The 57,671-nt window shown below is 34.8% G+C and carries 52 protein-coding genes (1 of these 52 only partly in view); 26 read left to right on the top strand and 26 right to left on the bottom strand.

Annotation, left to right across the window (positions count from 1 at the left end):
• Both GQ46_RS00440 and GQ46_RS00435 read left to right on the top strand, forming a co-directional pair.
• A protein-coding gene (locus GQ46_RS00440) for a hypothetical protein (RefSeq protein WP_044397382.1) crosses the window boundary here: on the top strand, nucleotides 1-372 show its 3' portion. Its footprint begins 186 nt before the window's first position; the window shows 372 of its 558 coding nt (coding positions 187-558); its start codon lies off the left edge, out of view; the stop codon is at nucleotides 370-372.
• Entirely contained in the window at nucleotides 344-1,057 is a 714-nt protein-coding gene (locus GQ46_RS00435; protein ID WP_044397380.1) for a DUF6048 family protein, read from the top strand. Before GQ46_RS00440 ends, GQ46_RS00435 begins: the two co-directional genes overlap by 29 nt.
• 52 nt (nucleotides 1,058-1,109) lie before the next feature.
• Here the strand turns inward: GQ46_RS00435 and GQ46_RS00430 are convergent, their stop codons facing one another.
• Nucleotides 1,110-2,270 (bottom strand): class I SAM-dependent RNA methyltransferase, encoded by a 1,161-nt coding sequence (locus GQ46_RS00430; RefSeq protein ID WP_044397378.1) that lies wholly within the window; start codon nucleotides 2,268-2,270, stop codon nucleotides 1,110-1,112.
• A 90-nt stretch (nucleotides 2,271-2,360) separates the two neighbouring features.
• On the opposite strand from GQ46_RS00430, the gene GQ46_RS00425 reads away from it, so the two are divergent.
• From GQ46_RS00425 to GQ46_RS00410, 4 genes are all read left to right on the top strand, one after another.
• On the top strand, nucleotides 2,361-3,092 hold the full coding sequence (locus GQ46_RS00425; protein WP_082041787.1) for a bifunctional 2-polyprenyl-6-hydroxyphenol methylase/3-demethylubiquinol 3-O-methyltransferase UbiG: 732 nt from the start codon (nucleotides 2,361-2,363) through the stop codon (nucleotides 3,090-3,092).
• The gene (locus GQ46_RS00420; RefSeq protein ID WP_044397374.1) at nucleotides 3,093-3,764 is read left to right on the top strand and encodes a ZIP family metal transporter; all 672 of its coding nucleotides are present in this window, start codon (nucleotides 3,093-3,095) and stop codon (nucleotides 3,762-3,764) included.
• 177 nt (nucleotides 3,765-3,941) lie between these two features.
• Nucleotides 3,942-4,370: a DUF4268 domain-containing protein gene (locus GQ46_RS00415; RefSeq protein WP_044397372.1), complete on the top strand. Its 429-nt coding sequence runs from the start codon at nucleotides 3,942-3,944 to the stop codon at nucleotides 4,368-4,370.
• A gap of 145 nt (nucleotides 4,371-4,515) precedes the next feature.
• A complete protein-coding gene (locus GQ46_RS00410; RefSeq protein WP_197077320.1) occupies nucleotides 4,516-5,667 on the top strand; it encodes a two-component regulator propeller domain-containing protein in 1,152 nt (383 codons plus the stop codon).
• Nucleotides 5,668-5,690: 23 nt separating this feature from the next.
• Here the strand turns inward: GQ46_RS00410 and GQ46_RS00405 are convergent, their stop codons facing one another.
• Together GQ46_RS00405 and GQ46_RS00400 are read right to left on the bottom strand one after the other, a co-directional pair.
• A complete protein-coding gene (locus GQ46_RS00405) occupies nucleotides 5,691-6,317 on the bottom strand; it encodes a hemolysin III family protein (RefSeq protein ID WP_044397368.1) in 627 nt (208 codons plus the stop codon).
• Nucleotides 6,317-7,015: a DUF4294 domain-containing protein gene (locus GQ46_RS00400; RefSeq protein ID WP_044397366.1), complete on the bottom strand. Its 699-nt coding sequence runs from the start codon at nucleotides 7,013-7,015 to the stop codon at nucleotides 6,317-6,319. The genes GQ46_RS00405 and GQ46_RS00400 overlap by 1 nt, the downstream gene beginning before the upstream one ends.
• Before the next feature lie 122 nt (nucleotides 7,016-7,137).
• Here GQ46_RS00400 and GQ46_RS00395 point away from each other — a divergent pair, with 122 nt between their 5' ends.
• The gene (locus tag GQ46_RS00395) at nucleotides 7,138-8,226 is read left to right on the top strand and encodes a M42 family metallopeptidase (RefSeq protein ID WP_044397364.1); all 1,089 of its coding nucleotides are present in this window, start codon (nucleotides 7,138-7,140) and stop codon (nucleotides 8,224-8,226) included.
• Nucleotides 8,227-8,304: 78 nt separating this feature from the next.
• Nucleotides 8,305-9,468: an aminotransferase class V-fold PLP-dependent enzyme gene (locus GQ46_RS00390; RefSeq protein WP_044397361.1), complete on the top strand. Its 1,164-nt coding sequence runs from the start codon at nucleotides 8,305-8,307 to the stop codon at nucleotides 9,466-9,468.
• Here GQ46_RS00390 and GQ46_RS00385 read toward each other — a convergent pair whose 3' ends face one another.
• The 3 genes from GQ46_RS00385 to GQ46_RS00375 all read right to left on the bottom strand — a co-directional run bounded on the left by GQ46_RS00385 (nucleotide 9,469) and on the right by GQ46_RS00375 (nucleotide 13,836).
• The gene (locus GQ46_RS00385; protein ID WP_044397360.1) at nucleotides 9,469-10,482 is read right to left on the bottom strand and encodes a hypothetical protein; all 1,014 of its coding nucleotides are present in this window, start codon (nucleotides 10,480-10,482) and stop codon (nucleotides 9,469-9,471) included. It abuts the gene before it with no gap.
• A gap of 98 nt (nucleotides 10,483-10,580) precedes the next feature.
• Complete coding sequence (locus GQ46_RS00380) at nucleotides 10,581-13,256, bottom strand: T9SS type A sorting domain-containing protein (RefSeq protein WP_156133063.1); 2,676 nt, start codon at nucleotides 13,254-13,256, stop codon at nucleotides 10,581-10,583.
• A 19-nt stretch (nucleotides 13,257-13,275) separates the two neighbouring features.
• On the bottom strand, nucleotides 13,276-13,836 hold the full coding sequence (locus tag GQ46_RS00375) for a hypothetical protein (protein WP_044397357.1): 561 nt from the start codon (nucleotides 13,834-13,836) through the stop codon (nucleotides 13,276-13,278).
• 313 nt (nucleotides 13,837-14,149) lie between these two features.
• On the opposite strand from GQ46_RS00375, the gene GQ46_RS00370 reads away from it, so the two are divergent.
• The 7 genes from GQ46_RS00370 to GQ46_RS00340 all read left to right on the top strand — a co-directional run bounded on the left by GQ46_RS00370 (nucleotide 14,150) and on the right by GQ46_RS00340 (nucleotide 23,064).
• The gene (locus GQ46_RS00370; RefSeq protein WP_082041683.1) at nucleotides 14,150-17,206 is read left to right on the top strand and encodes a DUF2723 domain-containing protein; all 3,057 of its coding nucleotides are present in this window, start codon (nucleotides 14,150-14,152) and stop codon (nucleotides 17,204-17,206) included.
• A 12-nt stretch (nucleotides 17,207-17,218) separates the two neighbouring features.
• Nucleotides 17,219-17,992, top strand: a complete 774-nt coding sequence (locus GQ46_RS00365; RefSeq protein ID WP_044397353.1) for a bifunctional 2-polyprenyl-6-hydroxyphenol methylase/3-demethylubiquinol 3-O-methyltransferase UbiG — start codon at nucleotides 17,219-17,221, stop codon at nucleotides 17,990-17,992.
• A 10-nt stretch (nucleotides 17,993-18,002) separates the two neighbouring features.
• Nucleotides 18,003-18,557 carry an NUDIX domain-containing protein gene (locus GQ46_RS00360; RefSeq protein ID WP_044397351.1) on the top strand — a complete coding sequence of 185 codons (555 nt, stop codon included), beginning with the start codon at nucleotides 18,003-18,005 and terminating at the stop codon, nucleotides 18,555-18,557.
• A 273-nt stretch (nucleotides 18,558-18,830) separates the two neighbouring features.
• Nucleotides 18,831-19,508: a PrsW family intramembrane metalloprotease gene (locus GQ46_RS00355; protein WP_044397349.1), complete on the top strand. Its 678-nt coding sequence runs from the start codon at nucleotides 18,831-18,833 to the stop codon at nucleotides 19,506-19,508.
• An 81-nt stretch (nucleotides 19,509-19,589) separates the two neighbouring features.
• Nucleotides 19,590-20,075, top strand: coding sequence for an acetyl-CoA carboxylase biotin carboxyl carrier protein subunit (locus GQ46_RS00350; protein WP_044397347.1), 486 nt, complete (start codon nucleotides 19,590-19,592; stop codon nucleotides 20,073-20,075).
• 1 nt (nucleotide 20,076) lies between these two features.
• Entirely contained in the window at nucleotides 20,077-21,516 is a 1,440-nt protein-coding gene (gene accC, locus GQ46_RS00345; RefSeq protein ID WP_044397345.1) for an acetyl-CoA carboxylase biotin carboxylase subunit, read from the top strand.
• A 6-nt stretch (nucleotides 21,517-21,522) separates the two neighbouring features.
• A complete protein-coding gene (locus tag GQ46_RS00340) occupies nucleotides 21,523-23,064 on the top strand; it encodes an acyl-CoA carboxylase subunit beta (protein WP_044397343.1) in 1,542 nt (513 codons plus the stop codon).
• Nucleotides 23,065-23,100: 36 nt separating this feature from the next.
• On the opposite strand, the gene GQ46_RS00335 is transcribed toward GQ46_RS00340, so the two are convergent.
• The 3 genes from GQ46_RS00335 to GQ46_RS00325 form a co-directional block, all read right to left on the bottom strand.
• On the bottom strand, nucleotides 23,101-23,733 hold the full coding sequence (locus GQ46_RS00335; RefSeq protein WP_044397341.1) for a MarC family NAAT transporter: 633 nt from the start codon (nucleotides 23,731-23,733) through the stop codon (nucleotides 23,101-23,103).
• An 82-nt stretch (nucleotides 23,734-23,815) separates the two neighbouring features.
• Nucleotides 23,816-24,265: a DinB family protein gene (locus tag GQ46_RS00330; RefSeq protein ID WP_044397339.1), complete on the bottom strand. Its 450-nt coding sequence runs from the start codon at nucleotides 24,263-24,265 to the stop codon at nucleotides 23,816-23,818.
• 15 nt (nucleotides 24,266-24,280) lie between these two features.
• Nucleotides 24,281-26,050 (bottom strand): ABC transporter ATP-binding protein, encoded by a 1,770-nt coding sequence (locus GQ46_RS00325; RefSeq protein ID WP_044397337.1) that lies wholly within the window; start codon nucleotides 26,048-26,050, stop codon nucleotides 24,281-24,283.
• 121 nt (nucleotides 26,051-26,171) lie between these two features.
• Between GQ46_RS00325 and GQ46_RS00320 the strand changes: the two genes are divergently transcribed.
• From GQ46_RS00320 to GQ46_RS00310, 3 genes are all read left to right on the top strand, one after another.
• Nucleotides 26,172-27,374: a multidrug effflux MFS transporter gene (locus GQ46_RS00320; protein WP_044397334.1), complete on the top strand. Its 1,203-nt coding sequence runs from the start codon at nucleotides 26,172-26,174 to the stop codon at nucleotides 27,372-27,374.
• A gap of 294 nt (nucleotides 27,375-27,668) precedes the next feature.
• Nucleotides 27,669-29,195 (top strand): hypothetical protein, encoded by a 1,527-nt coding sequence (locus GQ46_RS00315; protein WP_044397332.1) that lies wholly within the window; start codon nucleotides 27,669-27,671, stop codon nucleotides 29,193-29,195.
• A 73-nt stretch (nucleotides 29,196-29,268) separates the two neighbouring features.
• Nucleotides 29,269-31,083: a cytochrome-c peroxidase gene (locus tag GQ46_RS00310; RefSeq protein ID WP_044397330.1), complete on the top strand. Its 1,815-nt coding sequence runs from the start codon at nucleotides 29,269-29,271 to the stop codon at nucleotides 31,081-31,083.
• Nucleotides 31,084-31,122: 39 nt separating this feature from the next.
• Here GQ46_RS00310 and GQ46_RS00305 read toward each other — a convergent pair whose 3' ends face one another.
• From GQ46_RS00305 to GQ46_RS00250, 12 genes are all read right to left on the bottom strand, one after another.
• Nucleotides 31,123-31,590 (bottom strand): phage tail protein, encoded by a 468-nt coding sequence (locus tag GQ46_RS00305; protein ID WP_044397328.1) that lies wholly within the window; start codon nucleotides 31,588-31,590, stop codon nucleotides 31,123-31,125.
• A gap of 20 nt (nucleotides 31,591-31,610) precedes the next feature.
• Complete coding sequence (locus tag GQ46_RS00300) at nucleotides 31,611-33,182, bottom strand: phage tail sheath C-terminal domain-containing protein (protein WP_044397326.1); 1,572 nt, start codon at nucleotides 33,180-33,182, stop codon at nucleotides 31,611-31,613.
• Between the two features lie 308 nt (nucleotides 33,183-33,490).
• Nucleotides 33,491-33,793: a GIY-YIG nuclease family protein gene (locus tag GQ46_RS00295; protein WP_044397324.1), complete on the bottom strand. Its 303-nt coding sequence runs from the start codon at nucleotides 33,791-33,793 to the stop codon at nucleotides 33,491-33,493.
• Nucleotides 33,794-34,145: 352 nt separating this feature from the next.
• Nucleotides 34,146-35,210 carry a proline iminopeptidase-family hydrolase gene (locus GQ46_RS00290; protein ID WP_044397322.1) on the bottom strand — a complete coding sequence of 355 codons (1,065 nt, stop codon included), beginning with the start codon at nucleotides 35,208-35,210 and terminating at the stop codon, nucleotides 34,146-34,148.
• A gap of 948 nt (nucleotides 35,211-36,158) precedes the next feature.
• A complete protein-coding gene (locus GQ46_RS00285) occupies nucleotides 36,159-38,351 on the bottom strand; it encodes a DNA/RNA helicase domain-containing protein (protein ID WP_052503365.1) in 2,193 nt (730 codons plus the stop codon).
• Nucleotides 38,348-38,677, bottom strand: coding sequence for a nucleotide pyrophosphohydrolase (locus GQ46_RS00280; RefSeq protein ID WP_044397320.1), 330 nt, complete (start codon nucleotides 38,675-38,677; stop codon nucleotides 38,348-38,350). Before GQ46_RS00280 ends, GQ46_RS00285 begins: the two co-directional genes overlap by 4 nt.
• Before the next feature lie 559 nt (nucleotides 38,678-39,236).
• Nucleotides 39,237-39,971 (bottom strand): acyl-CoA desaturase, encoded by a 735-nt coding sequence (locus GQ46_RS00275; protein ID WP_044397319.1) that lies wholly within the window; start codon nucleotides 39,969-39,971, stop codon nucleotides 39,237-39,239.
• A 56-nt stretch (nucleotides 39,972-40,027) separates the two neighbouring features.
• Nucleotides 40,028-40,600 carry a Crp/Fnr family transcriptional regulator gene (locus GQ46_RS00270; RefSeq protein ID WP_044404309.1) on the bottom strand — a complete coding sequence of 191 codons (573 nt, stop codon included), beginning with the start codon at nucleotides 40,598-40,600 and terminating at the stop codon, nucleotides 40,028-40,030.
• Between the two features lie 236 nt (nucleotides 40,601-40,836).
• Nucleotides 40,837-41,661, bottom strand: coding sequence for an alpha/beta hydrolase (locus GQ46_RS00265; RefSeq protein WP_044397316.1), 825 nt, complete (start codon nucleotides 41,659-41,661; stop codon nucleotides 40,837-40,839).
• Nucleotides 41,662-41,742: 81 nt separating this feature from the next.
• On the bottom strand, nucleotides 41,743-41,928 hold the full coding sequence (locus tag GQ46_RS00260) for a CsbD family protein (RefSeq protein WP_044397314.1): 186 nt from the start codon (nucleotides 41,926-41,928) through the stop codon (nucleotides 41,743-41,745).
• Nucleotides 41,929-42,028: 100 nt separating this feature from the next.
• Nucleotides 42,029-43,936: an acetate--CoA ligase gene (gene acs, locus GQ46_RS00255; RefSeq protein ID WP_044397312.1), complete on the bottom strand. Its 1,908-nt coding sequence runs from the start codon at nucleotides 43,934-43,936 to the stop codon at nucleotides 42,029-42,031.
• Between the two features lie 38 nt (nucleotides 43,937-43,974).
• Nucleotides 43,975-45,348 (bottom strand): sodium:alanine symporter family protein, encoded by a 1,374-nt coding sequence (locus tag GQ46_RS00250; protein ID WP_044397310.1) that lies wholly within the window; start codon nucleotides 45,346-45,348, stop codon nucleotides 43,975-43,977.
• A gap of 275 nt (nucleotides 45,349-45,623) precedes the next feature.
• Between GQ46_RS00250 and GQ46_RS00245 the strand changes: the two genes are divergently transcribed.
• On the top strand, nucleotides 45,624-46,712 hold the full coding sequence (locus tag GQ46_RS00245) for a heparan-alpha-glucosaminide N-acetyltransferase domain-containing protein (RefSeq protein ID WP_082041682.1): 1,089 nt from the start codon (nucleotides 45,624-45,626) through the stop codon (nucleotides 46,710-46,712).
• Nucleotides 46,713-46,812: 100 nt separating this feature from the next.
• On the opposite strand, the gene GQ46_RS00240 is transcribed toward GQ46_RS00245, so the two are convergent.
• The gene (locus tag GQ46_RS00240) at nucleotides 46,813-47,766 is read right to left on the bottom strand and encodes a phosphoribosylaminoimidazolesuccinocarboxamide synthase (protein WP_044397306.1); all 954 of its coding nucleotides are present in this window, start codon (nucleotides 47,764-47,766) and stop codon (nucleotides 46,813-46,815) included.
• Nucleotides 47,767-48,027: 261 nt separating this feature from the next.
• Nucleotides 48,028-48,984 carry a PhoH family protein gene (locus GQ46_RS00235; RefSeq protein WP_044397304.1) on the bottom strand — a complete coding sequence of 319 codons (957 nt, stop codon included), beginning with the start codon at nucleotides 48,982-48,984 and terminating at the stop codon, nucleotides 48,028-48,030.
• A gap of 122 nt (nucleotides 48,985-49,106) precedes the next feature.
• Between GQ46_RS00235 and GQ46_RS00230 the strand changes: the two genes are divergently transcribed.
• The 7 genes from GQ46_RS00230 (at nucleotide 49,107) to dnaN (ending at nucleotide 55,524) form a co-directional block, all read left to right on the top strand.
• Nucleotides 49,107-49,940, top strand: a complete 834-nt coding sequence (locus tag GQ46_RS00230) for an S-adenosyl-l-methionine hydroxide adenosyltransferase family protein (protein WP_044397302.1) — start codon at nucleotides 49,107-49,109, stop codon at nucleotides 49,938-49,940.
• Between the two features lie 97 nt (nucleotides 49,941-50,037).
• A complete protein-coding gene (locus GQ46_RS00225) occupies nucleotides 50,038-50,334 on the top strand; it encodes a putative quinol monooxygenase (RefSeq protein WP_044397300.1) in 297 nt (98 codons plus the stop codon).
• 193 nt (nucleotides 50,335-50,527) lie between these two features.
• Nucleotides 50,528-51,322, top strand: coding sequence for an SDR family oxidoreductase (locus tag GQ46_RS00220; protein ID WP_044397298.1), 795 nt, complete (start codon nucleotides 50,528-50,530; stop codon nucleotides 51,320-51,322).
• A 13-nt stretch (nucleotides 51,323-51,335) separates the two neighbouring features.
• On the top strand, nucleotides 51,336-52,046 hold the full coding sequence (gene gldF / locus GQ46_RS00215; RefSeq protein WP_044397297.1) for a gliding motility-associated ABC transporter permease subunit GldF: 711 nt from the start codon (nucleotides 51,336-51,338) through the stop codon (nucleotides 52,044-52,046).
• 2 nt (nucleotides 52,047-52,048) lie between these two features.
• Nucleotides 52,049-52,534 carry a hypothetical protein gene (locus GQ46_RS00210; protein ID WP_044397296.1) on the top strand — a complete coding sequence of 162 codons (486 nt, stop codon included), beginning with the start codon at nucleotides 52,049-52,051 and terminating at the stop codon, nucleotides 52,532-52,534.
• A complete protein-coding gene (gene gldG, locus GQ46_RS00205; protein WP_197077319.1) occupies nucleotides 52,527-54,203 on the top strand; it encodes a gliding motility-associated ABC transporter substrate-binding protein GldG in 1,677 nt (558 codons plus the stop codon). Before GQ46_RS00210 ends, gldG begins: the two co-directional genes overlap by 8 nt.
• A 202-nt stretch (nucleotides 54,204-54,405) precedes the next feature.
• Nucleotides 54,406-55,524: a DNA polymerase III subunit beta gene (gene dnaN / locus GQ46_RS00200; protein ID WP_044397295.1), complete on the top strand. Its 1,119-nt coding sequence runs from the start codon at nucleotides 54,406-54,408 to the stop codon at nucleotides 55,522-55,524.
• Between the two features lie 481 nt (nucleotides 55,525-56,005).
• Here the strand turns inward: dnaN and GQ46_RS00195 are convergent, their stop codons facing one another.
• The 3 genes from GQ46_RS00195 to GQ46_RS00185 are packed head-to-tail and all read right to left on the bottom strand — an operon-like array spanning nucleotide 56,006 to nucleotide 57,666.
• Entirely contained in the window at nucleotides 56,006-56,275 is a 270-nt protein-coding gene (locus GQ46_RS00195; RefSeq protein WP_044397294.1) for a hypothetical protein, read from the bottom strand.
• 12 nt (nucleotides 56,276-56,287) lie between these two features.
• Nucleotides 56,288-56,884, bottom strand: a complete 597-nt coding sequence (locus GQ46_RS00190; protein ID WP_044397292.1) for a hypothetical protein — start codon at nucleotides 56,882-56,884, stop codon at nucleotides 56,288-56,290.
• Nucleotides 56,885-56,898: 14 nt separating this feature from the next.
• Complete coding sequence (locus GQ46_RS00185; RefSeq protein ID WP_052503363.1) at nucleotides 56,899-57,666, bottom strand: hypothetical protein; 768 nt, start codon at nucleotides 57,664-57,666, stop codon at nucleotides 56,899-56,901.
• Nucleotides 57,667-57,671 lie beyond the last annotated feature (5 nt).

The following is a 57,671-nucleotide window of genomic DNA, read 5'->3' as shown; positions in this document are numbered from 1 at the left end:
ACTCATTTCCTAGCAGATTATAATGGGACAAATAATGAACTACAAATGATCTTACCGCTAAAAACGGAAAGAAATGAAACACTAGAAGGTGAAACACAGTATGCCGTTTATAAAGACTATGCTATTGATGATAATGGCACACCAGACGATACGAGTGATGATTTCCCCACCGGAAATAAAGACGTAATCACGATTACTTATAAAGTTATTGATGTTTATGTCTCTCGTGCCTGTAGCTATAAAACAACCTATGAGAATGTATCTGTAACTATAGAACCCGACGGTGATAACTGGATGCTATTTGAAGCAGCAACAAATGATAATCAATCTGTATTGAACGAAGATGAAACACACTGGACTATACGTCATTAACACCCTTATACTTCTGTTTTGTCTTACGGCTAACGCGCAGGAAAAAACAGCAAAAGTAACCGACTCTATAAAATATACTCAAAAATATGGGTTACGTGTTGGTGCCGATTTAAGCAAACTCATTCGCACTGCTATTGATGAAGACTATAAGGGTTTTGAATTAAATGGTGATTTTAGACTTACAGAAAGCTGGTATCTTGCAGCAGAATTAGGTACCGAAGAAAATACAACGACTACCGATTTTTTAAGTGCGACAGCTTCAGGAAGCTACCTTAAAGGCGGACTAGACTACAACATGTATACCAATTGGTTAGGTATGGAGAACATGATTTATTCTGGTTTTAGAGGTGGTTTTAGCACCTTTTCTCAAACCCGAAACAGCTACACGGTCTATGTAGAAGATCAATATTGGGCACCGCAATTTACCAACACAGAGCCTAAAGCCTTTAATGGCCTCTCTGCCGTCTGGGTAGAATTTATTATTGGTATAAAAGCTGAAGTATTAAACAATCTTTATGTTGGCTTAAACGCACAACTTAAGGGTTTAATATCTTACGATCAACCGGATAATTTTGACACACTTTACATCCCTGGGTTTAACAAAACTTACGATAGTGGTAAGTTTGGTGTTGGATATGGCTATACCATTTCTTATTTAATTCCTATTTTTAAAAAGAATAAGTAAGAAAAAGAAGTTTTCGTTTTTTCAGAACGTTAAGGACTTTGAGGGCTATTAATTAGTTATTCATGTACTTTCCTTTCTTACTACCTTCATAGATTTCATACTTTACCAAACGCGACTCTAACTTTGCATTCATAAGATGTATTTTTCTAGAAGGACGTAAACCTACATGTTTTAAGGCTTCTAAATTTGAAGTAATAAACCAGGCCTCAGTATTGGGGTAATTTTGCTTTAAGGTATCTCCAATATTAGCATAAAAACTTTCCATATCGATATCTAAACGCTCACCATAAGGTGGATTAAACACCATATGCAATTTACCATCGCCTCCTTTCTGGGTTTTAAAAAAATCTTCATGTTTGATGGTTACAAACTCGTCCAAATGTGCATTTTTTAAATTGTCTATGGCTTTTGCCACTGCACTAGGTGATTTATCAAAACCAAGTAATTTATGATGGAAATCGCGTGTTTTCTTCAATAACGATTCTTCTATTTTTTCAAACAATTCAACATCCCAATCGGTCCAGCGTTCAAAAGCAAACTCTTTACGCATTAAATTAGGCGGAATATTACAGGCTATCATCGCCGCTTCAGCTAAAAGTGTTCCACTACCACACATAGGATCCATAAAATCACTCTGTCCATCCCATCCAGACAACATAATTAGTCCCGCCGCTAACACTTCGTTTATTGGCGCAATATTCGTTGCCGATTTATACCCTCTTTTATGCAAAGAATCTCCTGAAGAATCCAAAGAAATATTACAAACTTCTCTATCTATATGTACATTTACTTTTAAATCCGGAAACTTTAAATCAACATTAGGTCGCGTACCTGTTTCATCTCTAAATTTATCGACTATAGCATCCTTAGTTTTTTGAGAAATATACAACGAATGATTAAAAACTTCAGAATTCACAGTAGAATCAATAGCTAAGGAACCAGAGGTTTTTAGATACTTGCTCCAATCCATTTTATATACTTGATCGTACAAATCCTTCTCACTCTTAATTCTAAACGTATTAATCGGTTTCAATATTTTAGTTGCAGTACGCAAGCCCAAATTGGCCTTATACATAAATCCTTTATCACCAACAAAACTCACATTACGAACACCGGTTTTTACTTCCTGAGCACCTAATTGTATTAATTCTTTTGCTAGTAACTCTTCAAAGCCAAATAAGGTTTTGGCAACCATTTTGAAATTATCTTCCATTATTTTCATCCAATAAAACGCAAAAATACTCTATTTTTGTGCCAACTAGAAATAATCTAAATTGAGATTCCCGATTTTATGGGAAATATTATGATAAAAGACAATACAACTTGGTATGCTTCATGGTTTGATACACCGTTTTACCATATTTTATACAAAGACCGAGATTACGATGAAGCCGAAACCTTTATGACGAATCTCACAAACTATCTAAACATTCCTGAAAACGGAAAAATTTTAGATTTAGCTTGTGGTAAGGGAAGACATTCTGTTTATTTAAATAAAATAGGTTACCAGGTAACAGGTGTCGACTTGTCTGAAAACAGTATTCGTTACGCCAAACAATTTGAAAATGAGACCTTAAAATTTGAGGTTCATAATATGTGCAAACCCTATTCTGAAACCTTTGATGCTGTTTTTAATCTCTTCACCAGTTTTGGCTATTTTGATAATGAAGAAGATAATCTAAATACTATTAAAGCGATAAAAGCCGATTTAAATGAAACGGGGTTTGGAGTGATCGATTTTCTAAATAGTGAGTATATCATTGATAATCTTATTGCAGAAAATACAAAAACGGTTGAAGGCATCGCTTTTCACCAAAAACGTTACGTGCACAATGGTTATATCATTAAAGACATTTCATTTACTGTAAATGGTGAGGCTTTTGAATTTCAAGAACGCGTTAAAGCTTTAACATTAGAAGATTTTGAAGCACTATTTGAAGAAGCAGGCGTCTATTTACTTGATGTGTTTGGTGACCATAAGCTAAATAAATACCACAGAAAACAATCAGAACGTTTAATTCTCATTTTTAAATAAATGCTAAACTTTTTATTACCCGTAGCATCTGTCGTTTTAGGTTTTCTTATTGTTTTTGTATTAAAACCCAAGCAACCTAAAAACTTAAAATTACTCTTAGCCTTTAGTGGTGCTTTCCTCCTATCGATAACCGTTTTTAGCTTTTTACCAGAAGTTTATCTAACGGAAAACAAAAACGTTGGTTTGTTTATTATGGCTGGCATTTTACTGCAAATCGTTTTAGAATTCTTTTCTAAAGGTGCCGAACATGGCCATGTACATATTAACAAGGATGCCACTGCTTTTCCCTGGTTACTTTTTATAAGTTTGAGTATTCATAGTATTTTAGAAGGTATTCCTATTCATGGTCATGACGGTTTAATTTATGGTGTGATTATTCATAAATTACCAGTTGCTGTCATTTTAGCGACATTCTTTTTAACCTCTAAAATGCCTAAGAGCAAGTCATTATTATTTATGCTTCTCTTTGCTTTTATGACGCCCTTAGGTGTGTATTTGTCTGAGACCTTCAGTTTTTTTAAAACCTACTTTATAGAAATTTCTGCTATTGTTATAGGTATCTTTTTACATATATCTACTACTATTTTATTTGAAAGCAACGAAAACCATAAATTCAATATTACCAAATTAGGCACCATCGTTTTGGCTGTTGTTATTGCTTATTTTATTTAATAGTTTTACTAGTAGCTTTAAAGATAGGAATGCACAAGTAATTGTAATCGATTAGGCGTTATCTACTTTTTTAATGGGGAGATATAAATTCAGGTTTTAATAGAAACCAGAAGAAAAGAAGCTTTAGATTGATGGTCGCAATTTCAGCCTTTGCAGAAATGAAAAAAAAAATTTTCAATGTTTACTAAAGAAGAATCAAGACAGCTAAAACAAGAATTCTGGACGAGTTTTGGAAAATCCTTTCCCAGAAAATGGTTACTATACAACACTAAAATCAAAGGTTTCAGTTTCAAATTTCAATTTGAAAACAAACAAGCTGCTGTAGTTTTAGATCTCGAAGACGATCTAGAAAACCGCATTAACTATTGGGAAAAACTCCAATCCTTACAAAGGATTCTAAAAGATGATTTTTTACCTGATGCTATTTTTGAAGAAGAACATTTTCTGGAAAATGGTAAAGAAATCTCAAGAATCTCGGTAATATTGGATCAAAAAGTATCAATCCACAATAAAAATACCTGGCGAGAGGTTATGGTCTTCTTTAATGAAAAGATGGATTTGTTTGAAGCCTTTTTTTATGAGTATGAGGATTTTATAAAGGCCTAATCACTAGATATTACAAAATAATTAACGAACTTGGTTGCGTTTTATAATATGCAATGCACGTGTCATGCTATTAATTCGAAACATAGGACACTTTGCTTATGCTTTCAAAAATGAAAGCGTTAAGCAATACTATAAAATTATAATTATGGTGAATTCACAAAACAAAGCATGGGCTCTCGTTTGCCAACCTATTTACTTAACCTTGCTAATATCCCTTTTAGTCCTATCCTGTAAGACTCCTGAGGATGGTAAGGCCTCAAAACAGGAAATTGGCATTTCAGACAGCGTCAAAGCTAATGCACTACCAAATAAAAAACAGCCTTTCAGTCTTCAGCCAAACGACTCTATTCCTAACGAAATTTTTGTACCGCTTTATTATGAAGGACAGCTGGCGCACTGGATACGCACCATATTTCAAGACAAAAAAGGCCAACTGTGGTTTGGTACCAATCATTATGGAGCGCTACGGTATGATGGAGATACTCTAGAATACATAACCAAAGCCCATGGGATTGAAGCCAGTAGAATTAATGAAATAGTAGAAGATGCAAAAGGAAATGTTTGGTTGGCAACCGATGGTTTCGGGATTTATAAATATGACGGAAAAACGTTTACCAATTTTTCAAAAAAAGAAGGCTTAATAAGCAATGCCGTTTGGAGTATGGTTATTGATCGTCATGGTCTGTTTTGGATTGGCACTATTGAAGGTGTCTCGTTGTTTGATGGAGAAACTTTTACTACTTTTTCTATACCAAAAGCAAACGTAAAAGATCCAAAACCCATATTATCGCCCAATCGGATTAAAAATATTTTAGAAGATAAAGCGGGAAATATATGGTTTGGCACAGACGGCTATGGTATTTGTAAATACGATGGAGAAACCTTTACTCACTTTACAGAAAAAGAAGGCCTCTGTGACAATAATATATATGATATGCTAGAAGATTCCAAAGGGAATATTTGGATTGGTACTATGTATGGCGGTGTAAGTCGATTTGACGGTAAGACGTTCACTAATTTTACTAAAGATGGTCTAACAAATGGCATTGAAGTAGGTGGATTCCATGAAGATACACATGGAAATATTTGGTTTGCTGCTGAAAATAATGGCGTGTACCGCTTCAATGGCGCATCATTTACCCATTTGGACACAAAAGAAGGTGCTGATACCAATGGAATATTAAGTATTCTTGAAGATCGTGAAAAGCGATTTTGGTTTGGTGGTTGGAAAGGGCTTTTCCGCTATGATGGGACCTCTATTGTTCCTGTAACAAAAAATGGCCCTTGGGAAAAATAATGTAAAGCCGTCACAAACCCAATCTATATCACGTATAAATAAATCATCAAAAAGTGACATACGGCGCCAGATAATACAAACAAGTGCCAGATGACATGAAAAAAGGGCTGCTTATCTATAGCATAAAATACAATGCCAACCGTATATGATAATCCGCCAAGCATGAGTAAAACAATACCTCCAGAATCCATAATCGTATTAAGATTAGAAAAATCAAAAACAATTAACCAGCCCATAACTAAATACAGTAAGGTAGAAAATACATTAAATCTTCCGGTAAAAAACAATTTTAAAACCACACCAAACGCAGCGACTCCCCATACCACATAAAAGAGTACCCAGCCCAGGCTTTGTTCTAAACTAATTAATAAAACTGGGGTATAGGTTCCAGCAATGAGTAAGTAAATGCTAATATGATCTACAATGCGGAAATAATGCTTCTTCTTTTCACTAGAAACAGAATGATACAAGGTTGAGGCCGCAAATAAGATGACAATAGACACTCCGTAAACGATGACACTAAATAAACTCCAGGATGTTTTTTCGGTGTTACTAAATATTAACAATACTAAACCTATTATGCCCAAAACGGCACCAATACCATGCGTAATCGCATTCCACAACTCTTCTTTTTTAGTTTGTATTCGCATTAAGGCTTAGGATTCTTATTAGTTGTCGTTTCTTCTTTTTTAATCCATTTATTGGTCAACTCTAAAAAGTCGAATGCCACAGCAGATTTCTGCTCTTTTAATAAACCAGATTGAAAATTACGTTGCAGGATGTCTTCAATTAAATAATCTTCCTTTTCATTTTCAGGATCAAACTCCCGTTTTAAAGAAATGTCAAACAAGCTCGCCGTATTATTAAACCAAAAGGCACGCCAACCACTACGTAAAGTTTTAATCAGCTCAAAAGTCGTTTTTCCTGTTTGCCTGTGAATGAGTTTTATTAAGATTTGACCTTCCGTTCTGGTGAGTTTTTTCAGTTCACCAGAAAACTCTTCCTCTATATATTTTTGAACAATTTTAGCGTATTTTCTTTGTTTCCGCCTAGATTCTAAACTTCCTATTCTTGTAGTCAAAGAATCTAGTCTTTCGGCTGCTAACTTAGCATACGGGTATACTTTAAGGGTTTTACGGCGTAGAATATAGTAGCGTCGTTGATCTTGCTTACTATCAAAATTTAATTTATGTAGCAGCATGACTTCTTCAAGATCTATCATTTCACGCGGAATAGAATCGCCTTCAATAAGAATATATTGAACCTCTGTTGAATCTTGCTCGAAGGTATCAACCTGAGCAAACATCAGAAAAGGAAAAAATAAAAAAAGGGATAACAAATAGTTCATAGCGATAACTTAAGCTAAAATCATTCCAAATATAGAATTTTAGATAGACAAAATTACTAATTAACTTAATGCTAACTTCTAATTCACTTGAATATTGTTATTTTTGACAAAAATTATAAATAATGGCAAAAGATAGCATACTTAACAAAAAGTCAATGGACTTTTTAGAGAAATATTTAAACAATGCCTCTCCAACTGGTTACGAGTGGGACGGACAAAAAATATGGATGGACTACCTGAGACCTTATGTTGACGAGTTTATTACAGATACTTACGGTTCTGCGGTAGGTGTAATCAATCCAAAAGCAAAATATAAAGTCGTGATTGAAGGTCACGCCGATGAAATTTCCTGGTATGTAAATTATATTAGTGATGACGGACTTATCTATGTGATTAGAAATGGTGGTAGTGATCACCAGATTGCACCCAGTAAAATCGTGAATATTCATACGAAAAAAGGTATTGTAAAAGGTGTTTTTGGATGGCCTGCAATACATACACGTGACAAATCTAAAGAAGAAGCGCCAAAACCAGAGAACATTTTTATTGATTGTGGTTGTGCAACGAAAGAAGATGTTGAGAAATTAGGGGTACATGTTGGTTGTGTGATTACTTATCCAGATACCTTTCATGTCCTTAACAAGGATAAATTTGTGTGTCGCGCCTTAGATAACAGAATGGGTGGATTTATGATTGCTGAAGTCGCTCGTTTGTTAAAAGAAAACAAGAAGACCTTACCTTTTGGTTTGTACGTCACCAATTCTGTACAAGAAGAAATTGGATTACGAGGAGCCGAAATGATATCGCACCGTATTAAGCCAAACGTTGCGATTGTAACAGATGTGACGCATGATACGACCACGCCAATGATCGAACAAAAAAAGCAAGGTGCTTTAGAAATGGGTAAAGGGCCCGTTGTTGCCTATGCCCCTGCAGTACAGCAAAAATTACGTGATTTAATTACAGAAACAGCTGAAGCTAATAAAATACCGTTTCAACGTTCTGCATTATCAAGAGCTACTGGAACAGATACCGATGCTTTTGCTTACAGTAATGGTGGTGTTGCCTCTGCTTTAATTTCGTTACCATTACGTTACATGCATACCACCGTAGAAATGGTGCATCGTGATGATGTAGAAAATGTAATAAAAATGATCTACGAAACGCTTCTTAAAATTAAAGATGGTGAAACGTTCTCTTATTTTGAATAAGTCGCTAAGAGACCTTTGGCATAAAACTGAATAATAACTAAGCCTCTTCATTGAGGCTTTTTTAATCTGAAACACATTATGGCTATACAACACCAAAAGCATTTATTTAACCTTCCAGAAGAAATCACCTACCTAAACACGGCAAGTCAATCGCCTAGTTTTAAAGCGATATACAATGCTGGCTTAGAAGCGTTAAAACAAAAAGATAGACCTTACACCATTACGGGTCCAGATTATTTTGAACCTGTTATTGCGTTAAAAAAACTATTTGCAACACTCGTAGATGCTGACGATTTTAATCGGGTAGCGACTATTCCTTCAGTGTCTTATGGTATGGCAACGGTGGCTAATAATGTAAAATTAAATGCGGGTGATGAGATACTGCTTATAGAAGAACAGTTTCCCAGCAACTATTATTCCTGGCAAAAATTAGCAGATAAATATCAGGCAACAATCAAAACCATTACTGCTCCTAATGTCACCACCGACAAAGTTAAACTTTGGAATGAAGCTATTTTAGAGGCCATTACAGATCAAACAGCTATGGTTGCCATGGGAAATATACATTGGTCTAATGGGAGCTTATTCGATTTAAAAGCGATTCGGAAAAAATCAAAACAGCACCAAGCGTTACTCATTATTGACGGCAGCCAATCTGTAGGTGCTTTACCTTTTTCGGTAAAAGAGATTCAACCTGATGCCCTTATTTGCGCAGGCTATAAGTGGTTGTTTGGCCCCTACGGCTGTGCTTATGCGTATTATGGTGCGTATTTTGATCATGGAACGCCTATTGAAGAAAACTGGGCCAATCGTTTAAATAGTGAAAACTTTGCTGGATTAACGAATTACCAATCGGAATACAAACCGCTAGCCAATAGGTATTGTGCAGGTGAAAGTGGTAGTTTTATCTATGTAAAAATGCAAATTGAAGCACTAAAACAAGTGATTGACTGGACACCAAAAGCCATTCAAGAGTACTGTAAAGCGATTTCTACAGAAGCTATAATAGAATTGAAAGCTTTTGGTTGCGAGATTGAAACGGATGACTACAGAACACATCATTTATTCGGAATTAAATTACCTGAAGGTTTGGATTTGAATGTTCTAAAATCTGCTTTAAAAGCACAACACATTTTTGTTTCTTTTAGAGGAAATTATATTCGAATATCATGTCATTTATTTAATACTTCAGACGATTTCACAAAGCTGGTAAACTGTCTGACTTCAGTTTTAGCTAAATAATTACTTCCGATTGATCTTAAGTTTACTAGAAAACAAGCTTCTTATAGTAATAACGTTTAGTGGAAATTCTAACATAACGTGAGATACACTAAGAAATATTGAGAGTACTAAACCAAACCGGTAATCGTACCAATAAAAACAAAGGACAACCACCCAAATCACTGAAATAATTATAGTTTTCTGAGTTGTCAATTGTTTATGCCAGCCAATTATTGTGGTCTTTGAAAACCAATTTAAATAGTGATAGATATAGGCGAAAGCAATAAATATTTGAATTTTTAAATCTATTTTTTCATAGAAAAAGAACCTAAGATCATCATATACGCCAAATAGTTTAGCCAAATTAGCATTAAGTGCATGAAAATTATTATTCACATAATTGTTTTTCACTCCTTGTGTAAATTGATAATGGAAAATATCTATATCTAAAAATACTAATGATAACGGTAGTCCAAGAACAAGAGCGATGTTTATTATGCCATATTTGGTTTTGTTCTTTTGAACACCGTAGATCATAAAAAGTACCGTAAACAAATAGACATGTATGATTGTTGGTAATAACAAGCCATTAATTAAAATATAAGCTTCAGAGCTGTAGGTCCACACAGACAGCAATACTGCAATTAAAAGACTTAAAACAAATGCTTTATAGGTTTTATAAAATAGCGCAAGAATCGCAGAAATGAGGATGAAAAACAAAACAAAATTGGTGTATTTAACCACAGTACCTGTAAAAAACAGAATGATTGATTCACTAAAAAACTGAGAAAAAATTGGTAAGCTAAAAACATAAGGCATTGCATAAATAATTGCTGCTCCTAAAACTAAATATTTCCAATAGGTATTAATGACAAAATAATTTTTGTCTGCTATCCAATTGGTTTCTGTTAGATAGTGTAAAGGACCTAAAAAAGCATAACCAAAAAGAAACAATTCAAAAGGTAAAAAACAAGCGAGTATAAAACTAGCAAGTAATAATCCCAAATTAAGTTTATCGATAGTGTGTATTTTCATGTCTTTTAGTATAAATACAATTAAAGAAACTTCAAATTATAAATAAAAAAGCCACACTTGATGTGTAGCTTTTTGTAGTCATAGATTGATTACTAAGGTTACTCAATAACCATTTTTTTAGTATCCACTTTTCTTCCATCTACATACAACGTGTAATAATACATACCAGAAGCTAGAGAATCACTATTAAAAAATAATTCTTGATCTCCTAATTCCTTTAGTGTTATGGTATCGATTATTTGTCCAGAAGTATTGCTAAAAACAATAGCTGCTGTCTTAAATTGTATTGGGACATAATATTTAATAGACGTTGTACCATTAAAAGGATTTGGAATGTTTTGATATAAAATGGCTCCAGAGCTTCTATTGGTTGTATCCTCTACCTCTACAAGAGACAAAGTACCATCACAAGCACAGGCTTCAATAATTTCGACTCTAGAAATCAAATCACTTATTTGAGCTTGTTGATTGGCATTTTCAGTTTCTAATGCAGAAAGTACAGGAGATAAATCGACAGTTACAGAGGCACCACCTTCAATTGCAACAGATAAGGTGTTTCCTGATAGCGTTGCTGAAGTTAAGTTTTGATCATCTGTACCTGTACCATCAGCAAAGGTGGCTAAATCAACGCCAGTTCCACCAGAAATATTTAACGTTGTTCCTGTTAACGATAAGTTTTGACTATCTGTTCCTGTACCGTCTTGTAATGAAACTAAGTCAACGCCAGTTCCACCAGAAATATTTAACGTTGTCCCTGTTAACGATAAGTTTTGATTATCTGTTCCTGTACCGTCTTGTAATGAAACTAAGTCAACGCCAGTTCCGCCAGATATATTTAAAGTCGTACCTGTTAAAGCCAAATCTTGCGCATCGGTATTATCTAGATAAGAGGTTAAATCTACCGTTGTTGTGCCCCCTGAAATACTTAAAACATTGGCTGCAATAGCCAATTCTTGACTATCGGTATTATCTAAATACCCTGATAGATCAACAGTTCCCGCATCACCGGTAATACTCAATACATCGGAGGCTATCGAAATAGCTTGCGCATCGGTATTATCTAAATATCCTGATAGATCAACAGTTGCTGCATCACCTGTAATACTCAATACATCGGAAGCCATTGAAATAGCTTGCGCATCGGTATTATCTAAATATGCTGATAAATCTACGGTAGAGGTACTCCCTGAGATACTCAAGGTATTCGTTGCTAAAGAAAGATCCTGCGCATCAGTATTAATAGCACTTGACCATGCTGTACCATCCCATACATAAAGTGAGCTATCATCCGTATCATAGACTGCTAAACCTTCTTCTACAGTGGTTAAACTAGCTTCTAAAGTGGTTCTCAGTGCTGTGGTCATTCTGTTAAATAATAACCCTTTATTAGACCCTGTTAAGTCTAAGGAAGCATTAGCATTAGGTAAATCTGTACCGATCCCAACACTTAAAGGATTTGTAGCACCACCAAGTACCATGGTATTATCATTAACTGCGGTTGCTGCATTACCAATAGCTACCGCATTGGTACCTTGTACGTTTGCCGCATATCCAATGGCAATATTATTTGTCGGATCTAATGTATCTGGATCTGTTGAAGACGCTGTATAACCAATAACAATAGCACCATCATTTTGTGCAATGGTTGTGGATCCAATGGCCACTGCATATTGGTTGTCTACGTCGACTGAGCGACCTATACCAACCACATCATTTTCCTCAATATCCACACGATCTCCAATACCCACGGAATAATCTGCTAAACCTTGCATGTTTCCTAGATATCCCAACATAATTGAATAATCACCTCTAACGTCATGACCCTGTCCTAAAGAGATAGAATATTGTCCATCAATAAAAGAGTTGTTACCAAATCCCATGACATTATTATTACTTGCTGTAATGTTATAGCCAAAGAACATGGTATTAGAACGGTTTGTATTATCAAAATCGGCTAAAGACCCCATACCTACATTATACTGCCCTTCTCTGTTTGTAAATCCAGCAGAAAAACCCACATATGTGTTGTGGTTTGCATTAGTAAGACTGTTTGTTCTGTTATTATCCCAGCCTGATTGTGCCCCAATAAATGTATTATAATCCGCATATTCTGTTGCTACACCAGAAGCGGCACCAACCATTGTATTATAGATTCCATCACCAATATCTATGGCTGCAGAGTCACCCAAACCTGTGTTGTGGTGCCCATCATCTACATCGCTCATAGCCTCGCTACCTACTCCAGTGTTACGATAGCCCACATTAGATGAAATACCCACTTCGTTTCCTATAAACGTTTGTTTGTACCCTGTTGTATTGCTAAAACCGGCATCTTCTCCAATAAAGGTGTTCTCATATCCAGTCGTATTATTCGCTCCAGACTCTTCACCTACAAAGGTATTGTCATATCCTGTTGTATTAAACTCTCCTGATTCTGCACCTATAAACGTGTTATCTCCCCCAGTGGTGTTAGATGAGCCAGATTGAAAGCCAATAAATGTATTATCAAAACCTGTTGTATTGGCATAACCCGCTTGATAACCAATAGCTACCAATTCACTAGTTGTAACACTTCTACCTGCTTGATACCCTATCAACACAGTAAATGATCCAGAAGTTAAAGAACTACCTGTACTATCACCGTACATCGTATTAAAATCTCCAGAAGTAATATTAACTCCAGAGCCCGTACCCATGGTTTCGTTTAAGGTTTGTGCTTGTGTAGAGAGTATGGTAAACATACAAAAGCATAAAATTGAGTAAATTGTTTTCATAATAAATGGTTAGGATTGATTAAAAAGCTATTTTATTAAGCACTGCTTTTTGTATTTGCTTAACATTAGCATATTTTGCTTGGTCTTCTTTTAAATTCTTGGTTTTTTTATTTTTTACTTTAGTTGATAATATGATTTGTAATCTCACTTTGCCGCTATTAGTAAATTCGAGAATGCTAGATATAATATTATCATTTATTTCGTAAGTACTAAAGAGGGTATTATCTATTAATGTCGCTGTAAATTCTAGACCATCTCCACTTTTAATGGCATAAAAACCTTGCTCTTGGTCTATTGTGAAAATTTTATAAAGGTTGACTTTCTTTTTTTTGCCCTCAATGAATACAAGTGAATAATCAAATTCACCCTCTTTTTCCGATTTGGATATTGAAAACTCTGTGGGTACGTTGGCTAAAACTCCAGTGTTGTTAGAAATTCTAAGATTACCAGAGTATTGCCCAAAATAATCGTAGGGAAAAGCTATAGGTGTAGGAAACTCTTTATCTATTCTTTGTTCCCGCTTTTGAGCGAATACAGATAGACTAATAGTTAAGAAAAAAAATAAAAATTTAATATTCATTTAAACTATATATGCACATACCTACTTCGAAATTAAATTTTATTGTCAAAAAGTAACGGATTTAAACTAAAAAAAACATCTCTTAACGTCATGAGATTATGAAATAAGGCAAATAATTAATCCTACAAAGTTAAAAAAAAATGTTAAATAAATATTAATTTTTAAATTTGAAAAATAAAAACTAATTATTGTTGAAGTTTAAACGAAAAACTTGAGGGTTTATGTTTTCTACATAAATCCTAATAATCAAATATCAATTATAAATATATTCGGCTATCTTGCCACAACTTTTTAATTAATTAGGGCTTCTAACATGATAAAAATTAATAGAATTATAAGCGTAACTCTTTTTATAATTGTATTTATCGTATATGCCCTTTCTGTATCACGTACAATTACGTTTTGGGATAGTCCAGAATTTATAACGAGTAGTTATAATTTACAGCCCACACATCCTCCCGGGTCTCCTTTTTATACTATGGTATGTAGCTGTGTTTTAATGCTTTTTAAGGCATCTAAAGCCCCATTTATTTCTAATTTAATTTCTAGTTTTTTTGGAGCCCTAACCATTTCTATTCTATTTAAAATAACTCATTATATCACTGTTAAAATACAAGGTAATAAATCTGTATTTGAAACGAAATACCTACCAATTTTTACAGGGACTATAAGTGCACTAACTTTAGCATTTTCTAATAGTTTTTGGACTGCTGCTACCGAAGCCGAGGTCTATACCTTATCTTTTGCGTTAATGGCAGCAATGTTTTATACAATGCTTAAATGGGAAAATACCTGTAATAAAAGTAAAGCAATTAAATATCTTTTATTATTTGCTTTATTACTTGGTATTTCTACTGGCGTACATTTAATAACAATTTCTATTATTATCCCATTATCTTTATTGTTTACCCATAAAAAATATGGATTATCATTAAAAAACACACTAATATCATTAGTTATTGGTACTTTTTTGTTTTTTAGTATTTATCTGTTTTTAATACAAGGCATAATAAAAATTGCCCATGTTTTAGATGTTTGGTTCGTGAATGTGTTGGAACTAAAAGTAGGTAGTGGCACAGTAATGGTTTTAATTTTAATGGTTTTGCTATTTTCTTTTCTGTTATGGTTTACTCATAAAAAAGAATATTTCAATTTACATCATACAACTTTAGCTTTAGTTTTCTTTTTAATTGGAGTGTCTTCCTATATCATGCCACAGCAAAGGGCTAATGCCAATACTCTAATCGCCAATGGAGTAAGTACGAGCAATAGAATGTTACAATACATTAAGGGTGAGCAGTTTGGAATTGGAAGCATCCCCTTACTAGAGGGGCCTACCTATAATGCACCCTTAGATAAAGATGAACCTTTTATAAATGGTACACCTACAATAACTTATAACTCAGATATAAAAAAATATAGCACTGTGCATACAGGTCAGTATAAACATGTTAATTATGCCGATGAATTTTCAATGATATTTCCTAGACTATTTGATGCTGGCAATGAAAACAATTACAAATCCTGGACAACCATTAAAGGTGAACCTATCTTTTATCCTGTAAAAGGAAAAAATGTAAAAATATTAAAACCAACATACAAAGAAAACTTAAGCTTTTTCATGAATTATCAAGTCAGCTGGTTAAATTTAAGATATCTATTTTGGAATTTTATTGGAAAACAAAATAGTAATCACGGTCTTGGCTATATAACAGATGGTAATTGGGCAAGTGGATTTAACTCTATAGATAAAGCTAGAATTGGAGATGAGTCAATAATACCAGAGCGTTTTAAAAATGACAAAAGCAGAAACACGTACTATTTTATTCCTTTCCTATTAGGTCTTTTAGGATTGCTATCACTTGTTAAGCATAAACAATATCTATTAACCTCTCTATTTATCTTTTTAGCATTTGGATTAGGTATTACTTTATATATAAACCCTGTACCTTCTAGTATCTTAGTTAGAGAGCGCGACTATATTTTTATTGGTTCCTTTGTTATATTCTCTCTATGGGTTGGATTATCAATCATCTTAATTTACAATACCTTCAAGTTTATTAAGAATTATAAGGTGAAACTCATCGCTATTTCCATTGTTGTTTTTATAGCTTCTCCTTTGCAACTTTTTGCAAAAGGATGGGACGATCATCAACGTAGTCATGATAGTTTTGCCTATAATTTTGGAAAGGCTTATTTAGATGCATGTCCAGAACAAGCAATATTAATTACCAATGGGGATAATATGACTTTTCCTTTATGGTATTTACAAGAAGTAGAAAAGTATCGTACCGATGTTAGAGTTCTCAATTTTGATCAACTAAATTTAGATAATCATATAGAAAAACTAAAACAGAGTATACAAGCCTCTAAACCTATTACATTCGACTTAAAAAAAGAATTCTATATTAATGGAGTCGATAAATTAATTCCTTTACAAAAGGAAACAAATGAAGCCGCTATTTTACCAATTCTTTTTGAGTTCTTTAAAGACAGTACCACTCGAATTAATTGGAATGGAAAACTAAAACATTTCATGCCTTCAACAGCGTTCTCTATACCAATCGATACGTTAAAAGCAAAAAACAAGAGTTTTGTAGCTAAAGTAGCTAGCGCTGTCTATACAAAAGAAATAAAGTGGACCTATTCTAAAAAATTTTATGGTTTAAATGAAATTGTATTATTTAATGTTATTGCAAATAATATTCATGACAGGCCCATATGTTTTGCCATCAATGGCAAAAAAAACCATTATTTAGGTTTGCAGAATTATTTTATTCAAAACGGTATGGTAGAGCAGCTAGCTCCCATTAAAAGAAAAGATTCATTATTAAACCCAAAAATTATTAACACCAGTATGATGTATCCCTATATGATGGATACACTTAATTTTGATGGTTTAAATAATGCCTCAGCATATATTGCACCTGAAAACAAAACCTATGTTCAAGAAATTTTAAGGCGTAATTATTACTTTCTATCTCAAGCATTATTTGAAGAAGGCAAGACCGAACAAGCAGTTGCTGTATTAGATAAATGCTTTCTTCTCTTTCCTAACAAAACGATAGCATACAAACAATATGCTTACGCCTTAGGTAAATTATATTTTAGAGCGGGATTAGATAAAAAAGGATCTCAAATATGCGCATTAGCTATGAATAACATTTGGGAAGAACTAAAATGGATGACTTCTTTTAACCCTCCAAATCCAATAATAAATGTCAGGCATGCTGAGAAATTAAAAACCATGTACTTACAAATGATACAACAGTTTCCAGGTGATAAAACCATTTTAAACAAAAATATAAAGCGTTTCAAAACATTTGAAAATGGCTATGCAAACTGGAAAAAATTAAATTGGCCCTACTAAATTACACTATTCATGTTTTCTTTTTCAACCGAAATAACTTCTTCTCAAATTATATCAGACAACCCTTTGTTTCAAAGAACATTAAAAGCTTATGAACTTGTTGCACAACACATAGTTGGCGATGTTTTGGAAATTGGTTGTGGTGAGGGTTATGGATTAGAAGTTATTTTAAAACAAGCTAAATCTTTAACCGTTATAGATAAATCTAAACATGTACTGAAAAAAATTAAATCCAAACATCCTCAAACAACTGTCTTAAATCAAAATATCCCACCTATGTACAATTTAAAAGACAATAGTTTTGATGTCGTTATCTCATTTCAAGTTATAGAGCATATAAAAGATGTCAATCTTTTTATAAAAGAAATACATCGCGTTTTAAAGACCCATGGTAAGGCGTATATAACTACCCCTAACTCTAAAAAATCCATAGCTAGAAATCCCTGGCACTTTAAAGAATATAATTATAAAGAGATTAACAGTTTAATAAAAAACAACTTTAAAACCTATACTATTGAAGGAATACAAGGGAATAAAAAAACAGATGCTTATTACTTAAAAAACAAACAATCTGTAGAGCGATTTTTGCGTTTCGACATATTTAAAATACAGTACAAAATACCCACTGTACTCCTCAAAATACCTTATGAACTTGCTAATAGAATAAATAGAAATAAGTTATTAAAAAAGAATACCCATTTGGTTAATGGTATAACTTTAGAAGATTATTCCCTTCAAGAATACTCTCAAAATACCTTAGATTTTTTCTGTATCTTAAAAAAATGAAATTTATTCTATGCAAAACGAACGAATAGACATCGTTACTAAAGCAGGCCAACCCACTGGTAAATCGGCACCAAAAAGTGAAATTCATGGCAAAGGACATTATCACAATACGGTGCATATTTGGTTTTTTACTGCTACAGGTGAAATTTTGCTGCAACAACGTGCGGCCTCAAAAATCATCTATCCTCTACTTTGGGATGTTAGTGTTGCTGGACATATTGAGGCTGGTGAAACATTAAAATCTGGTGCTATAAGAGAAATTGAAGAAGAAATCGGGCTCTCAATCTTAGAAACCGATTTGCATAAAATTGGCGTTTTTGAGTGTTTTCAAACCTATCCCAATGGCATTATTGACAATGAATTTCACAACACCTACATCACTGAATTAAAAGTCGATATCAGCCAACTCATACTTCAGACCGAAGAAGTGGAAGCTTTAAAATTAGTTTCCATTGAAACCTTTAAAGATTTACTGAAACACTCAGAAACTAATGGGCATTTTGTGACATCTAACAGTAAATATTATGAGTTTGTATTGGCGAGTATTCAGAAAATAATAGCGTAATTTTAACTCCTCTTTCTTCAGCTTTTTTAAGGAAAATCTGAATTCATTCTTGGCTTTAAAAAAAGAGGAGAGCTGTTCACTCAGACTTGATAACTCGATTGAATAATTTTGTTGTATTTGTTTAATTTCCATTTTTAAAATAGTTGAATTTAATAATATATATAGTCATTAAGCAATAAACTTTAATCGGTCTACTCCTACCTTTTAAAAAAGGTGCTGTGATTTCCGAAAAGGAAATTCGGAGGGTTCTTTTTATTTTCATACTTTCGTTTTATGGATTTAATTGTCTTTGCGCTTGCACCTATTTTTATAGTTATCGTTTACATTTATTTAAAAGATAAATACGAAAAAGAACCTATGGGTTTGCTCTTAGTTTCTTTTCTTTTAGGTGCAATAGTAAGTATCATTATCACAACCCTACTCTACAGTGTTTTTAATGTATTAGCACCTTTAACCAATGGTTTAAGTGTCATGCAACAATTTGTTCAAGCTTTTTTCGTCGTTGGTTTTAGCGAAGAGTTAAGTAAATATCTCATCATTTTATTGTTTGCACAGCGCAGAGTGGCATTTAACGAACCTTTTGATGGTATCGTATATGCCGTGATGGTTTCTATGGGTTTCGCTGCTACAGAAAATATTTTCTATGTGTTAGAAAGTGGGCCAACTACAGCCTTACTAAGAGCGTTTACTGCCGTACCTGCCCATGCTACTTTTGGAATTTTAATGGGCTATTTTATGGGAAAAGCGAAGTTCTCAAAAAACAGAATAAAGCTCAATCTCGCCGGTTTGTTACTCGCTATTCTTTTTCATGGCACTTATGATTTCTTTTTATTTATCGATTTTATTCCTGGTATTTGGATTGGTGCTTTTATCTCTTTATTTATTGGTGTTTTCTTATCTCGAAAGGCCATACAAAGACATCAACTGGCTTCCCATTTTAAAGTCCCTTAGCTTTTTTTACAAAATTATAAGTATGCCATTATCTAAATCCACTTGGTATAATAATTATATTTACACTTCAAAAAAATACGTATGACCAATAGTTATAAAGTTAAAGTCAATGATTTAACTGAGTTTGAGATAACCGAAGCACAGGTTTCTAACTTGAATGCCATAAAAGTATCAGACTCTAAAAGCCATATTCTGCAAAACAATAGTCCGTTTCAAGCAGAAATTACTGAAGCCAATTTCCATAGCAAAACATATACCGTAGCGGTGAACAACAACACGTATTACGTAGTCATTTCAGATGCATTAGATGTGCTAATAAAAGCTATGGGGTTTGCAGTTGGCGCATCAAAACTAATCAATGCTATAAAAGCACCAATGCCTGGCTTAATTTTAGATATTAGTGTTTCTGTAGGTGACACTATTGAAGAAAACCAACCTTTATTAATCCTTGAAGCTATGAAAATGGAAAATAGTATCCTATCGCCTAGAGATGGCATTATTAAAGCTATTACTGTAGCCAAAGGAGAAGCGGTAGATAAAGGTCAATTATTAATAGAATTTGAATAGAATGAAAAAGTTATTAGTTGCAAATAGAGGAGAAATTGCCATTCGTGTGATGCGAACTGCAAAAAAAATGGGCATTAAAACAGTTGCTGTTTATTCTACTATTGATAGAAACGCACCACACGTTAAATATGCAGATGAAGCGGTTTTAATTGGTGAAGCCCCCTCAAATCAATCCTATTTATTAGGAGATAGAATAATAGAAGTTGCAAAACAGTTAAACGTAGATGCTATTCATCCAGGTTATGGTTTCTTAAGTGAAAATGCAGAATTTGCTGAAAAAGTAGAACAAAACAATATGATTTTTATTGGCCCTAAGTCTAAAGCCATAAAAATTATGGGAAGCAAATTAGCGGCTAAAGAAGCGGTTAAAGCCTATAATATTCCTATGGTTCCGGGAACCGAAGAAGCGATTACAGATATTGCTGAAGCAAAAACTATTGCAGCAAAGATAGGTTTCCCAATACTCATCAAAGCCTCTGCTGGGGGTGGTGGAAAAGGCATGCGTGTTGTTGAAAAGGAAGCCGATTTTGAATCACAAATGCAAAGAGCAATCAGTGAAGCTGTAAACGCTTTTGGTGATGGTTCTGTTTTTATTGAAAAATATGTAGCCTCTCCGCGTCACATAGAAATTCAAGTCATGGCAGATACGCATGGTAATGTTATTCATCTTTTTGAAAGAGAATGCAGTATCCAGCGTCGTCATCAAAAAGTAGTTGAAGAAGCGCCTTCGTCTGTCTTAACTCCGGAATTACGGAATAAAATGGGTGAAGCGGCTATAAAAGTAGCGCAAGCTTGTGATTATGTAGGTGCTGGAACGGTTGAATTTCTTTTAGACGATGCTCATAATTTCTATTTTCTGGAAATGAACACCCGATTACAAGTGGAGCACCCCGTGACAGAATTAATTTCTGGAACAGATATAGTCGAACTTCAAATTCGTGTGGCCCGCGGCGAAGTACTGCCTTTAAAACAAGAAGATTTAAAAATTAATGGGCACGCTTTAGAATTACGTGTTTATGCTGAAGATCCTTTAAACGACTTTTTGCCAAGTGTAGGCCGTTTAGACGTTTATAAATTGCCTGTGGGTGACAACATTCGCGTCGATAACGGTTTTGAAGAAGGGATGGATATTCCTATATATTACGATCCTATGCTTTCAAAATTAATCACTTATGGAAAAACAAGGAATGAAGCGATTCAACTCATGCTAAAAGCCATTAATGATTATAAGATTGAAGGGGTTGAAACCACGTTACCTTTCGGAAGCTTTGTTTTTGAACACGAGGCCTTTCGTTCAGGAAATTTCAATACGCATTTTGTAAAACAATACTATTCTCCTGAAGCTCTAAAAGAAAAGCAAGAAGAAGAGGCAAAAATAGCAGCGCTAGTCGCTGTGAAACAATATATTGAAGACCAAAAACTATTACGTTTACCAAACTAGACAATCATGGATTCTAAAATAAAAGATTTAAACGAAAAATTATCACAAGCCTATTTAGGTGGTGGACAGGATAGAATAAACAAACAACACGAAAAAAAGAAATTAACCGCGCGCGAACGTGTTAACTACCTTTTAGACGAAGGTTCTTTTGAAGAAATAGGTGCTTTAGTAACCCATAGAACTAAAGATTTCGGAATGGAAAATCAGCAGTTTTTTGGTGATGGTGTAGTTACAGGCTACGGTACCGTAAACGGTCGACTCATTTATGTATTTGCTCAAGATTTTACCGTTTTTGGTGGTTCTTTATCTGAAACCCACGCCGAAAAAATCTGTAAGATTATGGATTTAGCCGTAAAAGTTGGAGCTCCTATTATTGGACTTAACGATTCTGGAGGTGCCCGTATTCAAGAAGGGGTACGCTCATTGGGTGGTTATGCAGATATATTCTATAAAAACGTACAAGCTTCAGGCGTCATTCCGCAAATCTCTGCCATTATGGGACCCTGTGCTGGTGGCGCCGTGTATTCGCCCGCAATGACAGATTTTACATTAATGGTTGAAGACACCAGTTATATGTTTGTAACAGGTCCCAACGTTGTTAAAACAGTCACTAATGAAACAGTAACCTCTGAAGAACTTGGTGGTGCCAGCACTCATGCTACAAAATCTGGTGTGACGCACAAAACCTCTGCTAATGACATTGAATGTTTAGAAGCTATAAAAAAACTACTAAGCTATTTACCACAAAATAACACAGAGACACCTGCCCTACTTCCTTTTGAATTAAAAGATGAAATTAGAGAGAGCTTATCTAACATCATTCCAGACAATGCTAATAAACCCTATGATATGCATAGTGTCATTAGCGGTATTATTGATGCAGACTCTTTTTACGAAATCCATAAAGATTATGCCGAAAACATCATTGTTGGCTTTGCGCGACTTGGAGGAAGAAGTATTGGTATTGTTGCGAATCAACCGCAGTTTTTAGCAGGTGTTTTAGATGTAAACAGTTCTAAAAAAGCTGCTAGATTTGTAAGGTTTTGTGATGCTTTTAATATTCCTTTATTGGTTTTAGAAGATGTTCCAGGGTTCCTACCAGGAACCGATCAAGAATGGAACGGTATTATTGTTAACGGAGCAAAACTTTTATATGCCTTTAGCGAAGCCACAGTACCGCGTGTTACCGTCATAACCCGTAAGGCTTATGGTGGCGCTTACGATGTGATGAACTCTAAGCACATTGGGGCAGACATGAATTTTGCTTGGCCTAGTGCCGAAATTGCGGTGATGGGCGCAAAAGGCGCGGCTGAAATTATTTTTAAAAATGAAATCAAATCGGCCGATAATCCTGAAGAAAAGTGGCAAGAAAAAGAAGCCGAATATGCCAAGCTATTTGCAAATCCTTACAGTGCTTCAGAACGTGGTTTTATTGATGAAGTCATCTTACCACAAGAGACGCGAAGAAAACTAATTAAAGCCTTTTCGATGCTGGAAAACAAAGTTGTGAATACACCAAAACGAAAACATGGAAATATCCCCTTATAAAATTAAAGCCACTCAAAATTGAGTGGCTTTTTGTTTTTAAAATGTCATCTTTGCTATAATATCAACCACTGATGTGATAATATACTCAACACCAATCGCGATAACAATAAAACCAATAATTCTAGACAAGGCATTTATACCAGAGGCGCCTAAAAATTTCACAATAAAATGGGCGCTTTTTAGTACTAAATAAATGCTAAGTGCTGCTAATACCAATGCGCCAACAATGATTAAAATATCTTCAGAACGTGGATAGTCTTGATTATAGGTAATAAGCAAAGAAATAGTTCCAGGACCAGCTAACATAGGGATGGCTAAGGGGGTTAACGAAATGGCATCTCGGGAATGAATATCGTCTTGTACCCTTTGTAATTTCATCCCTTTATGCTCTCTAAATTTACCTGTTAACAAGGCAAAACCGGAAGAAGCGATAATTAAACCTCCTGCTATTTTTAAGGCATTCAAACTAATCCCAAAAAAAGACAGGATATAATTTCCTGCAAAAAAAGATAACAGTAATATGATGAGTACATCTATGGCCGTCCAAAAAGCAGTGATTGCACGTTCTTTTTTACTGTGTTCTTTTGTTAATCCTACAAAAACAGGGACTGTTCCTAAAGGATTCATAATCGAAAATAAGGCCCCAAAGGCGACTAAAAATAACTCCATTGTTTTTTCAGCAAAGAGACCTTTATTTTTAGTATGATGGGTTACTGTAATCTTATTGTACGGTTATCAAATTGTAAATTTTTTAGTCTAAATCTAATAGGCGTCTGTGGTAATTTATTTGTCCTAAATGATAAGACAGGTGCATGGTTAAATGCACTAAAAAATACGCGGTAGTCATGGCATCTTCATCTGCGCGACGTCGGTAGTCTTTTTGTAAATCTTCTGCTGTTAATTTTATTAAAGTGTTTTCAACGACATGAATCGTTTGATCGACTTGTTGCAATAATTCAGCTCTTGGAACCTGTTTTAATGAAAACTCTAAGTCGCGTTGTCTTACGTAACCCGTATTACCAAATTCGGCACCAATAAAATGATTGAGGTTCCCCACAATATGCAAACAAAGATTACCAGAAGCATTAGATATGCCTTGTGTAACGCGCCACAAATTAGCCTCGTCGTTATATAACTCGATTTCCTCTTTAAGCTTTGCTAAATCTCTCTTGAACAGCTTTATTAACGTATTAATAATCATAAGTAACTTGTAAAATTAAATTTTTGCCTGATACGTATATAAGTCAAAATAGCGCCCTTCTGACGCAATCAGCGCGTCATGATTCCCGCGTTCAACAATCCTTCCATTTTCAATCACTAAAATCTGATCTGCTTTGCGAATGGTACTCAAACGGTGCGCGATTACGATGGTCGTTCTGTTTTTGGTTAATTCGGATAAACTTTTCTGGATCAAGGCTTCACTTTCAGTGTCTAAATTTGAAGTGGCTTCATCTAAAATAATAATTTTCGGATCGGCTAAAATCGCTCTTGCAATCGCAATACGCTGGCGCTGTCCGCCAGATAATTTTACGCCTCTTTCTCCTATTAAGGTTTCTAATCCATCCTCAAAACGATCTGTAAATTCATTAACGTATGCCGCTTTTACTGCAGCCTGTAATTGGTCTTCAGAAGCATTAGGTCGCGGGAACATAATGTTCTCTCTAATCGTGCCTTCAAATAAAAATTCATCCTGTAAAACAACCCCTAAATGCTTTCTAAAACTTTTCAGTTTAACCTTTGATAAATCTTCACCATCAATGGTAATTTTTCCAGATTTAGGATTTAAAAATGTCGCAGATAATCCTGCAATAGTCGATTTTCCAGAGCCCGAACTTCCTACTAAAGCAATCACCGAACCCGATGTCGCTTCAAAATCAATATTATGTAATACGGGTTTTCCAACTTCATATTCAAAAGACACATCCTTAAAGGCGATGTCGCCTTTTAATGTTTTAAGCTGAATCGTTCTGTTGGTATCGTCTTCTTCGGCAGCCATATTCATTAACTCTTCGGTACGGTCTAAACCCGCTAAAGCTTCTGTTAACTGACTGCCTATATTACTCATTTGTACAATAGGTGCTATCATAAAGCCTAAGACCAAAGTAAAGAACAGAAAATCTCCTGTAGTCATCTCCCCTATCATCATATAATAACCACCAATACCCATGATTCCAGTAGTGGCGACTCCTATTAAAAAAGTTGAAGAACTGGTCATTAAAGCCGTCGCTGTTAAACTCTTTTTTACATTTTGATAGAGTCTATCTACCCCTTTTTCAAAAATCTTATTTTCTTGTTCTTCAGCATTAAAAGCTTTGATCACCCGAACACCAGCGAGCGTTTCGGTTAAACGGCCAGTAACCTCAGCATTTATTTTGCCTCGCGTTCTAAAAATAGGGCGAATATATTTGAAAGCTTTTAAGGCAATAATTCCGAAGATAGATAAAGGAACAAACACAAAAAGTGTCATCCAGGCATTTAGTTTTATCAAAATAATTAAAGAGACGATGGCCGTAAATGAGCCACCAACCAATTGTACCAAACCGGTACCAATTAAGTTTCTTACCCCTTCGACATCACTCATAATTCGTGATACTAAAGCACCAGATTTTGTATTATCGAAAAAGCTAATGGGTAACGATAAGACTTTCTTTTGTACTTGTGCGCGCAACTCTGAAATTAAATACTGTGCCTGAACGCTTAATATTTTTGTGAGTAAAAAAGAAGTCACTGCCTGAACAGTAATCGCAACAATAACGATTACGATGAGTGTCCATAATTTATCGGTAGTACCACTTGGTACGACATCGTCTAATAACACTTTACTCTGCCATGGTAATACCAAACCAGATAAGCTACGAATCACAATTAATATCAAACCAATAAAAACGAGCTTTCGTCGTGGCCAGATGATTGTTTTAAAGGCCTGTTTTAAGGTCACTTTTGGTTTTTCTTTATTTTTTTTATCTGAAGTTTTAAGATGCTGCATAACTTAAATTTTGAATTGCAAAGATACGTTTGAAACCGCTCAAATTTTATCCCAAAAGTCAATGTTTTGTTAATTCAAGCGATTGCTCTTTTTTTGATGTCTTTTAGACTATTTTTGCAGCATGCAAAACCAACCTGTAAAAGCCGAGTTTGTTGCTTTAATGGCAGCACTTATGTCACTAGTTGCCTTATCTATAGATGCACTATTACCTGCGTTACCCGAGATTGGTGACCATATTGGTGTTACAGATCCTGCAAATAATCAGTTATTGATTACCATGATCTTTTTGGGTCTAGGTTTTGGTCAGCTTATTTTTGGTCCGTTATCAGACAATTTCGGACGAAAACCAATGGTGTATTTTGGTTTTGGTGTTTTTATGGTGGCTAGCTTTATTTGTGTGACCACTAAGAGTTTCGAAATGATGATTATTGGGCGTATTTTTCAAGGTGTTGGCTTATCCTCTCCACGCACCATAGCTATTGCTATGATTCGCGATAGTTACAGCGGTGATCATATGGCAAAAATTTTATCGATTGTGGTCATGTTCTTTATTCTCATCCCTGTCGTTGCCCCCACTTTAGGACAGTTTTTATTACAGGTCGCCAATTGGAAAGCAATTTTTAATGTGAATGTTATTGTTGGTCTATTAGTGATTATTTGGTTTTGGAGACGCCAACCCGAAACACTTCACAAAGAATATCAAACTAAATTTTCCTTAAAACGCTATGTTATTAGTGCCAGAGAATTTTTTAAGTATAAGCAGTCTGTTGCTTTTACTTTAGTTTCAGGTTTTATTACGGGTTCTTTTATGGTGTATTTAAGTACTTCGCAACAAGTTTTTCAAGACCAATATGGATTAGGGGAGTTGTTCCCCTATTTCTTTGCCAGTTCTGCCATTGCGGTTGGTTCCTCTACGTTTATGAACAGTCGTTTGGTCATGAGGTTTGGTTCCATGCAAATTGCTTATATAGCAACCATTGCCTATTTCTCGATTTCATTGTTATTTGTTATTGTCTTTTTTAATGGAAACAACCCCAGTATTTATGTGTTGGTAGGTTTCTTTATGCTTCAGTTTTTTGCCGTTGGTTTGCTCTTTGGAAATTTACGCGCTTTAGCTATGGAACCTTTAGGTCATATTGCAGGTATGGGTTCTGCCATTAATGGTTTTATTTCTACCGTCATGGCTGTACCGATTGCTAATTTTATAGGAAGCTATGTAAAGACGTCAGTGTTGCCTTTATTTATGGGCTTTTCTTTTTTCGGATTATTGTCTCTAATGGTTTTTATTTATGTTAGAAGACAGACTGCTGCGGCTACAGCATAATATATTTCGAAAGCCTTCTTTTAAGAATGCTGAATTTAGAAGTAAAAACCAGAAAACACCATCATTATTCGTAGCGCACTAAGTCTTTACAATACGGTTTTAAGACTCACAAATGCCTTATAAAATATTGAATTTAAATGCGCTATTTACATCACATACTCAAATTTTACAATTAATTAACTTGGTAACACTAGCGTAAGCTTTTTTTAAAATAAGCATCATTTTTTATTAACATCGTTTAAAGCTTCTAAGACTAATTTTGGAAAAAATTAATCTAATAACCAAAACAAAACGATGAAAACTTTAAAACAACTTTTATTATTATTTACCCTCTTTTGCGCAATAGGGTTTCTTGCCCTATCATGTGAGGATGGCAAAGATGGTCTTAGCGGACAAGATGGAGCCGATGGACAAAATGGAATCGATGGTGAAGATGGTGAAGATTTTACACCTTCTCCTTTATTATTTTCTAACAAATCATTGTTAAACCCCTTAGTAAACATTCACCCAAGTTTTAGTAATGTAAATGCTTACTCTTTAATTAGTTCTACTGATGTGCTCTCAAACGGTTTCCGTTTGGTTGGTGCTCAAGACGGCGCTGGATTATTAAAAGACGGAAATGAATACATCTATATTGTTAATGCTGAAGATGATTATAGTGTTTCCAGAATTCGTTTTGATGAAAACATGAACCCAATTAAAGGCGAGTGGTTACTTAATGCTGGAGTTGCTGATTTTGCAAGACAATGTTCGGGAACGATGTGGGAAGCTGCCATTCATGGGGGCTCTCAAGATTTCTTTTTATCGGCGTCAGAAAGCATAGCTTACGACGTAAAAGCTATTGACCCTTGGGTAACAACGCCTACGCCAACAGCTGATTTTGGCTTAGATGCTTTAGGTGAATTTTCATGGGAGAATGCAGTGCCTTTACCTAAAGATGCTTATTCAGGAAAAACGGTAATTATTGGTGGTGATGATGATTCTAGTGGCTCTGAAGGTCAAGTTACCATGTATTTATCAGAAAATGGTGATGCAGATTTAAACAATGGTAAAATCTATGTTTTAAGATTTAAACAAATCTCAAATGGTACTAACGGGGCACAAAGTGTAACGGCTAATACTGTTTATAATGAAAGTAGTTTGGACTTCGGAGCTTCGTATGACGTAGAGTTTGTTGAGATTATTAATGGCAGTAGTTTAACTAAAAATGAAATGGAAACAGCATGTACAAACGTTTTTGCTTCTCAGTTTATGCGTGTAGAAGATGTTGATTACCAAAAAGGGAGCGATGCCAATGCAAGAAACGTATTTTTTGCAGTCACTGGTCGCGGTCCAGGCCAAGGTACATACAACGACTGGGGAACTATTTATAAGTTAGTATTAAATCCAACGAATCCATTAGAAGGCACATTAAAGCAAATAGTTAGTGGTAATACAGACACGAATAATATGGATGGAAACTTAGCGGCACTGCAAAGTCCTGATAATATTTGCGTAACAGAAAACTATATTTATATACAAGAAGATCCAAACTCTTTTAGTCGCGGTCATGCTGCTCAAATCTATCAAACAGACTTAGATGGAAACGGTGCAGCCGTTGTATTAGACCTTAAAATAGAGAGCAATTTAAATCCAACGGGAAGCACTGCCTTTTCTGGAGAATTTGGAGCATTAATTGACGTGTCAGATAAGTTAGGGCAACCAGATACTTTTATGTTAAACTTGCAACCACATTACTGGAAAAGCGACGAATTTGCATCTGCAAATCAGCCTCACAATCAAGGCGGACAAATCATATTACTTCAAGGATTACCAAGATAAATTAAAAAAATATATCTAAAAATGAATCTTCATGTGACGTGGAGATTCATTTTATTTATTAGCAATTAAATATATGAAAGCACCCATAATCCTTATATTATTAGTCTATACGGCACTGGTTATGTCATCTTGTAAAAGTGACACCCAAAAAACAGAACCTGTAATAAATTGGTCTTTTGCTCAAAATTATTATTTAGAGAACATTAATAATGCGATTACCTATCTAGACAGCTTAAAGCGTGAAGGCATGAATGGTAAAAATTCTAAACGTTATTTTAAGTTATCGCGTGAAGCTTTTAAAAAGGCAGAACCTTATGCTTCCTATTTAAACCCCGAAGTAGGCCATAGAGCTAATGGCCCAGCATTACCAGTTTATAAAGAGGATACCGGTAAAATTTTAAACCCTGTGGGTTTACAAAAAATTGAAGAAAGCCTTTACGAACAAGAAACGCCTCTAGCCGATTTTGAACAGGAACTCTATGTTACAAGAGGCCTGTTTACCGTACTGAAAAGTAATATAGAAAAAAGAACGCTTAATCCACAGCGCTTTTTTATTGCCACTCATCAACAATTACTTAGAATAATAAGCTTAGGAATTTCGGGTTTTGATAGCCCTATAAGTCACTTAGGCCTTCAAGAATCTAAAATCTCATTGCAAAGTTTAGTCCTTATCTATGAAAATTCTATTGGGAATCTCATTAAAACAAACAATAAGGAATTAGATAATAACTTTAAAAAAAGTGTCTTAAAAGCCAACACCTATTTGGAGCATCATACCGATTTTAATACGTTTGACCGCTTTACTTTTATTCGTGATTATATGAATCCAATAACACGGTATTGGGTAGCGATTAGAAAAGAGGCTAATGTATGGGAATCCATAAATACCGAACCTTTTAATTTTGAAGCCCCTACTTTTTTTGAAGATGACAGTTTCAATATCGCTTACTTTACGCCTGCTACAAATCTAAATCCAACCCAAAAGCAAATCACTTTAGGAAAAAAACTCTTTTTCGATAAGAGACTTTCTGCTAATAATAGTATGGCTTGTGCAACCTGCCATATTCCTGAAAAAGCCTATGCTGACGGCATGACCTTAAATCTAGACAATACAGGTAACAAATTAGAACGTAATACGCCAACCTTAATTAACAGTGCGTTTCAGCGATCGTTTTTTTCAGATGGTCGCTCAGAAAGTATCATCGATCAGATTTCATCTGTATTTACAAACGACAAAGAATTTGCTAGTAACGTGCATGAATTTTCAGAGGCTATTTTAGAAGATCCCACTTATGTTTCAGAATTTGAATCGGCCTTCGGAAAAACACCATCAAATAATACAGCGCTAATAAAAGCGATTTCATCTTATATTTTTACGTTAAATGGCTTTAACTCCAAATTTGATAGAAATATTAGAGGGGAAGAAAACACCTTTACTCAAGAAGAAAAATTAGGCTTAAATTTATTTATGGGAAAGGCCTTGTGCGCTACTTGTCATTTTATGCCATTAACCAACGGAACCGTCCCGCCTTTTTTTAGTGAAACAGAAAAAGAAGTGATTGGTGTTCCTGAAACTGCTGATAACAAAATATTGGATGACGATTTAGGATTTTATTGGAAATTTAATGAACCACTACACAAAGGCATGTTTAAAACACCTACGCTTAGAAACGTAGCATTAACAGCGCCCTATATGCACAACGGGGTTTATAATACTTTAGAAGAAGTACTCAACTTTTATAACCTTGGCGGCGGCGGTGGTATGGGTTTTGATTTGGAACACCAAACCCTTCCTTTTAATGAATTAAACCTTTCTGAAACAGAGCAAAAAGCGATTATTGCCTATTTAAAAACCTTAAATGATTCTGAAGTGGAAGCACCGTACTAAATGCGTTATTCTAACCTAAGGAACCGCTCTTAAAAACGCCTAACTACAATTAATAATAATGAGCTGTTCGTGAGCAATTTCAAGCGTATCAACAGCCACTTCATTACCATCAGATTTTAAATCGGTACTGGTTATTTTAGTCGGCCAGGCATTTTTGAGTTCCCATTGCATGGTGACCTTGCCACCTTCATCTAGTAACTTAATAAGTACTGTGCGCCTCTTAATGGTGTTCATGGCTATGTCATTATACCAATCCCAAAAGCTGTTATCATTAACAAAAACACCGCGTTTCATGGTAATGTTGCCATATTTTGCAATACCAGGCATTTTTTCAGTCGAGAATAATGGACTATTACTTTTTCGGTATTCAATGATTTGATTTTCGACATCCATCCCAGAAACCTCCTGAAAGGCAACGTTATTGAGACCCTCTCCAAAATTGACTTCAAATCTAAATTTTGGCATGGGCCATGTGGCGCCGTCGGTATTTTCATTTTCTGTAGTCATACTTTTTCTTTTTAATTCGTTTAACTTGATGTTGGCATCTCCTGCTGGAAGGTGATGGCTATAAATTCTGCTGGATGTACCACTGCGACTTTAATGCTCACAATCATCACCCCTTTTAAAATATCTTCTGAAGTCATGGTCGTCCCCAAGCCACAATCTACAGCAAAGGCCTCAGATGCTGTTGCTCCTAATAAGCCGCCTTGTTGCCATATCGCCGTTAAAAAACTTGCGATCATGGCTTTTACCCCTTCCCATGTGTTTTTATCATTCGGTGCAAACACATAAGCACGAGCCGCCAGTTTACAGGATTGTCCTAAAAAAATGAGTGTTCTTCTTACAGATAAATATTTCCAATCTAAACTATTCCCATCTAAAGTACGGGCACCCCAAATTAAGATGCCTAAACCGTTGAAATAACGTATGGCATTAATTGATTTTCCTGAAACGGCGTCCCTATTTAATCCTACTTGTTGCTGTTCTGATAATTTAATAGGTAAACTAACAGCACCAACAATAGTGGTGTTCGCTGGTGCCTGCCATGGTCCCACTTGATTATCCGTAGTAGTTATCACACCAGCTATGGCGCCACTAGGTGGTAATATATTAGCCACGGCGAGTACGTGTTTAATAATGGTGCTATAGGTCTTACTCGCCCTCATTAAGGCATTATTATACTGTACCGTCGTCATGCCGTTGGTCTTTATATTCTCTATAATAGTATTTACCGTGGTGTCTGGATGCGCTGGCGGACTTAAAACGGCTTGCAGCTTCGTTAGATCACCTCCAAAAATAGTCGTGTAATCGATGTCTGACGACTGCATAAGCGTTGTGCCTATAAACGGATAGTATGCCGTGCCGTAATCGAGGCCCAAAGTGCCGGTTTGGTTTCTGAAGGCTTCAATGTCTTGCGTGTATAGTATAGGGTCTGGATCATCCGCTCCTATAATGTCAAAAATGCTAATGGCGGTTTGTAGTTCTTTATTTTGAAGTAACATGCGCTGCATTAACCTGCCATTATCATCCATGGACAATAAGGTGGCTTCGGGACAAATGTACATGGTGGGTTCCTCCTCGTTCTTTAGGAGGGCTAAACCGGTTTGTAACTCCTTTAAGGTAACATTGGCATTAATAATCTGTTCGCCAATAGCCATGGGTTGTTTTGAAGGAGCACCATAACTTCCAACAGAAACGATATAAGCGTCTCCGCCACCATTCTCATAAAACAGCCTGATACTGTTGTACAGGTAGTAAATGGTATCAGGATCTGGAACGATGCTATAATAGGTGTTATCGATAAGTAAGTGATCCCCTTGGTCTGGTTGTTTAGTCTGAGTCACCAAATAATACGCTGGACTGTATTGTTTTATAGGATTTGCAGGTGCTGGTGGCTCTGGATAACAGTAAATCGCCTGAAATTCAGCAAACGACGTGATTTTCATCGGGATATTGGTATAGGATTTCCCTTCATAGACGGCCTGTGGGGTGTAGCCTATAAACGCTGGAACCGCTGTGGGTACTGGAACGACTGTGTTTGGGAACGCGTTAACTTCATCGATGTAGACCCCTGGTGATTTAATCTTGGATTCATTCATAATAGCTTTTATTAAAACACATGTTTTGGTTATCTTATCATGCTCAAGTTCCGAATAAAGTTAATACAAAGCAATACGTAGTTCTACTTGTTTTTAAACCGATGTGCTTAAATCTCTTGAATCGTATCGCCATTGCGAGCGTAGCGTAGCATTCATGAACTCCGATTTAATACATTATTATGCGTGAATAATCTCTTGAATCGTATCGTCATTGCGAGCGCAGCGCGGCAATCTGTTTGTAGTTAGGCTTTCCTATTCATGAGATTACCACGTCACTCCTTACGTCGCTCCTCGTAATGACGATACGATTATGAATCAAAATTAAACAACCAACCATCAGATAAATCGTTCCATTCAGGATTCATTGTTGCAATGAGTTTCTCTTTATTTTTCCGATTCCCTTTCTTAATTTGTTTTTCTCTAGCTATAGCTTTTACTATAGAATCATAGGCTTCGAAATAAACTAATTTATCGCAGTTGTATCTAGAGGTAAACCCTTTATATATTTTGTTTTTATGCTGATACACTCTTTTTACTAAATGCGAAGACACGCCAACATAAATGGTGGTATTGTTTTTATTTGCCATAAAATACACGTGAGCGGTCTTCATTGTTTTTTATGTTTTCGTCTTTGCGAGCGTAGCGTGGCAATCTCTTGAATGTAACCGCCATTGCGAGACCTTTGGTCGTGGCAATCTCTTGAACTGGAATACGATTATAATTATTACTTCTGTTCATAAGATTACCACGTCACTCCTTACGTCGCTCCTCGTAATGACGATACGATTATACTTTTATAAAACCTAACGTCATTGCGAGCGCAGCGCGGCAATCTCTTGAATCGTATCGTCATTGCGAGCGCAGCGTGGCAATCTCTTGAATTGAGATACGATTATAAAACAACTCCTGCTTCAACAGATTACCACGTCACTCCTACCGTCGTTCCTCGTAATGACGATACGATTATGACTTCCCAAAACGTCCAGCATCCACATCCTTTATAAAGGAGATTAACCCTTTAAAAAACACCTTCTGGTCATCAAACTGTGATAAATGACTCCCGTTTGGACAGAGTAAAAAGCGCCCCTGTTGCACCTCGGTAGACATCCATTCCATATGTTTTGGGTTCATCGTGTCATATGTTGCTCCAATAGTTAAAGTTGGTACCGTAATTTCTTTCAGTCGGTCTTTAACATCCCAGTTTTTGAGTGTTGCATCCCCTTTAATACCGAATTCACTTGGCCCTTGCATAGTGACATACACTTCTGGATTGAGGTGTTTAAACGCACGGTTAACAGGTTCTGGCCATTGTTCTACAGGCATTCTAATCACATGTTCTGTGTAATAGTTATTAACGATGAGCTCCAGATACTTTGGGTCGCTATACGCTTCTGCGGCTTCGTATTCTAAAATCTCGGCTAACACCTCTGGGTTCATTTTTGGTGCTAATACGGTATCGCTATACTCCTGGTATTCTGGTATAGACGCCACCATATTAGAAATAATCAAGCCTTTTAAATGCTCCTGATATTTTAAAGCATATTGCAAGCCTAAAATTCCGCCCCAACTTTGCCCGTAGAGATAGAAATTATCTTTATCTAAACCTAAAGCGATGCGTACTTGTTCTACTTCCTCAACAAAACGGTCGAGATCCCAAAGCGATAAGTCTTTGGGTTGGTCGCTGTAATAAGACCCCAATTGGTCGTAGTAATAATATTCTATAGTTTCCTGCGGGAAGTACCCATCAAAACACTCGTAAATCTCGTGGGTCATGCCTGGTCCGCCATGTAATAACAAAACTTTCATGGTGGGGTTGTTGCCCACACGTTTGGTCCAGACTTTAAACGTTCCTTTTGGGGTGGTGATGGGGATCATTTTTATCCCGCCTAAAAACTGATCGTCTTCCTGTGGTTCCAAATAGGTTTCTGCCGTTGTGGTTTCTTCGTACAGGTAGGTGTCTTTGGTTTCTTCTTTACAGGAGAAACAGGTTGCAAGTATGACACTTAGTATTATGAGTTTGGTTTTCATAGTCTGGAATGGATTATAATACTAAAGGTAGTAAAAATCAACATATGGCTTGAACTCTTTTTTTTATAGGGTAATAAACCAGCTGAAAACAAAAAAACCACTCCATTCACAAATGGTTTGTGAATAAAGTGGTTTTACTAGTGTTGTCTTAAGCGATTATTGTCTACTTGACTTTTTAGCTATTTTTTCTGCTTTTTTTTCCTTAGCCGTTTTTGTTGGCTCTTTTTTTACATTTTTTTTAGAATCTTGTGATTTTGCCATGACTTTATGTATTTAGATTATTCTTTTAATTTATAGATTAAATATAGTAAAAGGTTTGATTGCTGGTTCGTTTAAGCAGTATTTATTTTTGTGTTGTAATTAGTCAAGGCTTTAAAGCTCTTATTTGGGGTAGTGATGGTTTTTTTATGCCGCCTAAGTATTGGTCTATAGCTGTGATTTGTTCTTAGTTGTGGCTGTCTTTGGTTTCTTCTTTATGCTTGAAATAAATTGAAATTATTAAACTTAGTGTAAGTTTTGATTTTTATAGCCTGGAAGGGATTATGAAAGACAAATAAGTTATTTCCTTTTCAGCTCATTTAAGGTTTTACCATCTTTATCTTTCCATTTGATCCATCCATTTGTTGGAGAACCATCTAATAAAAAAAATTTAAGGTTTGTTGACCATTCCTAGTTAATTAGATATTATTCTTTCTAGAATTTTCTATAACATTTTTTAACTAGTTTTGCAGAAATGTTGATTTTATCCTCATTACGATATAAATCAATATGTCTTTCAGAAAACTCAAGATTCTTATTTGCATTTAGCTCAATTTGATATTCCTGAGAAAAATGAGAAACAACATTATGTATTAATACTTTGGGATGTTTTTTTAGCACAATCTATATTGGATCTAATCCAATTTAACTATGTTTTTTTTTTAACTTAGAATATTAGTTGATTTTATTCTAAATTAAAACCATTTCAAAAACACCAATTATTTCAAAATCTTCCAATGTATCATAGTCTAACATTATCTGTTCATAAGAATCGTCTAAAGATTTAGGTTTCAAAATAATTGATGTATGTGACCAAGTTTCTTCATTCACGTCTTTAGTACTAGAGTATTCTTTTACTGTGTATCCTGAGCCAAAATCTCTATCTTGAATTCCTGTTGATTTAGCTAAAACTATTCTTCCATTTCTTGAACCTCCACGATATTTTTTAAATAAGCAAATAGAATTATTAGGTATAATTTTGTTCATTGATTCTCCAACAACTTTACAAGCAAAATAATCTTTTGCAAAACGAACATATTCTGGTAACTCAATCCATTTATTATCATCTATTGTTTGAAGCTCACTAAAATTCCCTGCTGCTGCATGAATGTTATAGAACGGCACACTATTCTCAAATTGATCATTTTCTATTTTTAAATGAATCGTTTCATTCATAATTGAAGTTGATTCATGAGGTAAAATATAAGTTGATAAATAGTCTCTTAAATCTTTGTCACATGCATAAACATATGTTCCTTTTATGCCTCTTAATAAAATAGTTTTATAAATATTAATAATGAAATCTTTTAATTCACTTGGTTTTCTAATAGATTGTTTTCCATTTGCATCATAATAATTTTCTTCAATTATAATAATTTCATTTCTCTCTTTCGAATATGAAATTTCCTCACCAAATATAATTCCTGAATAATTCAAATCATATCCTTGAGTAGTATGAATACAACCTACCTCATCAATTGCATTAGGAGAATTAACCCAATCAATGTTTGTTGAATTCCATTTTAGTTGTGTGTCTTCAATTTTAATATCTAAAAGACCACCATCTTTATTAGAAATCCACTTCCAAGAATATCCAGCAATCATTCTGGCTAAACCAACTTCTTTATTTCTCAATTTAATTTCACTGATTAAAGATTCTATATTATCAAATAAAGTAAAATCATAATTTTTATCTTTATAGACTTCTTGGATATTCCCTAAATTACAATTAAGTAAATCGTCAACGTATTTAACATAAGAGTTTCCTCCTTTTACTCTAAATTGAGATTGTAAAAATTCAATTTTGGTATCAAACTTAAATTTAAGTTTATCAAAATCCTCTTTTAAAATATCAGATGGCTTTATCGATTGACCTTCATCATAAAACAATATTGCTTTTGAACTTTGTAAGACAACCCAATCTAATTCATTTCCAGAAAACTTATCTAAATTAAGCTTATCATTAACCTTATCAAAAGATCCAAAATAAGCTCCTAAATTTACTCTTCTTCTTAATCTATGTGATTCATCAACAATAACTATATCGAAATGAGATTTACCAAGCTCTGCTGGACCAATTACCATGCTTGCTTTTAATCCTTTTACATTTTTAAATACTCTTTTTAATGTAGTTCTTAATGAAGACATTGGCACTACCAAAGCCATTTTAGGTTTTGGATACTTTTGTTTAAGCTTATCAATTTTATATTTCAGTTCAATTTCATCATCACCAAAATCTCTAAAATTAAAATCCGTAATTTCAGAATTTAATAATTTAAATAAAAAAATTGCTAAAATTGTTTTTCCTGTACCTGCCCCACCTTCAATTACAGTGTTATGAACATTCTCATTCAACAAATTATCTACAATTAAATAGAGCCCCTTCTTTTGCTCTTCAGTTAAACTTTTGTAAGGAGAATATTTAAATAAATCAGAATTATCAATGTGACTTAGAGAATGTTTTGCAATTCCTTCTCGTCGCAATCCATCCCAGACGTTCTTAAATACATCCCAGTAAATCTCACTTTTTTGATAATAATTATGATTTGCAATTCCAAGGTTTAAATTCAACAACTTATATTGACCGTCACCAGAAATATATTTTATTAAAAGTGATTCAATATCTAATGCTGCTGACTTATTGAATTTTGAGCTACTGATAAGTCTAAAAGTAGTTAGTTTATTCTTTTTATTATTCTTTAAATGACTTTTTAGTCTTTTTATAGCATCTGTTGTCTCTCCGACATATAGTTCTTTTACTTTATCATCATTTATTAAATATACGATTGGCCAAAGATTATTAGCATAATGATTATCTAATGAATCAATGCTTAAAATATCAAAATTATGTCTTTCAATTTTGAAAGCTTGCTTATCAATCATAGTTGATCATACTTTTTAGCTGAACCCTTAGATTTTTCAACAGTATATTTTTCGCTATTAAGTTTAATTTTATTCTTTATGATAGAAGAAATATCTAATTCATGTTTCTCTGCTAAAAGTAAAGCAAATGAAAAAATATCAGCTAATTCTTCTTTTAGCCTTTCTTTGTCAACGTCCTCATTAGATTTCCATAAAAATAGCTCGTTTAATTCTGCTGCTTCAATTGAAATAGCAAGTGCTAAATCTTTTGAATTATGAAACTGTTTCCAATCTCTTTCATCTCTAAACTTTATTAATAAATCTATTATATTTTTAAATTCACTCATGTCTTAATCTAAATAATTCAAACTCATCAAAAAATAAATACCCATTAATTATCAAATAAAAATTAACTCCATTATTCTTAAAACCTAAAATTAATTGAGTAATATTTTAAAATAATTTTATAATAGGGAGAGCATAAATATAGCGCCTTTATATAAACACTGGGTGTTATACATCGAAAAGTTCCATTGTTTTTTGGTCTGCTGCTGTTTTACTATTGAAAGTGATTGGTTGTGTTGGAGAGATTGCCGCGCTGCGCTTGCAATGACAGTTCCATTCATGAGATTACTACGCTTTTCTAATGAAAAGCTCGTAATGACGTAAAGTATGAATAAAAGTAAATCGTATCGTCATTGCGAGGCGTGACGTTAGGAGCGACGTGGCAATCTCATGAACGGAAGTGATATTTATAATCGTATTCCAATTCAAGAGATTGCCGCGCTGCGCTCGCAATGACGTTACGATTCAACAGATTGCCGCGCTGTGCTCGCAATGACGATGCTATTCATGAGATTACTACGCTTTTCCAATGAAAAGCTCGTAATGACGTTACGCAAGCCCTTAAACAGCCGCTTTTTTCAGTTTGATAATCCTCAATTTGTCTAAAACGACCATAATACAGTAGGTAATATCTACCTCGAACCAACGTACGCCAAAATTGGCTCTGCTACTGTGTGTGTGGTGATTATTATGGTAGCCTTCGCCCATCATTAAAAAATCGAAAGGCAAAAGGTTTTTTGAGGTGTCATTCACCTTAAAATTTGTATAGCCATAAATGTGTGCAAACCAATTGATAATCACACCGTGAATAGGTGCCATTAAAAAGGCTACTGGTAAAAATAACCAGTGCCACCATGCGGTTGCAAACAGAATAAAAAAGACCGTGTATAATGCCCCCCAAGTAATTCTGGAGATTCTTGAGCTAGCAAATTTATCAAAGGCCTCCCACTGCGGGACGTTTTTAGTAAATTTGTCTGCCACAGCAATGCGTTTTTTATTAATATCTTGATAGATGTTTTTTGTACGCCACATCATCGTAAACACATTGGCATCATATTTTGGTGAATGCGGATCGTTTTCTGTATCTGCATAGGCATGATGTAACCTGTGCATTACGCCATAGCCATAAGCACTTAAATAGTTTGAGCCTTGAAACACCCAGGTTAAAAAGAAACAAATACGTTCTGTTACTTTAGACATGGTAAAGGTTTGGTGTGCTGCATAGCGGTGTAAGAAGAAGGTTTGAAAAAACAAACCGGTATACCACAGTATTAGTATTAAAATTATAATTTTCATAATCAAAGCTTTTTGCAAAGGACTATAATATTAATGGATTATGAAATGAATCGAGGTTAAGAAATACGCTTACGAATGCGACTTAGTGCTTGTGGTGTCACGCCAATATAAGAGGCTATGTATTTTAAGGGAATCTCTTTAATCAAATTTGGACGCTCAGTAAATAAATTAAGATAACGCTGTTCTGCCGAGTCATTTAAAAGCGCTTGTTCGCGTTTAGATTTGATAAGAAATAAGCGCTCAGAGGAAAGGCGGCCAATTAAATTTCCAATCGCTGTTTTTTCATAAACCTCTTGTAAATCCTGGTAAGAAATGCTCCACATAGAAATACTCGTAAGGGCTTCTAATTGGTATAGTGAGGGTTTTCTAGTGAGAAATGAATCATAAGCACTTATAAATTCATTTTTAAAACAGAAGCCAAAAGTAATGTCTTTATCTTCCTCTTCCTTCGGAATTAAAAAACGGGCAATACCACTTTCAATAAAAGAAATGTAGTTTTCAGTCTCACCAACGTCTAATATTTTACTTCTTTTTTTAAAAACTCTATTTTCTAATTTCGAAGAAAATAATTGCCAATCTTTATCTGAAATAACGACTATCTTTTCTATATATTCCCTAATGTTTATCATGCGCTTGTCTGTAATACAAAGAACGTTATTTAATTTAAAAATTATTGCCTCTTTCGAAAAAATACATTCAAATAATGCACTAAAAACCATGAAAGTCTAACTATTAATTCCCTATTTTAATAGCGCTTTATTTTAAGCGTTAAACATGATGCATGTCGTATTGGAAGGCTGACACTATTTAAAGAGGGCCTTTTTGTAAACTATTAATCCACCAGATGCCTAGGTATTAGACTCCCTTAATTCTTTTTAATAAATGCCATAATCTCATCATAGCGTTTTGTCCACGGAAAAAAATACTGACTCATCATGGGGACATGCTTTTTATCTAAAAAAATGGGTTTGACCTCAGCCTGGAATTCATTAAGTTTCGCAATAAAAATAGCATTCTGTTTTTTGATGGACGCATAGGTCTTTTCGCCTATATAAATAAGAAATGGTGGTGTGTTTTTATCTACAAAATACAGTGGAGACGCCTTTTTCCATTGTTCAGGATCTTCAGTCCAAGTGGTTTTATAATTATATTTAGTGGTTGGTGGATTGTTTTGTAAATACGTATACATGTCTAATCCTGCAGCATCATTTAAAATAACCCCTTTAATGGCCTTAGTATTTTCTAAATATTTTGGATTGGTACTTATCAATGCGATAAGATGCCCTCCTGCTGAATGTCCCATTAAGTAAATTTGCTCCGGATCTCCTTTATAAGTTTCAATGTTATTAACGGTCCATTCTAATGCTTTTGCTATCTCTGTTGCCATAGTGTCATAATTGGCATGCGGACTTAAGGTATACGATGGGATGACAGTGACGACGTCATTCTTAGAGAAATTACGACCTAGAAATCCGTAAGTGTCTTTATCGCCTTCTGTCCAATAGCCTCCATGTACAAAGATAACCACTGGTAATTTCTCTGCTTTTTTTTCTCTAGGATGAAAAACATTAAGCTTGAGTGCATCTTTAGTATTCTCTTTTTCAAGATAGGAGATGTCTTCAATTTTTTTTGAGGCACAGCTTGAACAAAAGCTTATTAGTAGTAATGGAAGTATGTATTTCTTTATCATGCATTTTTAAATTTATTAAAAAAAAAAGAAGCGTCTCTATGTCATTGCATAGAGACGCCTCTTGAAACTGGTGTTTAAAGTCTACCAGCTATCTACTTCTTTTTTAAGTTCTTCTTTAGATTTACCATATTTTTCTTGAACTTTACCGGCTAACTTGTCAAAGTCACCTTCAGCTTCTTTGTATTCATTGTCTGTGATTTTACCATATTTCTTTTTAAAATCACCTTTTATTTGTTTCCATTTTCCTTCAAATTGTTCCTTGTTCATAATTTTAGATTTTAAGATTAAATTGATTGTGATATAAAACTATAATATTTCAGTCTAAGGGTGTGATGCAATCCAAATTTATTTTGGCTCAAATACTAATTTACAACGCATTCTTAATAATGCTTTGTACCACTTCTGGGTTCAACAAGGTGCTAATATCGCCTAGGTTATTAGTATCTTTATGGGCTATTTTTCTAAGAATACGTCTCATAATTTTTCCACTTCGGGTTTTTGGTAATCCGTTAGTAAATTGAATTTTATCTAATTTAGCAATTGGTCCTATTTGTTCTGTAATAATCTGGTTGATTTCTTTACGTACATTCTCCTGATCTCTACTCTCACCTGTATCTTTTAAAATAACGTAGCCATACAACGCGTTTCCTTTTATATCATGTGGAAAACCTACCACTGCAGATTCTGCAACTGCTGGATGTTCATTTATGGCATCTTCAATAGGGGCCGTACCAAGGTTATGTCCAGAAACAATAATAACGTCATCTACACGACCTGTAATACGATAATAGCCCACCTCATCACGCAATGCACCATCACCAGTGAAGTATTTGTTTTCAAAAGCGGTAAAATAGGTTTCTTTATAGCGTTTATGGTCTCCCCAAATGGTGCGCGCAATGGACGGCCATGGAAACTTAACACATAAACGGCCACTAACTTGATTTCCTACGATTTCTTTACCTTCTTCATCCATTAAACAGGGCTGTATACCAATAAAAGGAAGTGTGGCATAGGTAGGTTTGGTCGGTGTAACATATGGAATTGGTGTTATCATTATACCTCCATTTTCAGTTTGAAACCAGGTGTCTACAATGGGGGCTTGATTTTTACCAATATTATCATCATACCAGTGCCATGCTTCTTCATTAATAGGCTCCCCTACAGTTCCTAATACTTTTAAGGACGATAAATCGTGTTTTTGAGTGTAGGCTACGCCTTCTTTCGCTAATGCTCTAATAGCCGTTGGAGCTGTATAAAACTGACTCACTTTATGCTTCTCCACAATTTCCCAAAAACGACTAAAATCTGGATAGTTTGGTACACCTTCAAATAAGACAGAAGTTGCCCCATTAGCTAAAGGACCATAAAGAATATAACTGTGTCCTGTAATCCAACCGACATCTGCACTGCACCAAAACACATCTTTTTCTGTATACTGAAACACATTTTTAAAAGTATAAGCGGTATAGACCATATAACCAGCAGTGGTATGCACCATGCCTTTAGGCTTACCTGTAGACCCCGAGGTATAAAGTATAAACAGTGGATCTTCAGCATCCATTATTTCTGGTGGAAAGTCATGATAAGCATCATCGAGTAAGGGTTGTAACCAATGGTCACGGCCGCCTTTCATATTAATATCGGTATGAATGCGTTTCGCCACTAATACCGTAGTTACACAGTCACAGTTTTCTAAGGCCTCGTCTACAATGCCTTTTAAATCAATTGTTTTAGCACCACGATAAGAACCATCGCTAGTAATCACCATTTTACAATCGGCATCATTAATTCTTGTTGCTAAAGCCGTAGCCGAAAACCCAGCAAACACCACTGAATGTATTGCTCCAATTCTTGCACAGGCCAATACAGAAACCGCTAATTCCGGAATCATTGGAAGATATATACAAACCCGGTCGCCTTTATTTATTCCTTTTTCTTTTAAGACATTGGCAAACCTGCAAACGCGTTCATGTAAAGACTTATAAGTAATATGTTGTGATCCTTCGCTGGGATTATTCGGCTCAAAAATAAGCGCTGTTTTATCGCCTCTGGTTAGTAAATGTCTATCAATACAGTTTTCGGTGATATTTAATTTTGCGCCTTCAAACCATTGGACTTCGGGTTTGCTAAAATCCCATGTGAGTACTTTGTCCCATTTTTTACGCCAGAGAAAATGTTCTTCGGCTATTTCTTCCCAAAACGCTTCAGGATGATTTACCGATTTACGATACACTTGATAGTATTCTTCCAGATGTTTTATATGGTAATTACTCATGGTTGATTTTTTTATACTTTACTTAAAGTTACTAAAAATTATACTTTTTTTAATGTTGAAAAATAACGTTTTGCTTCTTTCAATACTTTTGGTGCCAAAGCAATGGTTGCTAACATTGTTGGAATGGCCATTAAGGCAAATACGCCATCAATTAAATTTAACATTAAACTTAAAGAAGTCGTTGCACCTACAATAATACTCACGATATAGAAATAGTTAAAATAGTGTTTGTTATGCGCTCCAAACAAAAAAGAGGCACATTTCATTCCGTAATAGGAATAGCTAAATAATGATGAAATACTAAACACTGCGATACATATCATTAATAAATACTTCCCATAAATAGGCATGGTTTTAGCAAAAGCTGAAGCGGTTAAACTCACACCATTCGCATCACTCGTCTGCCAAACATCTGTTACTAAAATAGCTAAAGCTGTTAAAGTACAAACAATTAAGGTATCTATTGCTGGCCCTAACATAGCGACCAAACCTTCACGAATAGGCTCTGCTGTTTTTGCTGCGCCATGCGCCATTGGCGCCGTACCAATCCCTGCTTCGTTAGAAAAGGCACCACGACGGACACCCAACAAAATGAGTCCGCCAACCATTCCGCCTAAAAACGAATCGCCTTTAAAGTTATTAGCAGCAAAAGCATCGGTAAAAATAAGTTTGAAATACTTTGGCAGCACCTCTATATTGGTGAATAATATAATTAATACTAACACAAAATATAAAATCACCATACTCGGCACTAACTTAGCGGCCACTTTACTAATTCGGTTTAAGCCGCCTAGTATAACAAGCGACGTCATGGCTACTAATACCAAACCTACAGCTAGGTTTGAGCCAAAAGAGACTGCAACACCATTGGGAATTAAAACAATATCATTAATGGCCTGTGTTAACTGATTCACATTAAAAACGGGCAAGACACCAATCATTCCACAAAGGCAGAAAAATACTGCTAATGGTTTCCAGTGCTTACCTAGACCTTCAGTTATAAAATACATTGGACCGCCTTGAATTGCGCCGTTGCTATCCTTTCCCCGAAACATCACAGCAAGTGTACAGGTAAAAAACTTGGTACTCATTCCTATAATGGCACTTATCCACATCCAAAACATAGCCCCTGGACCTCCTATAGCAATTGCGACAGCGACACCAGCAATGTTTCCCATACCTATAGTGGTGGATAACGCCGTTGTTAAGGCTTGAAAGTGAGAGATTTCTCCTGGATCGTTTGGGTTATCATATTTACCTCGTAAAACTTGAATGGCATGACCTAAATAGCGAAAGGGTAAAAATTTAGAATAAATGATTAAAAATAACCCACCCCCTATTAAGATGATTAATAAGGGTAATCCCCAAACAAATGAAGCGAAATCGGCAATGAATTGGTCTAGCTTTTGCAAATTGATAGTTTTCTATAAATGTATTAAAAGCTATTGACTTATTAATTTAAAAAGTACTTTAGTACCACTAATCATTTAACAGTAACTCATAATGCCAAAATAAAACGCTTAAAACGAATATGCTTTAGCAACTTATTTAGAAAAATAAGTTTTCTTTTTTTATACGTTCATGACTATTTGAAACATAGGTTTTCCTTGATTTTTAGTACACAAGCAGTCAATTTTTTTATATGTAAGCTATTCTGTTATCTTTGCTAAACCAACTATTTTTTATATTGAAAGCAAAAAGACTCTTTTTTCTAGACGCCGTTAGGGCCTTTGCAATCTTAATGATGTTACAAGGTCATTTTATTGATACACTTTTAAACCCCATTTATAGAGACCCTAACAACATGGCCTATACTGTTTGGTCGTATTTTAGAGGCATTACTGCACCCACGTTTTTCACGATTACAGGATTAGTTTTCGTCTTTTTGTTATTAAAGGCAAAAGAAAAAGGAACTGAAAATACGCGTATAAAAAAAGGATTTCAACGTGGCATATTACTTATTATTATTGGCTATGCACTACGGTTTTCTTTTATAAGCCTGATGTATGGAGAAGTAAACCTTAACTTTTTACAAGTTGATGTTTTACAATGTATTGGCGTTTCATTACTACTTCTTATCCTACTTTATTTAATTACTTTTAAGAGTCAATGGGTTTTAGCTGTTGTATTTTTAGTTCTTGGCTTTAGCATGTTTGTTTCAGAACCGCTGTATCGTAATTTACAGATTGAAAGCCTGCCTGTACTCTTTTCTAATTATTTTAGTTTACAACATGGCTCTGTATTTACCATATTGCCATGGTTTGGCTATGTTTGTTTTGGCGGATTTATTGCTATATTATTTTCTGAGTTCGGTAATAAAAACAACTATAAGCAGTTTAAAATTGCTGGATTTTTAATCGTTGGTGTGTTTTTAATCTTTTTATCCTCACCCACTTTACGCCTTTTAGATGCGTGTTTTGATTTACCGTTATTAACGCGTAGTGCCGATTATAATTACCTCTTTAAAAGATTGGGCAATGTACTTGTTCTATTCGGCATTTTCTACACCTTTGAGCGCTATTTAAAGCAAGCCATTATTACTAAAATCGGACAGAAAACCTTGTCTATTTACGTCATTCATTTTATAATTATTTATGGCAGTTTTACAGGCATAAGTTTAAAGCACTTTTTTTACAGAGCTTTAACACCTACACAAGCTATTTTTGGTGCGGTCGTTTTTATGATTGTCGTTTGTTTGATCTCCTTTTATTATGTTAAAACGAACACTTATTTCTACAAAAAAATACGCGCTTTCTTTAAACGAATAACGCCGTAACGGCAGGAGTTTTACTCTGCGTTGTTGGCAATCAAAACTAGTATTAAAACAAAAAAGACCTCTCTAACGAAAGGTCTATCTGTTTAAAGTTATAAGTGTTTTATTTCGCTAGTAAATACGCTTCCACATTCTTTTGAATACGCTCATGAATATTAGAGACCTCTGCTTTTACGAATGGTTCACCCATAATTTTCTCATAGAGTTCAATATAACGTTCACTAACGGTTTGTATGTACTCATCGCTCATAAAAGGCACGGTTTGTCCTTCTAAACCTTGAAAATCGTTAGCGATTAGCCATTGTCTTACAAACTCTTTAGACAACTGCTTTTGGGCTTCACCTTTATCCTGTCGCTCTTGGTACCCTTCTTCATAAAAATAACGTGAAGAATCTGGCGTGTGGATTTCATCAATCAAAACTATTTTCCCTGCTTTCGTTTTCCCAAATTCGTATTTGGTATCTACTAAGATTAAACCACGTGATGCTGCGATTTCTGTGCCACGTTCAAATAATTTTCGAGTGTAATCTTCAAGTACTAAATAATCTGCTTCACTTACAATGCCTTTTTTTATAATGTCTTCACGTGAAATGTCTTCGTCATGATCTCCCATTTCTGCTTTTGTTGCCGGTGTGATAATTGGCGAAGGAAACTTATCGTTTTCTTTCATCCCCTCAGGCATCGCGACACCACAAAGCATTCTTTTTCCTGCTTTATATTCTCGAGCAGCATGGCCACTCATATAACCACGAATAACCATTTCTACTTTAAAAGGCACACATAAATGCCCTACAGCCACATTGGGATCTGGTGTTGCGGTAAGCCAATTAGGTACTATATCTTCAGTTTGCGCCATAAACTTAGTCGCTATCTGATTTAATATTTGTCCTTTATAGGGAATTCCCTTTGGCATCACGACATCGAAAGCACTAAGCCTATCGGTAGCAACCATGACCAATTCTTTATCGTTGATGTTGTATACGGCTCTTACTTTTCCTTTATAGACGCTTTTTTGTCCTGGGAAGTTAAAATTTGAATCTGTTATTGTATTATTCATTCGTTTTTAATAGTAGGGTATCACGAGGAGCGCATCGCCCGAATCATCGCATTATTTTATTTGGCAAATTGCCGCAACAAATTTATTAATTTGTCTCGCAATGACGCTATACTTTTTGTTTTTTGTTACATTTTAAATTAAACCAGCGATGCCTTATTTATTATAAAACTGAAACCAAAAGCCCTAGCCCTGATGGAGGCTTTGTTGGAGCTCATCTCTGATAGCGACTGCCGAGAGCAGGTTCCTGGCTTCTAAAAAAAATTACGCCTCTGCATTTTCAATATTTCTGTATGCTGCGATGACCTTTTTTACTAATTTATGTCGAATGACATCTTTATCATCTAGAAAAACCATCCCAATGCCGTCAATATCTTTAAGTACCAAAAGGGCCTCTTTAAGTCCTGAAATAGTACGTCGTGGTAAATCTATTTGCCCTGGGTCGCCGGTTAATAAAAACTTTGCATTCTTTCCCATACGCGTTAAAAACATCTTCATTTGCGCGTGTGTGGTGTTTTGACCTTCATCTAAAATCACAAATGCATTATCTAATGTACGCCCACGCATAAAAGCCAGCGGAGCAATTTGAATGATTCCGTTTTCTATGTATTGCGTTAATTTTTCTGGAGCAATCATATCGCGCAAGGCATCATACAGGGGTTGCATGTAGGGATCTAATTTTTCCTTTAAATCGCCAGGTAGAAAACCAAGGTTTTCACCAGCTTCCACGGCCGGGCGCGTTAATATAATGCGCTTTACGGCTTTGCTTTTTAATGCCTGAACTGCCAATGCGACACCAGTATAGGTTTTACCTGTTCCCGCCGGACCTATGGCAAAAACCATATCATTTTCGCGCATAAGCTCTACTAATTTGCGCTGGTTAGCCGTTTGCGCCTTTATTAACTTACCATTAAAACCATGTACAATGATTTCACCACTTTTTTCAGAGGTTTCATAATCATCACTACTCTGACTCGTGAGTACACGTTCTATCGCATTTTCGTCCAGCTTATTGTATTTCGCGAAATGTTTAAGGAGCATGGTGAGTCTCCGGTCGAATTCTTCTAAGAGCTCTTCTTCCCCGAAAGCCTTGATTTTGTTGCCTCGAGCGACTATTTTTAGTTTAGGAAAGTATCTTTTTAACAGTTCGATATTTTCATTACCAGCACCAAAAAATTCTTTAGGTGTGATTTCTTCAAGTTCAATTACGATTTCATTCAAATGGCAGGTGATTTTATTTAATTTATCTCTTCAGTTTTATTAGATTTGTTCTGTGCATTAAACTTAGTAAAGTTCCACAAATTATATTCAATTAAACTCAAAAAAATATCAACAATTACTAAATGGCCATTATCACACTAACTACAGACTTTGGTGAGAAAGATCACTTTGCTGGTGCGATTAAGGGTGCTATTTATACTGAATTACCCGAGGTAAGAATTGTTGATATCTCACACTCTGTTTCTCCATTTAACATTCCTGAGGCGGCTTACATCATTCAAAATGCCTACAGTTGTTTTCCGGAAGGCACAATACATATCATTGGTATTGATTCTGAAATTAACCAAGAGAACAAGCATATTGCTATCAAGCTTGATGGCCATTATTTTGTGTGTGCTAATAACGGTATTATGAGTATGATTTGCTCTGAAATTGCTCCGGAACAAATTGTAGAAATCAATATTCATGAGAAGATTGAAACCAGTTTTCCTGTTCTTGATGTCTTTGTAAAAGTAGCTTGCCACATTGCGCGTGGTGGTGCTTTAGGCATTATAGGAAAACCAATTACCACTATAAAGCCAATAAAAAATGTAGTCCCTTATGTTAATGATGAAAAGACCCAGATTATAGGTAGCATTATTTATGTAGATAATTACGGAAACGTGATTACCAATATTAAAAAAGCATTTTTTGAAGGGGTTCAGAAAGGCCGTGCCTTTGAAGTTTCGGCTAGAAGCCACAAGTTTAAAAAGATACACTCTAAATACAGTGATATTATTAATTTTGATATTCCTGAAGAAAATAGAAATGATGAAGGTCGCGGCTTAGTCGTTTTTAACTCATCGCAGTATTTAGAAATTGCTATTTATAAAGGAAACACTGGTGATGTTGGAGGTGCGAGTTCGTTAATGGGATTAAAATTGCGGGATACTGTGACTATTAATTTCGCGAAGTAAATAGTAGTCAGCTTTGAATGGGTCACATTAACCTCTTGAGATTTAGAATATAATTATAGGTCCGCTTTCACGGAAACAAAAAATAGAGTTTAAAGATATGCTAGTAAGAATCGTAAAAATGACTTTCGCTGAAGAAAACATTGAAAAATTCCTGAGCAATTTTGAAGTTGTAAAACAGAAAATACGGGATTTTGAAGGGTGCCAACTGCTTGAGTTGTATCGTGACAAAGACCATACTACTGTTTTTTTTACCTATAGTTACTGGAATACAGAACGTGATTTAGAAAATTACAGACATTCTGAACTATTTAAAGGCGTTTGGGCACAAACAAAACCCATGTTTAATGGAAAACCAGAGGCCTGGAGTGTGGATAAGTTAACAAGCTTGCAGTAATGTTAGTCGCTGTTTGCTTTTGCTTTTTAGAACTATTTTTAGAGAAGAGAAAACAGACCCCATGATGCTATGGCAAGACAAATTTATTTATTTGAAAGGCTAATGTTATAACTATAAGGCAACATAAAATAGTTTACAACGTGACTGCGTTTCTGGTAATGAAAGAAGAAACAAAAATTATTAAAATTACGTGATGAAATTTACTAACAAAGTCGTTTGGATTACTGGCGCTTCTTCTGGTATTGGAAAGCACTTAGCTATAGAATTAGCTAATCAAGGTGCTAAGCTCATTTTATCTTCACGAAATCTTGACGCTTTGAGAGCGGTGAAAGACTTATGCAAAAACCCGGAGAACCTAAAATTGATCCCTTTAGATTTAGAAGACTATAATAACTTACAACCAAAAGTAGATGCGGCTATTTCGATGTTTGGAACCATTGACATTTTAGTAAATAATGGCGGTATTAGCCAGCGTGCCTTAGCCAAAGACACGAGCATTGCTGTAGATAAACGCTTAATGGCTATTAATTATTTAGGTACCGTGGCTTTAACCAAATTACTTTTACCGCATTTTATTAAAAACCAATCGGGTCACTTTGTAGTAACCACGAGTATTGTTGGAAAAATAGGCACGCCATTAAGATCAAGTTATGCTGCAAGTAAGCATGCTTTACATGGCTTTTTTGATAGTTTAAGAGCAGAACAGCATAGTGACAACATTGCCGTAACTTTAGTATGTCCAGGTTTTGTTAATACCAATGTGTCTATACATGCGTTAACTGGTGATGGCACTGCCCAACAATCTATGGATAAAGCTACCAAAAATGGTATTGCGCCAGACTATTTTGCTAAATTAATGGCCAAAGCAATCCTAAAAAAGAGACAAGAAGTTTATATTGCTGGTTTTAAGGAAAAATTAGGTATTTATGCCAAACGGTTTTTTCCTAAAGTTTTATCTAGAATGATTCGAAAATTAAGCGTCACTTAAAATTATATATTGCATGTTTGCTATTTTAAAAAAAGAAATCAATTCCTTTTTCGCTTCACCCATTGGTTATTTGGTGATTGCCATTTTTTTATTGCTAAACGGCCTATTCCTCTGGCTATTTAAAGGCGAGTTCAACCTATTAGATTATGGCTTCGCCGATTTATCAGCCTTCTTTTTATTAGCACCTTGGATTCTTATTTTTTTAATTCCTGCTGTGACCATGCGCAGTTTTAGTGATGAAAAAAAACAAGGTACTTTAGAGCTATTGCTTACCAAACCAATTTCTCATTTGCAAATTGTACTTGGAAAATATTTTGGTGCTTTTACACTTATTCTTTTGGCTTTAATTCCTACACTGCTCTATGTTTATACAATTAATGCCTTAGGGGATCCTGTGGGAAATTTAGATTTTGGAAGTACTCTTGGTTCTTATTTGGGGTTATTGTTTTTAGTGGCAGCTTATACCGCTATTGGCATCTTTTCCTCTACGTTGAGCGACAATCAAATTGTAGCCTTTATCATCGCTGTATTTTTATGCTTTTTCTTCTATGTTGGTTTTGAAGGTGTCGCAGATTTTACTGCTCCTTTTGTAGAACAACTAGGAATGAGTACACATTACAAAAGCATGAGTCGTGGTGTGTTAGACACTAGAGATTGTGTTTATTTTTTAAGTGTTACTTTTTTATTTATTATGTTAACTAAATTCAACATAAAAAAACAATAATTATGGTTATTACTCCTGTTTTAGTCCTATCCTTTGTTATTATTTTTATCCTAGCCTGGTTATTTATAAAAACTATTGAAACTAATAAATGGCTTCTTTTACTATTAAGTACTCTTGCTACACCTCTACTTTATTTTTATCTCTTTTATCCCATTTTTAATATCTTTTCTAGTTACCATCATCAAAAATATTTTAATGCAGAAAACTGGAAGGCGAATCCTGAATTACGTTTTGAAATGATGGCGCAATTAAATAACAATAATCAACTCATAGGGAAAACGAAAGCAGAGATTGAAAGCGATTTTGGTGCTGCCGGCTGGTATGGCTGGGATGATAGTATTAAAGCTAATTCAAAAAACCAATGGAATTATAATATGGGCTTTAAACCTGGTGCTTTTAACAAACAGCAAGAGTGTATAGAAATTATGTTTAAAAATGACACTGTAGTTACCTTAGAAACCTATCAACTTGAGAAAAAATTTGAATAAATCCATCCAACATATTGTCATCTTAGTCATAGGCTTATTATTAATTAATATTTTGGCCCAAAAGGTTTATAAACGTTTCGACTTAACTTCAGATCAACGTTACACATTAAACGACGCTTCTTTACAAGTGGTTAAAGGGGTTGCATCGCCCATAGTGATTGATGTGTTTTTAGAAGGCGCCGATTTTCCTTCAGAATTTAGAAGACTGCAAACCGAAACCAGACAATTATTAGAAGAGTTTTCTGCTTATAACAACAATATTACTTTTAATTTCATCAACCCTATAGAAGACGAAGCCACGCGCAATCAAAACATACAACAGCTCAACCAGCGCGGTTTAACACCCATGCAAATGAGTGTTCAGGAAAATGGAAAACAATCGCAAACGGTTATTTTCCCTTGGGCTTTGGCGAGTTATAACGACCAAACCGTAAAAATTTCGTTGGTAAAAAATAAGATTGGAGCCACACAACAGGAGCTGGTTACCAATTCTGTGCAACATTTAGAATATGCCTTTGCAGCAGGTTTTAGTAAATTGGTGAATCCGAAACGTCGTAAAATCGCCATTTTAAAAGGAAATAGTGAGTTGCCGGATGAAAATGTTGCCGATTTCCTTAAAACACTAGGGCAATACTATTTTATTGCCCCGTTTACTTTAGATAGTGTGGCTACTAACCCTCAAAAAACATCTAAATCACTAAACACTTACGATTTAATCATTGCCGCGAAACCAACAGAGGCATTTACCGAGGAAGAAAAATATGTACTTGATCAATACACCATGCATGGTGGTAAAAGTCTATGGCTGGTTGACGCTATAGCCATGGATCAAGACAGCTTATTTAACGAAGCGGGTAAGAATATTGCGGTACCCAGAGATTTAAATTTAACGGATTTCTTTTTTAAATATGGGGTGCGTATCAATGCATTATTAGTAAGTTCTATGTACTCTGCTCCTATTACTTTAGCGTCTGGTAGCGGCAGTGAATCGCGTTTTCAACAGTTTCCTTGGACCTACTCTCCACTTGCAAAAAGTGATAGTAAACACCCCATAGTGAATAATTTGAATTTCCTGAAGTTTGATTTCGCCAGTCCGCTAGACACTTTAAAAAATGACATAAAAAAAACCATATTATTACAAAGCGGCCCGTTAAGCAGATTAGAAGGCACCCCTCGGGAGATTAGTTTAGAAGCCGCACTAAAAGAGCAAGACCCAAAGGCCTTTACTAAAGGAGAGCAAACCTTAGCCGTTTTATTAGAAGGTGAATTTACTTCGGTTTATAATAATCGCGTAAAACCAATAAAGGCATTAGAGGATAAAACGAAAAGTCCTGCGACAAAGATGATTGTAATTGGTGATGGCGATATTATAAAAAACCGCATTGGTCGCAATGGTCCCGAAGAATTAGGGTTTGATCGTAGTACAGGTCAAGTTTTTGGAAACAAAGAATTTTTACTCAATGCCGTGAATTATCTCTTGGATGACGACGGACTTATAAACATTCGCACAAAAGAAGTGAAAGTGGCCTTTTTAGATCAATTAAAAATTACGGAAGAAAAAGCAAAATGGCAAATCATCAATATTGTCCTTCCGCTCTTGCTTTTAGGGCTTTTTGGATTTCTATTTAACGTCTACCGAAAGAAAAAATATGCAAAGAAAACAGTCTAAATTTTTAGCTTTTGGGTAAACAGGCTGTTAATAAGTTTGTTTCAGTTTTAGGCTGTTAAACAATATATTTGTAGTAATTAATTATTCAGAATTAAACGACCAAAAAAACAGATAATAACTAGTCATTAATTTAAGCTTATTTTTTAACTATAACCTCAAAAAGAATGCACTATTTTACATCTAAAAAAACATAAAAAACAAAATGAAGTTTATAGTTTCAAGTACTTATTTACTCAAGCAATTACAAGTTTTAGGCGGTGTCATAAACAGTTCAAACACCTTACCAATTTTAGACAATTTCCTTTTCGATATTGATAATAACGCATTAACCGTTTCGGCTAGTGATTTAGAAACAACAATGTCTTCAACTTTAGAGATAGAAAGTGATAGTAAAGGAAGTGTTGCAATTCCTGCGCGTCTATTATTAGATACTTTAAAAACCTTTCCTGAGCAGCCCTTAACGTTTACTATTGAAGATAATAACATCGTTGAAATTAATTCTAATCATGGTAAATACGCATTGGCTTATGCCGATGGTGCTGAGTTTCCAAAAGCGGTAGCACTTGAAGATCCTAGTGCTACAACCATTGCAGGTCATATTTTAGCAACGGCAATTAGCAAAACTATTTTTGCTGCTGGAAACGATGATTTAAGACCTGTAATGAGTGGTGTCTTTTTTCAGTTTTCTACAGATAATTTAACTTTTGTAGCAACAGACGCTCACAAATTAGTAAAGTATACGCGTGAAGATGTAAGTGCCTCTCAAGTTGCAGAGTTTATTATGCCAAAGAAACCCTTAACATTACTTAAAGGCATTTTAGCGGCAAGTGATGAAAATGTAACGATTGAGTACAACGATTCTAATGCGAAATTTACATTTGAGAATACGATTTTAATTTGTCGTTTAATAGATGGGAAATATCCTAATTACGAAGCGGTAATCCCTAAAGAGAATCCGAATAAACTTACTATTGACCGTACACAGTTTTTAAACTCTGTAAAGCGTGTGAGTATTTTCTCAAACAAAACAACACATCAAATTCGTTTAAAAATTGCGGGTGCTGAATTGAATATCTCTGCAGAAGATATTGATTATAGTAACAAAGCAGAAGAACGATTAACCTGTGATTATCAGGGAGATGATATGCAAATAGGCTTTAATTCTCGTTTTTTAACGGAAATGTTGAATAACCTAAACGCTACAGACGTACAATTGGAAATGAGTATGCCTAACAGAGCAGGAATTTTAACACCAGTAGATGGTTTAGATGAAGGTGAGCATGTGACTATGTTGGTGATGCCAGTGATGCTAAATTCTTAGAAAACGAGCAGCGTTAGTCCTAAAAAAGATTTTTAAAAAGCCACAATTCTTATAGCGTTGTGGTTTTTTTGTTTTGAATAATAAACGAACGTATTGAAGTTACTGGGCTGTCAGGCTTTTTTTCAATGAAGTAATCAATGAACATGATAAATAGCATCAAAAAAAAAACGTTATTCGAAGGGTAGGCTAACCTTATAACCAACTTAAAGAAACGTTTTACGGTACATCAACCAAATGCTGTCTATTCATATTGCAATAGAAATGAATGCAAACAAGGTTTTTAAAACAGTGATTAATGACTGCGTTATTTTTGCATTTATTATTACTTTTCGAGTCATCAATTTGGGAAGAGCGAAACAATGCTGCTGTTGTTTATATACACTGTATCGCTGCAAATCCCAAAATTAGAGCCTAACATTATCAAAATAAGGTAATGTAAAGCCTGTTTGAATTAAAGGTTTAAGTACACCTTGTTTTAGACTTACACGACTTTAGACACTAAACGAATTAAAAAGCCTACACCATTATTTATATTAGAAATTGCTGATGCTTTTTGATCATTAGAGCTCGTTGCATTATGTATTTCCTGTAATACTTTTATAGCATTTGCATTAGTAATTTTACTTTGAGTTATAAAATCATTAATTTCTGAAACGTTCAAGCTTGTTAAACTTGCCATTTGTGTATTGAGTTCTGCATCGGTTTGCGAAGCTGCATTTTCTGCTAAATCATTCCAATTGATATCTGCCATAATGTTCTCGTTTTAATTTAGTTTCAAAATGTTATTCACTTCTAATAGCTTACTCATATCGGTTCCAGTCTTAATCAATAAACCATCTATTGTGCTTTCTACTTTTTTTACATCTACAGAATCTCCTGTTAAGTCTTGTATAGAAGATAAAGCATTATTTTCAGCTTTTTTAAGTTTTACCGCAGAATTAATTAATTGCTGTAAGGCTATTGTTGCTTTACTATAGCTCACATAATTAGTATTTAAACTGGTTATTATGTTCTGTTGCTGGTCGCTCAGAACATTTTGAAGCGAATCTTTTTTCCTATTGATTACTGGAATAACACTTTTCATAATGTTAGGAAGCGCCTTTTTATAATCTAAACTATCAGGTAATAGTGCTTCGTATTTTTTTATTATAGTAGGCGTATATTCGTTTGTTATAAACGCATTAATAACCTGCTTTCTTTCTTCGAAAAGCTGATTGACTAAAATAATATTTAGTTGGTGCATTTCATCAGCCTCTTTTATTATTTCTTGAGTTAGGGTGACTGTTGTGGGTGGTATAGAAGCGCATCCTAAAAAGAGTAGACTGCAAATACACACTATTACATAACTTATATTTTTCATACTCGATTTTAGTTTTAAGAATTAACAGGAATAAAAATTGATTTAATTCTGTTTATAACACCTTGTAAAATGCTAAAAATAGCATCAGAAGAAAAGCCTCCAATTAATGCTAGTATACTTTTATTAAACAAGTTTATGTGATTAGGGTCTGTTAAATAGAGTGAGAGTACTTCGGCTAAAATTAAACCAGCAATAATTCCTAAGACAATTTGTGCCATATATTCTATAGACTCTTCCGGAAGTAAAATGCCCTTTTTAACGGCAGTACTCACGTCTTTCAACAAATAGAATAAGACACCCAATCCTGAAACCGATGCCAAGTAACCAAGATTTAACAGTAGTGAAAGCCCTTGATTATTCATAATTCCTTTATCTAAAGAATTATTATTAACATCAGGTGAAATGCCTGTAACTATAAAAATAACTAAAAACATAACGGCTAAAATGATTAAGTTTCTAACCAATGGTAACTTATTTATAAGCGATTTATTTTCACCTTCCTGATGCAGTTTTTTAGTAAACTCAATAGATTTTGGTGTCGCTGGTGCTACATTTTTACATAAGAGATTGTGAGCATTAATTAAATCATCAACTGTACTGTTTTGAATTAATGTGTTTATATCTGTATTAATTATGATACCGTTATAGACAGCGAAGGATAACATATTATTAATCTCAGTACTTAATTCATCAATAATATCCTGAGATATTCCTGATTTTGAAGTATCAACAGCATTGCTTCTAACTGGTTTTTTAATATTGGAATCTATTACTGTAGTCATATATC

It is taken from the genome of Lacinutrix sp. Hel_I_90 (assembly GCF_000934685.1).
Taxonomy (GTDB): Bacteria; Bacteroidota; Bacteroidia; order Flavobacteriales; family Flavobacteriaceae; genus Lacinutrix.
This window is presented reverse-complemented; position numbering and strand designations above follow the sequence as displayed.

Bases quoted from the DNA above. Each gene is read 5' to 3' on its own strand.
- GQ46_RS00435 (WP_044397380.1), top strand. From the start codon at position 344: ATGAAACACACTGGACTATACGTCATTAACACCCTTATACTTCTGTTT.
- GQ46_RS00430 (WP_044397378.1), bottom strand. From the start codon at position 2,270: ATGGAAGATAATTTCAAAATGGTTGCCAAAACCTTATTTGGCTTTGAA.
- GQ46_RS00425 (WP_082041787.1), top strand. From the start codon at position 2,361: ATGATAAAAGACAATACAACTTGGTATGCTTCATGGTTTGATACACCG.
- GQ46_RS00420 (WP_044397374.1), top strand. From the start codon at position 3,093: ATGCTAAACTTTTTATTACCCGTAGCATCTGTCGTTTTAGGTTTTCTT.
- GQ46_RS00415 (WP_044397372.1), top strand. From the start codon at position 3,942: ATGTTTACTAAAGAAGAATCAAGACAGCTAAAACAAGAATTCTGGACG.
- GQ46_RS00410 (WP_197077320.1), top strand. From the start codon at position 4,516: ATGGTGAATTCACAAAACAAAGCATGGGCTCTCGTTTGCCAACCTATT.
- GQ46_RS00405 (WP_044397368.1), bottom strand. From the start codon at position 6,317: ATGCGAATACAAACTAAAAAAGAAGAGTTGTGGAATGCGATTACGCAT.
- GQ46_RS00400 (WP_044397366.1), bottom strand. From the start codon at position 7,015: ATGAACTATTTGTTATCCCTTTTTTTATTTTTTCCTTTTCTGATGTTT.
- GQ46_RS00395 (WP_044397364.1), top strand. From the start codon at position 7,138: ATGGCAAAAGATAGCATACTTAACAAAAAGTCAATGGACTTTTTAGAG.
- GQ46_RS00390 (WP_044397361.1), top strand. From the start codon at position 8,305: ATGGCTATACAACACCAAAAGCATTTATTTAACCTTCCAGAAGAAATC.
- GQ46_RS00385 (WP_044397360.1), bottom strand. From the start codon at position 10,482: ATGAAAATACACACTATCGATAAACTTAATTTGGGATTATTACTTGCT.
- GQ46_RS00380 (WP_156133063.1), bottom strand. From the start codon at position 13,256: ATGAAAACAATTTACTCAATTTTATGCTTTTGTATGTTTACCATACTC.
- GQ46_RS00375 (WP_044397357.1), bottom strand. From the start codon at position 13,836: ATGAATATTAAATTTTTATTTTTTTTCTTAACTATTAGTCTATCTGTA.
- GQ46_RS00370 (WP_082041683.1), top strand. From the start codon at position 14,150: ATGATAAAAATTAATAGAATTATAAGCGTAACTCTTTTTATAATTGTA.
- GQ46_RS00365 (WP_044397353.1), top strand. From the start codon at position 17,219: ATGTTTTCTTTTTCAACCGAAATAACTTCTTCTCAAATTATATCAGAC.
- GQ46_RS00360 (WP_044397351.1), top strand. From the start codon at position 18,003: ATGCAAAACGAACGAATAGACATCGTTACTAAAGCAGGCCAACCCACT.
- GQ46_RS00355 (WP_044397349.1), top strand. From the start codon at position 18,831: ATGGATTTAATTGTCTTTGCGCTTGCACCTATTTTTATAGTTATCGTT.
- GQ46_RS00350 (WP_044397347.1), top strand. From the start codon at position 19,590: ATGACCAATAGTTATAAAGTTAAAGTCAATGATTTAACTGAGTTTGAG.
- accC (WP_044397345.1), top strand. From the start codon at position 20,077: ATGAAAAAGTTATTAGTTGCAAATAGAGGAGAAATTGCCATTCGTGTG.
- GQ46_RS00340 (WP_044397343.1), top strand. From the start codon at position 21,523: ATGGATTCTAAAATAAAAGATTTAAACGAAAAATTATCACAAGCCTAT.
- GQ46_RS00335 (WP_044397341.1), bottom strand. From the start codon at position 23,733: ATGGAGTTATTTTTAGTCGCCTTTGGGGCCTTATTTTCGATTATGAAT.
- GQ46_RS00330 (WP_044397339.1), bottom strand. From the start codon at position 24,265: ATGATTATTAATACGTTAATAAAGCTGTTCAAGAGAGATTTAGCAAAG.
- GQ46_RS00325 (WP_044397337.1), bottom strand. From the start codon at position 26,050: ATGCAGCATCTTAAAACTTCAGATAAAAAAAATAAAGAAAAACCAAAA.
- GQ46_RS00320 (WP_044397334.1), top strand. From the start codon at position 26,172: ATGCAAAACCAACCTGTAAAAGCCGAGTTTGTTGCTTTAATGGCAGCA.
- GQ46_RS00315 (WP_044397332.1), top strand. From the start codon at position 27,669: ATGAAAACTTTAAAACAACTTTTATTATTATTTACCCTCTTTTGCGCA.
- GQ46_RS00310 (WP_044397330.1), top strand. From the start codon at position 29,269: ATGAAAGCACCCATAATCCTTATATTATTAGTCTATACGGCACTGGTT.
- GQ46_RS00305 (WP_044397328.1), bottom strand. From the start codon at position 31,590: ATGACTACAGAAAATGAAAATACCGACGGCGCCACATGGCCCATGCCA.
- GQ46_RS00300 (WP_044397326.1), bottom strand. From the start codon at position 33,182: ATGAATGAATCCAAGATTAAATCACCAGGGGTCTACATCGATGAAGTT.
- GQ46_RS00295 (WP_044397324.1), bottom strand. From the start codon at position 33,793: ATGAAGACCGCTCACGTGTATTTTATGGCAAATAAAAACAATACCACC.
- GQ46_RS00290 (WP_044397322.1), bottom strand. From the start codon at position 35,210: ATGAAAACCAAACTCATAATACTAAGTGTCATACTTGCAACCTGTTTC.
- GQ46_RS00285 (WP_052503365.1), bottom strand. From the start codon at position 38,351: ATGATTGATAAGCAAGCTTTCAAAATTGAAAGACATAATTTTGATATT.
- GQ46_RS00280 (WP_044397320.1), bottom strand. From the start codon at position 38,677: ATGAGTGAATTTAAAAATATAATAGATTTATTAATAAAGTTTAGAGAT.
- GQ46_RS00275 (WP_044397319.1), bottom strand. From the start codon at position 39,971: ATGAAAATTATAATTTTAATACTAATACTGTGGTATACCGGTTTGTTT.
- GQ46_RS00270 (WP_044404309.1), bottom strand. From the start codon at position 40,600: ATGATAAACATTAGGGAATATATAGAAAAGATAGTCGTTATTTCAGAT.
- GQ46_RS00265 (WP_044397316.1), bottom strand. From the start codon at position 41,661: ATGATAAAGAAATACATACTTCCATTACTACTAATAAGCTTTTGTTCA.
- GQ46_RS00260 (WP_044397314.1), bottom strand. From the start codon at position 41,928: ATGAACAAGGAACAATTTGAAGGAAAATGGAAACAAATAAAAGGTGAT.
- acs (WP_044397312.1), bottom strand. From the start codon at position 43,936: ATGAGTAATTACCATATAAAACATCTGGAAGAATACTATCAAGTGTAT.
- GQ46_RS00240 (WP_044397306.1), bottom strand. From the start codon at position 47,766: ATGAATAATACAATAACAGATTCAAATTTTAACTTCCCAGGACAAAAA.
- GQ46_RS00230 (WP_044397302.1), top strand. From the start codon at position 49,107: ATGGCCATTATCACACTAACTACAGACTTTGGTGAGAAAGATCACTTT.
- GQ46_RS00225 (WP_044397300.1), top strand. From the start codon at position 50,038: ATGCTAGTAAGAATCGTAAAAATGACTTTCGCTGAAGAAAACATTGAA.
- GQ46_RS00220 (WP_044397298.1), top strand. From the start codon at position 50,528: ATGAAATTTACTAACAAAGTCGTTTGGATTACTGGCGCTTCTTCTGGT.
- gldF (WP_044397297.1), top strand. From the start codon at position 51,336: ATGTTTGCTATTTTAAAAAAAGAAATCAATTCCTTTTTCGCTTCACCC.
- GQ46_RS00210 (WP_044397296.1), top strand. From the start codon at position 52,049: ATGGTTATTACTCCTGTTTTAGTCCTATCCTTTGTTATTATTTTTATC.
- dnaN (WP_044397295.1), top strand. From the start codon at position 54,406: ATGAAGTTTATAGTTTCAAGTACTTATTTACTCAAGCAATTACAAGTT.
- GQ46_RS00195 (WP_044397294.1), bottom strand. From the start codon at position 56,275: ATGGCAGATATCAATTGGAATGATTTAGCAGAAAATGCAGCTTCGCAA.
- GQ46_RS00190 (WP_044397292.1), bottom strand. From the start codon at position 56,884: ATGAAAAATATAAGTTATGTAATAGTGTGTATTTGCAGTCTACTCTTT.
- GQ46_RS00185 (WP_052503363.1), bottom strand. From the start codon at position 57,666: ATGACTACAGTAATAGATTCCAATATTAAAAAACCAGTTAGAAGCAAT.